Origin of the sequence: Streptomyces chisholmiae (assembly GCF_031845445.1) — a bacterium.
GTDB lineage: Bacteria > Actinomycetota > Actinomycetes > Streptomycetales > Streptomycetaceae > Streptomyces > Streptomyces chisholmiae.
On sequence record NZ_JAVREO010000018.1, the window covers coordinates 1 to 57,671 of the forward strand.

At 75.3% G+C, this 57,671-nt stretch carries 30 protein-coding genes, 1 tRNA gene and 1 riboswitch (1 of these 32 running past the window's edge); of the genes, 14 read left to right on the forward strand and 17 right to left on the reverse strand.

Annotated elements, in window-relative coordinates; all coding sequences use genetic code 11:
- From RM844_RS25210 to fabD, 5 genes are all read right to left on the reverse strand, one after another.
- Nucleotides 1-9,389: SDR family NAD(P)-dependent oxidoreductase (locus tag RM844_RS25210; protein WP_311669672.1), on the reverse strand; the 9,389-nt coding region annotated here is incomplete at its 3' end.
- Nucleotides 9,390-9,423: 34 nt separating this feature from the next.
- Entirely contained in the window at nucleotides 9,424-16,440 is a 7,017-nt protein-coding gene (locus RM844_RS25215) for an SDR family NAD(P)-dependent oxidoreductase (protein WP_311669673.1), read from the reverse strand.
- Nucleotides 16,437-24,038 (reverse strand): SDR family NAD(P)-dependent oxidoreductase, encoded by a 7,602-nt coding sequence (locus RM844_RS25220; RefSeq protein ID WP_311669674.1) that lies wholly within the window; start codon nucleotides 24,036-24,038, stop codon nucleotides 16,437-16,439. Before RM844_RS25220 ends, RM844_RS25215 begins: the two co-directional genes overlap by 4 nt.
- Before the next feature lie 109 nt (nucleotides 24,039-24,147).
- Nucleotides 24,148-24,966: an enoyl-CoA hydratase/isomerase gene (locus RM844_RS25225; protein ID WP_311669675.1), complete on the reverse strand. Its 819-nt coding sequence runs from the start codon at nucleotides 24,964-24,966 to the stop codon at nucleotides 24,148-24,150.
- A complete protein-coding gene (fabD, locus tag RM844_RS25230) occupies nucleotides 24,967-27,291 on the reverse strand; it encodes an ACP S-malonyltransferase (RefSeq protein ID WP_311669676.1) in 2,325 nt (774 codons plus the stop codon).
- Nucleotides 27,292-28,351: 1,060 nt separating this feature from the next.
- Here fabD and RM844_RS25235 point away from each other — a divergent pair.
- Together RM844_RS25235 and RM844_RS25240 are read left to right on the forward strand one after the other, a co-directional pair.
- On the forward strand, nucleotides 28,352-29,320 hold the full coding sequence (locus RM844_RS25235; protein WP_311669677.1) for an acyltransferase domain-containing protein: 969 nt from the start codon (nucleotides 28,352-28,354) through the stop codon (nucleotides 29,318-29,320).
- Nucleotides 29,317-30,648: a beta-ketoacyl synthase N-terminal-like domain-containing protein gene (locus tag RM844_RS25240; RefSeq protein WP_311669678.1), complete on the forward strand. Its 1,332-nt coding sequence runs from the start codon at nucleotides 29,317-29,319 to the stop codon at nucleotides 30,646-30,648. Before RM844_RS25235 ends, RM844_RS25240 begins: the two co-directional genes overlap by 4 nt.
- A 7-nt stretch (nucleotides 30,649-30,655) precedes the next feature.
- Here RM844_RS25240 and RM844_RS25245 read toward each other — a convergent pair whose 3' ends face one another.
- Nucleotides 30,656-31,546 (reverse strand): helix-turn-helix transcriptional regulator, encoded by an 891-nt coding sequence (locus RM844_RS25245; protein WP_311669679.1) that lies wholly within the window; start codon nucleotides 31,544-31,546, stop codon nucleotides 30,656-30,658.
- A 187-nt stretch (nucleotides 31,547-31,733) separates the two neighbouring features.
- Between RM844_RS25245 and RM844_RS25250 the strand changes: the two genes are divergently transcribed.
- Complete coding sequence (locus RM844_RS25250) at nucleotides 31,734-32,678, forward strand: SDR family oxidoreductase (protein ID WP_311669680.1); 945 nt, start codon at nucleotides 31,734-31,736, stop codon at nucleotides 32,676-32,678.
- Here RM844_RS25250 and RM844_RS25255 read toward each other — a convergent pair.
- Nucleotides 32,650-32,853: a hypothetical protein gene (locus tag RM844_RS25255; RefSeq protein ID WP_311669681.1), complete on the reverse strand. Its 204-nt coding sequence runs from the start codon at nucleotides 32,851-32,853 to the stop codon at nucleotides 32,650-32,652. The genes RM844_RS25250 and RM844_RS25255 overlap by 29 nt on opposite strands.
- Before the next feature lie 269 nt (nucleotides 32,854-33,122).
- Nucleotides 33,123-34,040: a helix-turn-helix transcriptional regulator gene (locus tag RM844_RS25260; protein ID WP_311669682.1), complete on the reverse strand. Its 918-nt coding sequence runs from the start codon at nucleotides 34,038-34,040 to the stop codon at nucleotides 33,123-33,125.
- Nucleotides 34,041-34,205: 165 nt separating this feature from the next.
- On the opposite strand from RM844_RS25260, the gene RM844_RS25265 reads away from it, so the two are divergent.
- Both RM844_RS25265 and RM844_RS25270 read left to right on the forward strand, forming a co-directional pair.
- Nucleotides 34,206-34,985 carry an NAD(P)H-dependent oxidoreductase gene (locus RM844_RS25265; protein WP_311669683.1) on the forward strand — a complete coding sequence of 260 codons (780 nt, stop codon included), beginning with the start codon at nucleotides 34,206-34,208 and terminating at the stop codon, nucleotides 34,983-34,985.
- Between the two features lie 404 nt (nucleotides 34,986-35,389).
- Nucleotides 35,390-36,577 carry a macrolide family glycosyltransferase gene (locus RM844_RS25270; RefSeq protein WP_311669684.1) on the forward strand — a complete coding sequence of 396 codons (1,188 nt, stop codon included), beginning with the start codon at nucleotides 35,390-35,392 and terminating at the stop codon, nucleotides 36,575-36,577.
- A gap of 76 nt (nucleotides 36,578-36,653) precedes the next feature.
- Here RM844_RS25270 and RM844_RS25275 read toward each other — a convergent pair whose 3' ends face one another.
- Together RM844_RS25275 and RM844_RS25280 are read right to left on the reverse strand one after the other, a co-directional pair.
- Entirely contained in the window at nucleotides 36,654-37,724 is a 1,071-nt protein-coding gene (locus tag RM844_RS25275; protein ID WP_311669685.1) for a hypothetical protein, read from the reverse strand.
- 1,061 nt (nucleotides 37,725-38,785) lie between these two features.
- Entirely contained in the window at nucleotides 38,786-41,002 is a 2,217-nt protein-coding gene (locus RM844_RS25280; protein ID WP_311669686.1) for a bifunctional serine/threonine-protein kinase/ABC transporter substrate-binding protein, read from the reverse strand.
- Between the two features lie 241 nt (nucleotides 41,003-41,243).
- Between RM844_RS25280 and RM844_RS25285 the strand changes: the two genes are divergently transcribed.
- Complete coding sequence (locus RM844_RS25285) at nucleotides 41,244-42,284, forward strand: aminotransferase class V-fold PLP-dependent enzyme (RefSeq protein ID WP_311669687.1); 1,041 nt, start codon at nucleotides 41,244-41,246, stop codon at nucleotides 42,282-42,284.
- 614 nt (nucleotides 42,285-42,898) lie between these two features.
- On the opposite strand, the gene RM844_RS25290 is transcribed toward RM844_RS25285, so the two are convergent.
- Entirely contained in the window at nucleotides 42,899-43,621 is a 723-nt protein-coding gene (locus RM844_RS25290) for an endonuclease V (RefSeq protein WP_311669688.1), read from the reverse strand.
- Nucleotides 43,622-43,648: 27 nt separating this feature from the next.
- Nucleotides 43,649-45,100 carry a glycine hydroxymethyltransferase gene (locus RM844_RS25295; protein ID WP_311669689.1) on the reverse strand — a complete coding sequence of 484 codons (1,452 nt, stop codon included), beginning with the start codon at nucleotides 45,098-45,100 and terminating at the stop codon, nucleotides 43,649-43,651.
- Between the two features lie 22 nt (nucleotides 45,101-45,122).
- A riboswitch (ZMP/ZTP riboswitch) is annotated at nucleotides 45,123-45,217 on the reverse strand.
- Nucleotides 45,218-45,355: 138 nt separating this feature from the next.
- Between RM844_RS25295 and RM844_RS25300 the strand changes: the two genes are divergently transcribed.
- Nucleotides 45,356-45,583 (forward strand): dodecin, encoded by a 228-nt coding sequence (locus RM844_RS25300; RefSeq protein WP_311669690.1) that lies wholly within the window; start codon nucleotides 45,356-45,358, stop codon nucleotides 45,581-45,583.
- 311 nt (nucleotides 45,584-45,894) lie between these two features.
- On the opposite strand, the gene RM844_RS25305 is transcribed toward RM844_RS25300, so the two are convergent.
- Nucleotides 45,895-46,797, reverse strand: a complete 903-nt coding sequence (locus RM844_RS25305) for a carbohydrate kinase family protein (protein WP_311669691.1) — start codon at nucleotides 46,795-46,797, stop codon at nucleotides 45,895-45,897.
- Between the two features lie 241 nt (nucleotides 46,798-47,038).
- Here RM844_RS25305 and RM844_RS25310 point away from each other — a divergent pair, with 241 nt between their 5' ends.
- Both RM844_RS25310 and RM844_RS25315 read left to right on the forward strand, forming a co-directional pair.
- Nucleotides 47,039-48,046 (forward strand): serine hydrolase domain-containing protein, encoded by a 1,008-nt coding sequence (locus RM844_RS25310; RefSeq protein ID WP_311669692.1) that lies wholly within the window; start codon nucleotides 47,039-47,041, stop codon nucleotides 48,044-48,046.
- A gap of 147 nt (nucleotides 48,047-48,193) precedes the next feature.
- A complete protein-coding gene (locus RM844_RS25315; RefSeq protein ID WP_311669693.1) occupies nucleotides 48,194-48,943 on the forward strand; it encodes a hypothetical protein in 750 nt (249 codons plus the stop codon).
- 140 nt (nucleotides 48,944-49,083) lie between these two features.
- On the opposite strand, the gene RM844_RS25320 is transcribed toward RM844_RS25315, so the two are convergent.
- The gene (locus tag RM844_RS25320; RefSeq protein ID WP_311669694.1) at nucleotides 49,084-50,607 is read right to left on the reverse strand and encodes a peptidoglycan-binding protein; all 1,524 of its coding nucleotides are present in this window, start codon (nucleotides 50,605-50,607) and stop codon (nucleotides 49,084-49,086) included.
- Between the two features lie 486 nt (nucleotides 50,608-51,093).
- On the opposite strand from RM844_RS25320, the gene RM844_RS25325 reads away from it, so the two are divergent.
- Nucleotides 51,094-52,035, forward strand: a complete 942-nt coding sequence (locus RM844_RS25325; RefSeq protein WP_311669695.1) for an alpha/beta hydrolase — start codon at nucleotides 51,094-51,096, stop codon at nucleotides 52,033-52,035.
- A gap of 51 nt (nucleotides 52,036-52,086) precedes the next feature.
- Here RM844_RS25325 and RM844_RS25330 read toward each other — a convergent pair whose 3' ends face one another.
- Nucleotides 52,087-53,265 (reverse strand): helix-turn-helix domain-containing protein, encoded by a 1,179-nt coding sequence (locus RM844_RS25330; RefSeq protein WP_311669696.1) that lies wholly within the window; start codon nucleotides 53,263-53,265, stop codon nucleotides 52,087-52,089.
- A 209-nt stretch (nucleotides 53,266-53,474) separates the two neighbouring features.
- On the opposite strand from RM844_RS25330, the gene RM844_RS25335 reads away from it, so the two are divergent.
- Together RM844_RS25335 and RM844_RS25340 are read left to right on the forward strand one after the other, a co-directional pair.
- On the forward strand, nucleotides 53,475-54,182 hold the full coding sequence (locus RM844_RS25335; protein ID WP_311669697.1) for a DUF4232 domain-containing protein: 708 nt from the start codon (nucleotides 53,475-53,477) through the stop codon (nucleotides 54,180-54,182).
- Between the two features lie 203 nt (nucleotides 54,183-54,385).
- Entirely contained in the window at nucleotides 54,386-55,201 is an 816-nt protein-coding gene (locus tag RM844_RS25340) for an SAM-dependent methyltransferase (protein ID WP_311669698.1), read from the forward strand.
- Nucleotides 55,202-55,277: 76 nt separating this feature from the next.
- Here the strand turns inward: RM844_RS25340 and RM844_RS25345 are convergent, their stop codons facing one another.
- Together RM844_RS25345 and RM844_RS25350 are read right to left on the reverse strand one after the other, a co-directional pair.
- On the reverse strand, nucleotides 55,278-56,204 hold the full coding sequence (locus tag RM844_RS25345; RefSeq protein ID WP_311669699.1) for a helix-turn-helix domain-containing protein: 927 nt from the start codon (nucleotides 56,202-56,204) through the stop codon (nucleotides 55,278-55,280).
- A 155-nt stretch (nucleotides 56,205-56,359) separates the two neighbouring features.
- Entirely contained in the window at nucleotides 56,360-56,596 is a 237-nt protein-coding gene (locus tag RM844_RS25350) for a DUF397 domain-containing protein (protein WP_311669700.1), read from the reverse strand.
- A gap of 214 nt (nucleotides 56,597-56,810) precedes the next feature.
- On the opposite strand from RM844_RS25350, the gene RM844_RS25355 reads away from it, so the two are divergent.
- Both RM844_RS25355 and RM844_RS25360 read left to right on the forward strand, forming a co-directional pair.
- Complete coding sequence (locus RM844_RS25355; RefSeq protein WP_311669701.1) at nucleotides 56,811-57,440, forward strand: ATP-binding protein; 630 nt, start codon at nucleotides 56,811-56,813, stop codon at nucleotides 57,438-57,440.
- Between the two features lie 184 nt (nucleotides 57,441-57,624).
- Nucleotides 57,625-57,671: transfer RNA gene (locus tag RM844_RS25360), tRNA-Leu, on the forward strand (it continues 41 nt past the right edge of the window).

Consider the following 57,671-nt stretch of genomic DNA (forward strand, 5'->3'; position numbering starts at 1 on the left):
ACCTGAGCCGCACCACTCGGCGCCGTGATCCCGTTCGTCTTCCCGTCGTAGTTCACCCCGGAACCCACCACCGACGCATACACCCGATGACCACCGGCCTCCGCCACCGACTCCCGCTTCAACACCAACACCGCGACGGCCTCACCCGGCACCATGCCATCCGCCCGCCGGTCAAACGCCCGGCACACACCCTCCGCGGAAAGCATCCCCGCACCGGCCATCGCGTCATAACTCCGCGGATCGGTCAGCACGTTCACCCCCGCCACCACCGCCGTGTCGCAGTCGCCGTAGCGGAGGCTCAGGCACGCCTCGTGCAACGCCACCAGGCCGGAGGAGCAGGAGGTGTTGATGGCGATGCTCGGGCCGGAGAGGTTCAGGAAGTAGGCGAGGCGGGCCGCCAGGATGGAGGCGGAGTGCGAGGTGACGGTGGCCTGGTCGCGGACGAGGTTGACATAGTCGCCCTCCTCGACGCCGACGAAAACGCCGACCCGCTCCCGGGCCAACTCCCCCGGCCCGTAACCGGCGTCCTCCAACGCCGCCCACATCTCCTGCAACAGCAACCGCTGCCGCGGGTCCATGCTCTCCGCCTCACGGGGGGACAGCTCGAAGAACAGCGGGTCGAACTCCGCCACCCCCGGCAGCACACCCATCCGCCGCTCAGCGCCCCACGCCGGACGCCGATCCGCCGGCACCTCACCCACCACCGACCGACCCTCGACCAGGATCTCCCACAGCTCGTCCACCGAACGCGCGCCCGGGAACCGACCACTCATCCCGACGATCCCCACCCGCTCGGGACCGGACTCGGCGGCGGCCGGCGCGGACAGCGTCCGGCCGGCGACCGCCCGGCGGCGGGGCCGGCCGGCCCGGCGTGCCGCCGGCCGTTCGGCCACCGTGGTGGCGGCTGGCCCGGCCGGCACGCCGCCGGCCAGGTAGAACGCCTCCAGGGTCGCGGTATGGCTGCCGAGCAGGTGGCCGCCGAGGGCGGCCAGCGTCGGGTGGCTGAAGAACACGTCCGGCGTCAGCTCGATGCCGAGCCGCTCGCCGAGCACCCCGGCGAACTCCACCAGGCTCAGCGAGTCGAAGCCGTAGTCCTGGAGGTTGAGGCCGTCCTCGATCCGGTCGACCGGCAGCTTGAGTACCTGGCTGATGGTCTCCTTCAGCTCCCACTCCAGGCACTCGGCCACCGACCAGCCGGCCATCTCCGGCCGCCGCCCCGGACCGGCCGCGACGGCGACCGCCTCGGCCGCCGCCGGCGCCGCCGGGGCGGCGGGGGCCGGCTCGGCGGCGCCGAAGGCCAGCCGCCAGGCCCGGAAGAGGACGGTGCCGTCGGCCGCGCACACCGTGAGGTCGAGGTCGGCGGCCCGGCGGTCGAGCACCGCCCACGCCGGGGCGGCGTCGGCGGCGCCGAAGACGACCTCGCCGGCCCCGTGCGGCTCCTCGACGCCGGCCAGACAGGCGTCCAGGGCGGCGACCAGCGCCAGGCCGGGGTGTCCGGCCCCGGTCACCGCCGAGGCGGTGAGCGTGATGACCTCGCCGGTCGCGGTCGACCGGTCGAGCCGTTCGGCGTCGCCCGCGGCGCCAGGGGCGACCGCGGCGAAGCCCTCGCCGGTCACCAACTGCTCGTCGGGCGCCTGAGGTTGGTCGGTGTAGACGGTCCACTCCACCCGGCCGCCGGCGACCGGCACGAGGGCGACGTGCACCGGCTGCCCGTCGCCGGCCGGCTCGGGCGCGCCGTGCCAGGCGACGTCGGTCAGCCGGACCGTCCTTCCGCCGGCCGCGGCGCCCGGGGTGGCCAGCAGCACGGCGGCCCTGGCCATCTCCAGCTGGGCGGCCGGGCTGGGGGCCGCCGGCAGCTGGGAGGTGAACCGCTGGCAGGTCAGGTCGGAGGTGTTGGCGTGCAGCAGCGGGTGCGGGCGCGCGGCGCCGCCGACCGCGGGGGCGGCCTGCGTCCGGCCGCCGGGCAGCCAGTAGGCCTCCCGGGCGAACGGGTAGGTGGGCAGGCTGATCCGGGCCGGGGTGCGGGCCCCCGCGTACAGCTGCCGCCAGTCCACCCGGCCGCCGTTGACCCAGGAGCCGAGCAGCGCCTGCAGCCGGCCCTGGTCGAGGTCGGCGCCGAGGTCGGCGCCGCCGCTCTCGGCGCCCGGCGCGGCGTGGCCGGTGAGCACCGCGTCCGTGCCGGTGCCGGCCTCGGCGAGGAAGGCCCGCAGCTTGCGGCGGGCCTCGGTGAGGTCACCGGCGACCAGGCCGAGCCGGTGCGGCAGCGCCTCCCGCCCGACCTGGAGGGTGTAGCCGATCGACGGCAGGTCGGCGTCGGTGAACCGCTCGCCGTCCAGCGCGGTCAGCAGCTCCTCGGCGAGCACCCGCAGCCGCTCGGCGGTCTTGGCCGACAGCGGCAGCACCACCGGGCCGGCCGGGCCGGCGGGGCGGGCGGCGTCGGCCGCCGGCCGGTACTCCTCGATCACCAGGTGCGCGTTGGAGCCGCCGGCGCCGAACGAGGAGAGCCCGGCGATCCGGGGCAGCTCGGTGGGACGGCCGTCCACGTCGACGACCGGTCGGGCCCACTCGGCGGCGGTGCGCTGCACCACGAACGGGGTGTCGTCGAAGTCGATGAACGGGTTGAGCACGTCGGAGTGCAGCGACGGCACCAGCGTGCCGTGCCGCATCTGGAGCAGCACCTTGGTGAGGCCGGCGATGCCGGCGGCGGCCTCGGCGTGACCGATGTTGGACTTGACAGAGCCGATGGCGACGCGGCCGGACCCGGTCCGCCCGTCGAACGCCTGGACCAGGCCGCGGATCTCGATCGGGTCGCCGAGCTTGGTGCCGGTGCCGTGCGCCTCGACGTAGCTGACCGCGCTCGGCTCCACCCCGGCCTGGCGCAGCGCGGCACCGACCACGTCGCCCTGCGCGTTGGGGTTGGGCACGGTGTAACCGCTGGTGCGGCCGCCGTGGTTGAGAGCGGTGCCCTTGATCACGCCGTAGACGTGGTCGCCGTCGCGGACCGCCACGTCCAGCGGCTTCAGCAGGACGGCGCCGACCCCCTCGGCCGGCACGTAGCCGTCGCCCTCGTCCCCGAAGGACTCGCAACGGCCGTTGCTGGAGGCGAACTTGCCGTTGGAGAGCAGCAGGAACTTGTTGGGGTGCAGGGAGAGGTTGACGCCGCCGGCCAGCGCCACGTCGCTCTCGCCGCGACGGATGCTCTCGCAGGCGAGGCTGATCGCGGTGAGCGAGGACGAGCACATGGTGTCCACGGCGAGCGAGGGGCCCTGGAAGTTCAGGTGGTAGGAGACCCGGTTGGCCATCGAGGCGAAGTTGCCGGCGGTGGCCACCGGGTCGCCCGCCAACTGCCGCTCCAGGCCGAAGAACTGGTAGTCGGAGGTCATGACACCGACGAAGACGCCAACCTGGCCGGCCGCCTGGCCGTCGCCCTCGGTGAGGCTTCTGGGCGTGTAGCCGGCGTCCTGGAGGGTGGCGTAGGAGCACTCGAGGAAGAGCCGCTCCTGCGGGTCCATCAACTCGGCGTCGCGCGGCGCGATGTTGAAGAAGACCGGGTCGAAGCGGTCCACGTCGTCGAGGAAGCCGCCCCAGCGGCAGTAGACGCCGTCCGCGTCGAGGGCGTCCGCGTCCCAGCGGTCGGCGGGGACCTCGGTCACGCTGTCCCGGCCGGCCAGCAGGTTGGCCCAGAAGGTGTCCAGGTCGCCGGCCTGCGGGTAGCGGCCGGCCAGCCCGATGATGGCGATGTCGGGCGACCGGGTGGCCACCTGGTCGTGTTCCCGGCGGCCGGCGGCCGGCAGGAAGCGGGATGTGGCGCGCCGGCGGCCCAGCACCGGGACGCGCTCGGCGTCGGCCGGCGGGGCCGCGGGCGCCGCGGCCGGGGCCGGGGCGGCGGCGGTGGCGCCGCCGACCAGCCGGGCCACCTCGGTGGGGTGCGCGTCGAGCAGGTAGCGGCTCAGCTCGGCGAGGGTGCGGTACTCGAAGAAGAGCGTCTTGGGCAGCGTGCCGAAGTCGTTCTCCAGCGCGTCGGTGAGCAGCATGACGCTGATCGAGTCGATGCCGTACTCGTCGAGCGGCCCGTCGGCCTCGATGACCTCGGCCGGCAGCTTCATCACCGAGGCGACGACCTCGGTCAGGTAGCCGACCACCCGGTCGAGTTCGGGCGCGGCGGCGGCCGGCCGGTCCTGGTCGGCGGGGGTGGCGGCCGGGCTGGCCGCCGGCTTGTCGAGGACGGCCGCCAGCCGGCGGGCGTCCCGCCCGCTGAGGCACAGGGCCTGCGGCGCGTCGCCGCGCAGCGCGCGGTAGAAGGCCTCGATGCCGGCTTCGCGGGGGATCGGCACCAGGCCGGTGCGCGCCTCAAGCTGGGCGACAAGCTGCTGGTCGACGCCCATCCCGCCGTCCCGCCACAGGCCCCAGTCGATGGCGAGGCTGCGGCCGTGTCGGGTGCCGGCCCGCACCCGCTCGGCGCGGTGCGCGACGAAGTGGTCCATGAAGGCGTTGGCCAGCGCGTAGTCGGCCTGCCCGGCGTTGCCCAGGCTGCCGGTGGTGGAGGCGAAGCAGACCAGGAAGTCCAGTTCGAGGTCGGCGGTGGCCTCGTCGAGGGCGACCAGGCCGGCCACCTTGGGCGCCAACACGACGCGCAGCACGTCGAGTTCCTTGCGGATGAGGTACTCGTCGCGAAGCACGCCGGCGCAGTGCAGCACGCCGTGCGGGCCGCCGTGCTCGGCGGTGAGCTGGCGGACGGCGGCGGCCACCGCGGCCGGGTCGCTGACGTCGAGCTGCCGGTAGTCGACGCGGGCGCCGCCGGCGCCGAGCCGGGTCAGGGCGGCTTCGATGCGGGCGTCCCGCGGGGAGCGGCCGGTGAGCACGACGGTGGCGCCGGGGGCGCGCTCGACGATCTCCTCGGCGAAGAGCAGGCCGAGGCCGCCCGCGCCGCCGGTGATCAGGTAGGTGCCGTCGGCGCGCCAGGGCAGCGGCGCCGGCTCGCCGGCCGCCGCCTCGGGCAGCGGCGACCAGGTGCGGGTCAGGCGGGCCCGGCCCCGGTGCCGGACCTCGGGCGCCGGCGCGGCCGCCGACGCCTCGGCGGTGACCAGGGCGAGCGCCTGCCGGGCGTCGAACGCCGGGTCCAGGGCGATGAGTTGCGGCACCAGCCGGGGGTTCTCCAGGCGCGCGGTGCGCAGCAGCCCGGACAGCCCGCCGTACACGTGGTGCTCGGCGCCGTCGGGGACGACGACCTGGAGCAGCACCTCCTGGGCCGGCCGGCCGAGGAGGATCTCCCGCACCTCGGTGAAGACCGCCTCGGCGAGCGCGCCGAACCGGCCGCCCGCGTCCGTGCCGGTGGTCCGCACGGCCCGCACGGACAGCCCCGGCCGGGACTCGAAGTCGCCAGGTGTCAGGGGCAGTTGGCCGTCGCCGGCGTCGCAGAGCAGCACCTGCCTGACCGGCCGGTCGTGGGGCTGGTCGGCGGGCGCCAGCGGCTGCTCGGTCCAGGCCGCCGACCAGACGCCGGTGACCGGCTCGGCCGCGCCGCCCGGCATGTCGGAGCTGGCGAGGCTGGCGGTGAAGCCGCGGAGCCGGACCAGCACGCGGCCGGCGTCGTCGGCGATGTCGATGTCGTAGCGGCTGACCCAGGACCCGGAGGACGGGAGGCGGCGGACGACCGCCCAGGCCCGGGCGGTGATCGGCGCGAAGACCTCCACCTCGTCGACGGCGACGGGGAGTTGGCTGGAGCCGCCCTCGACGGCCATGAAGCCGGCGGTGGCCTGGAGGGCGCCGTCCAGCAGGCCGGGGTGGAGCACGTAGGCGTCGTCGGCGTCGGGCAGGCTGAGGCGGGCCACCACCAGGTCGGTGCCGAGGCTGAGTTCGGCGATGGTGCGGTGGGTGGGGCCGTAGGCCAGGCCGGCGGCGCTCTCGAAGAGGTCGTAGGCCTCGGCGCCGCTGAGGGTGCGTCCGCACGCGGCGCGCAGCGCCGGCACGTCGATGGCGGGCGCCTCCTCGGCGGCCGCGTGGCCGGGCGGCACCAGCACGGCGTTGCCCTGGCAGTGCAGGTCGCCGTCGTCGCCGCCGGAGAAGACGTCGAAGCCGATCTCGCCGCCGGCCTCGGGGACGAGCGCCACCTCGGCGGTGACCGGCTCGCCGGTGACGGCGAGCGGGCGGACCCAGCGGACGTTCACCAGGCGGGCGCGCACCGAGTCGCCGGCGCCGCCGCGGGTCGCCTGCCGCAGCGCCTCGCGGGCCAGCTCCAGGTAGCCGGCGGCGGGCAGGATCGGCTGGCCGGCGACCACGTGGTCGGTGAGGAACGGCTCGGCGCCGGTGAACCGGGAGGTGTAGCGCTGCTCGTCGAGGCTGGAGGTGTTCTCGTGGACCAGCGGGTGCAGCCGCCGGACGGCCTCGCCGGTGGCACGGGCGGCGGGGGTCTCCTCGACCCAGCAGTGCCGCCGTTCGAAGGGTTGGGTGGGGAGGCTGACCCGCAGCGGCGGGTCCTCGAAGAGCCGGTCGAACGGCAGCTCGTAACCCTGGCAGTAGAAGTCCGCCAGGCCCAGCAGCAGCTCCTGGAACCGGCCGTGGTCGGACCGCGACCGCGTCGCCTCCGCCACCAGGTCACCCACCAGGCTGTTCGGCGTGAAGTCCCGCCCCACCACACCCAGATACACCTTGCGCGGCTTCTCACCCTCGGCCGCCGCGCGCAGCAGCCGGACCGCGTCATCCCGATCCCGCGCGACCACGGCGCAGCGGTGCGCGAAGTGGTGCCGCCCCACCGCAAGCGTGTGACTGACCGAGGCCAACACACCGGGCCCGGCCTCCTCCCGGCCCGCCAGATCATCCGCCAACGCCACCAACGCCCGCGACAACGCACCCGCGCTCTTCGCCGACACCGGCAACACAAACGACGGCGCACCCGACTGACCCGCCAGCACCGAAAGCTCAGCCCGCTCGGTACCCGAAGACTCCAACACCACATGCGCGTTGGTCCCACTGAACCCGAAAGCGCTCACCCCACCCCGACGCGCCGCACCCTCGTCCGGCCACGCCCGCGCCTCACGATTGACAAAGAACGGGCTCTCCTCCCACCGCACATAATCACTCAACTCATCACAGTGAATACTCGGCGGAATCACCTCCCGCCGCATCGCCAACGCCAACGCCATCACCGACACCAGACCCGAAGCGGCCTGCGTATGCCCGATATTCGGCTTGGTCGACGTCAAAGCACAGAAACCATGCCGCTCCGATTCCTTACCAAACGCCTCAACCAACGCATTGATCTCGATCGGATCACCCAGCCGCGTCCCAGTGCCATGCGTCACCACATAACCCACCGACTCGACCGGCACCCCCGCCCGCCCGTACACGTCCTCCAACAACCGCACCTGAGCCGCACCACTCGGCGCCGTGATCCCGTTCGTCTTCCCGTCGTAGTTCACCCCGGAACCCACCACCGACGCATACACCCGATGACCACCGGCCTCCGCCACCGACTCCCGCTTCAACACCAGGACGGCCACCGCCTCACCCGGCACCATGCCATCCGCCCGCCGGTCAAACGCCCGGCACACCCCCTCCGCGGAAAGCATCCCCGCACCGGCCATCGCGTCATAACTCCGCGGATCGGCCAGCACGTTCACCCCCGCCACCACCGCCGTGTCGCACTCACCGTGCCGCAGGCTCAGGCACGCCTCGTGCAACGCCACCAGACCCGACGAGCACGCCGTGTTGATGGCCATGCTCGGGCCAGACAGGTTCAGGAAATAGGCCAGGCGGGCCGCCAGGATGGCGTTGCTGTTGGAGGTGACGCCGGCGTCGTCGCCGACCAGGTCCCGGTAGTCGCCCTCCTCGACGCCGACGAAGACCCCGACCCGCTCCCGGGCCAACTCCCCCGGCCCGTAACCGGCGTCCTCCAACGCCGCCCACATCTCCTGCAACAGCAACCGCTGCCGCGGGTCCATGCTCTCCGCCTCGCGCGGCGTGATCTCGAAGAACAGCGGGTCGAACTCCGCCACCCCCGGCAGCACACCCATCCGCCGCTCAGCGCCCCACGCCGGACGCCGATCCGCCGGCACCTCACCCACCACCGACCGACCCTCGACCAGGATCTCCCACAGCTCGTCCACCGAACGCGCGCCCGGGAACCGACCACTCATCCCGACGATGCCGACGCGGTCGGCGCCCGCCTCGGGGGCCGCCGCCCGGGCCGGGGCGCTCATCCGCAGCAGCCGCTGCCGGGAGTCGGCCGCGCGCCGGCCGGCGCGCGGCGGGGTGGCCGCGGCCGGCCGCGCCGGCGTCTCGGCCGCCCTGGGCGCCTCCGGTGCGGGCGCGGGCGCGGCCGGCTCGGCGGCGATGCCGCCCTCGCGGTAGAACGCCTCCAGCAGCTCACCGTTGGCCTCCCGCAGGTGGCCGCCGAGGGCGGCCAGCGTCGGGTGGCTGAAGAACACGTCCGGCGTCAGGTCCAGGCCGAGCCGCTCGCTGAGCACGCCGGCGAACTCCACCAGGCTGATCGAGTCGAAGCCGTAGTCCTGGAGGTTGGCCTCGTCGTCGAGCTTGCCGGCCGGCAGCTTGAGCAGCTGGAAGACGACGTCCTTCAGCTCCCACTCCAGGCACTCGGCCACCGACCAGCCCGCCATCTCGGCCCGCCGCCCCGGACCGGCCGGCGTCTCGACCCGCTCGGTGGGCGCGGCGGCCGGCGCGGCGGCGGGCGCCGGGGCCTCGGCCGGCGCGGTCGCCGGCGCCCGGTCCTCGGCCGTCACCCGCAGCCCGCGGAACCGCACCTGGCTCACGCCGTCCCGGTCCACCAGGTCGATGGCCAGGGTGACCTCGTCGTCCCGCTCGGCGTCGCCGACCACCTCGACGGCGCCCCAGGCCGAGCCGGTGCGGGAGGCGCCGACATAGGTCACCTCGTCCACGCTGAGCGGCCACAGCTCGCGCCCGCCCCAGCCCAGCCGGTCCGCCACCGCGGCCAGGCAGTGGGCGAGCTGACCGGGCACCACGACCGCCTCGGCGCGGCCCTCGGCGCGCGCCGGGGCGAGGTCGACCAGCAGCGCGCCCGGCCGCCGGCCGGAGCGGAAGGCGGCCAGGTCCACGGTCTCGGCCGACGTCTCGGCGGCGGTCAGCACGGTCACCGAGCCGGTGCTGCCGGAGTCCTCCCCCGCGTCGGCGAAGACCGCCCAGTCGTTGGCCCCGCCGGCCGCGCCCGGGTGCAGGTCCACGTGGACCTGCTGGCCCGGGCCGATCACCACCGGCGCGTGCCAGACAACGTCCGTCAGTCGAACGACCGGCGCGGAGTCCCGCCCCCCGTCGCCGCGCTCCTCGGCGGCGAGGATCGCGGCGGCCCGCACCATCTCCAGCTGGGCGGCCTCGGGCAGCACCTTGACACGCGAGGCGTCCGTTCCGTCGAACATGTGGATCTATTCCTCCTGCTATGAGTGGCGCTGCTCAGCGAGTCGTGTTCTCGATGGGGATCAGCAGGTCGTTCAGAAAGGCTTCACGGCCGGTGAACTGGGAGCTGTAGCGGTGGATGACGTTGCCGTCCGGGGTGCGCTCGCGGACCACCGGCTGGAGGCTGGCGCCGGCCGCGTTCACCGCCAGGGCGCGGCCCGGCGCCGCCGGCGCCCAGTACTGCTCGGTGGCGAACGGGTAGCCGGGCAGGCTGACCATGCTCGGCCGCTTCTCCCACAGGCCGTCGAACTGCGGCGGGTAGCCCTGGCTGTAGAACTCGGCCAGCGCGGTGAGGTGGTCGGAGTAGCGGACCGGGTCGTGCCAGACCGACTGGCTGGCCAGCACGAGGCCGTTGATGAGCCGCTCGATGGTCGAGTTGGGGGCGAAGTCCCGACTGACCGCGCCGCGCACCAGGTTGGGGATCTTCGCCCCGTCCGCCGCCTCCCGCAGCAGCCGGACCGCGTCGTCGCGGTCCTGGACCACCACCGCGCAGCGGTGGGTGAAGTGGTGCCGGCCGGTCATCAGGGTGCGGCTGACGGAGGCCAGGAAGCCGGCGCCGGTCTCCTCGGCCGGTCGGGCCGCCAGGTCGTCGGCCAGGTCGGTCAGCCGCTCGTGCAGCGCCTCCTCGGTCTTGGCGGAGAGCAGCAGCAGGTGGTGGCCGGGCGCGGCCGGCGCCGCGCCCCCGATGGCGCCGTGGCCGGCGTCGTGCGCCTGGATCACCACGTGGGCGTTGGTGCCGCTCATGCCGAACGAGCTGACCGCGCCCCGGCGGGGCCGCCCGGGCGTCTCGGGCCAGGCGCGGGCCTCGCGGTTGACGAAGAAGGGGCTGTTCTCCCAGTCGATGTAGTCGCTGAGGTGCTCGCAGTTGATGCTCGGCGGGATGGTGCCCTTGCGCATGGAGGTGACCAGCGCGATCAGGTTGACCAGCCCGGAGGCGGCCATGCTGTGGCCGATGTTGGGCTTGATCGAGGTGAGCGCGCAGTAGCCGGTGAGGTCGGTGCGGGACCGGAAGGCGTCGGCGAGCGCGTTGGTCTCGATCGGGTCGCCGAGCCGGGTGCCGGTGCCGTGCGCGACCAGGTAGTCCAGCGAGTCGGGCGCGATCCGGTGCCGGTCGTAGACGGAGGTCAGCAGCCGGGCCTGGGCCTCGCCGCTGGGCGCGGTGATCCCGTTGGTGCGGCCGTCGTAGTTGACGCCGCTGCCCAGGATCGTGGCATAGATCGGGTTGCCGTCGCGCTCGGCGGCGTGCAGCTTCTTGAGCACCAGCACGGCGACCGCCTCGCCGGGGACCATGCCGTTGGCGCGCTCGTCGAAGGCGTAGCAGGTGCCGTCGGCGGAGAGCATGTTGGCCTTGTCCATGACCAGGTAGTCGTGGGCCGAGGACATCAGGCTGGCGCCGGCCACGATGGCGGTGTCGCAGTCGCCGTACCGCAGGCTGAGGCAGGCCTCGTGCAGGGCCACCAGGCCGGAGGAGCAGGACGTGTTGATGGCCATGCTGGGGCCGTGGAGGTTGAGGAAGTAGGCCAGTCGGGACGCCAGGATCGAGGTGGCGTTGGAGGTGACGGTGGCCTCCTCGTCGACCAGGTAGCGGTAGTCGCCCTCCTCGACACCGACGAAGATGCCGATGTTCTCGCCGGTGCCCGGGCGGCTGCCGTGCCCGGCGTCCTCCAGCGCCCGCCACATCTCCTGGAGCAGCAGCCGCTGGCGCGGGTCCATCAACTCGGCCTCGCGCGGCGAGATCTCGAAGAACAGCGGGTCGAACTCGGCGATGCCGGGCACCGAGCCGAAGCGGGGCGCGGCGCGCTCCGCCACCGACTCGGGCAGCTGCCACCAGGGCTGCCGCTCCTCGGGGACGTCCCCGACGACGCTGCGGCCCTCGGCCAGGATGGACCACAGCTCCTCGACGCCGCGGGCGTCCGGGAACCGGCCGCTGAGCCCGACGATGGCGACCGGCTCGTCCAGCGGGTCGGGCCGGTCGGCGACGGCCGGCCTGGCCGGGGCGGCGAACCGGGCGGAGGCGTGCAGGCGTTCCCGCACGGCGGCGCGGGCCGCCGACGGGTCGGCGACGCCACCCTCCCGGTACCGCTCGTTCATCCGCTCGGTGTGCGCGGTGAGCAGGTGGTGGCTCAGCCGGGTCAGCGTCGGGTGGCTGAAGAACACGTCGGGCGTGATGGTGAAGCCCAGCCGGCCGCTGAGTTCGGCGGCGAACTTGGCGATGTTCAGCGAGTCGATGCCGTAGTTGGCGAGGTTCTCGTCGGCGTCCAGCTCCTCGGCCGGGATGCCGAGCACCCGGCCGGCGGCGTCGGCGACCTCCCAGGCCACGCACTGGGCGACCGTCCAGCCGCGCATCCGCGGCTGCCGGCCCTCGCCGTCGCCGCCCGGGGCGGCGGCGTCGGGGGCCGCCGACGGGGCGGCCTCCGGGACCAGTTCGTTGAGCCGGGCCAGCACGGTGCCGTCGGCAGCGGCCAGTTCGACGGTGACCGGCTGGTCGCCGCCGGCGGCCGCGGTGCCCGGGGTGACCAGCGCCCAGCGCGCCGGCTCGCCGGGTACGGCGAACTCGGCGGCCGGCAGCCGCCAGCCGCGGCCGGCCGCCTCGCCGGCGCCGAGCCGCTGCCAGACGGTGTCCAGCAGGCCGGTCAGCGCGGCGGGCCGCAGCACCAGCCCTGGCTCGGTCGACTCGGCGTCGCCGGCGGGCAGTTCGAGCAGCAGCCGGCCGGGGCCCGGGTAGCCGCGGAGCGCGGCCAGGTCCAGGGCCGGCAGGGCGTCGGCCGGCACCGGGCCGGCGGCGCCGTCGCAGACCAGGTAGGGCTCGTCGGCCGCCGGGACCACGTAGACGGCCCAGTCCACGGCCCAGTCGGCGGCGCCGTCACCGGCCGCCCGCAGATCGACCCGCAGGTCGAGCGGGCCGCCGGCCGCGCTGGCCGGCTCGTACCAGGCGACCTCCTTGATGGCCACCGGCGCCGGCTCGCCGCCCAGGCCCAACACCACGGCGGCGCGGACCAGTTCGAGGAGCGCGCCGGGCAGCAGTCGGCCCCCGGCCGCGGGCTCGAACCACTCCTCCCGGCCGGTGAGGGTGGAGGCGTAGCGGGTGCCGGTGACGTCGGAGACGTTGCGGTGCACCAGCGGGTGCGCCCGGCCGGCGGCCGGTGTCCCCCCGCCGGTGCCCGCGCCGGTCTCGGCCTCGGTGAGCCAGTACTCGGCGTGGTCGAACGGGTAGGGCGGCAGGTCGACCGGGAGCGGCGGGGTGCCGCCCCACAGGGCGCGCAGCGGGCCGGGCGCGTGGCCCTGGCAGTAGGCGCGGCCCAGCTCGGTCAGCGCGGTGGCGCCGCCGTCGGCGGCGACCTCGGCCACCAGGGTCTCGAAGGCGCGCTTGGCGGCGGCGCTGGTGACGTGGTCGCGCGGCACGGTGCCGGCCACCGTCTCGGGCCCGGCCGCCCCGTCGGCGGCCCGGCGCAGCGCGGCGACCGCGTCGGCGCGGTCCCGCACCACCAGGGCGCGGCGGCGGGCGAAGTGGTGCCGGCCGGTGATCAGGGCGTGGCTGACCGAGGCCAGCACGCCGTCCCCGACCTGGGCCGGCAGCGCCTCCAGGTGGTCGGCCAGCAGCCGGAGCTGGTTGCCGAGCGCGGTCTCGGTCCGGGCCGAGAGCAGCAGCAGGTGGGGCCCGGCGGCCGGTTGGGCGGCGAGCGCGGCCAGCTCACCGGCGACCGTGCCGTGCGCCTCCACCACGGCGTGCGCGTTGGTGCCGCTGATGCCGAAGGCGCTGACCGCGCCGCGCCGCGGCGCCGCCCCGTCGGCCGGCCAGGCGCGGGCCCGCTGGTTGACGTAGAACGGGCTGTCGGCCCAGTCGACGAAGTCGCTGACCTCGTCGCACTCGATGCTGGGCGGGATGGTCTCGTGCCGCATGCCGAGCACCAGGCTGATCAGGCTGACCAGGCCGGAGGCGGCCTGCGCGTGGCCGACGTTGGGCTTGGTCGAGGTCAGCGCGCAGAAGGCGCGGCGCTCGGTGTCCGGCCGGAACGCCTCGGCGAGCGCGTTGATCTCGACCGGGTCGCCCAGCCGGGTGCCGGTGCCGTGCGTCACCAGGTGGCCCAGCGACTCGGGGGTGATCCCGGCGCGCCGGTAGACGTCCCGCAACAGCCGGGTCTGGGCCTGCCCGTTGGGCGCGGTGATGCCGTTGGTCCGGCCGTCGTTGTTGACGCCGGTGGCCAGGATGTTGGCGTGCACCCGATCGCCGTCCCGCTCGGCGAGGTCGCGCCGGCGGAGCACCACCACGGCCACCGCCTCGCCGGGCACCATGCCGTCGGCCTTCCGGTCGAAGGCCCGGCAGGCGCCGGTCGGGGAGAGCATCCCGGCGCCGGTCATGGTGTCGTACTCGCGCGGGGTGGCGTGCACGTTGGCGCTGGCCACGATCGCGGTGTCGCAGTCGCCGTTGCGCAGGCTCAGGCAGGCGTCGTGCAGCGCCACCAGGCCGGAGGAGCAGGCGGTGTTGAGGGCGACGCTGGGGCCGGTCAGGTTGAGGAAGTAGGAGAGGCGGGCGGCGAGCACCGCGTTGTGGTTGGCGGTGATGTTCTCCTCGGCGGCGTCCCCGGTCGCGGTCAGCAGCCGGTAGTCGCCGTCCTCGATGCCGACGAACACCCCGACCTTCTCGGCGGCGAGGCGCTCCGCGCCGTGCCCGGCGTCCTCCAGCGCGTGCCACATCTCCTCCAACAGCAGCCGCTGCCGGGGGTCGAGGGCGGCGGCCTCGCTGGGCGCTATCTCGAAGAACAGCGGGTCGAACTCGGCGACGCCGGGCAGCGCGCCCATGGTGCGCGGCTTCCCGTCCGCCCACCAGGCGTGCCGCTCGCGCGGCATCGGGCCGAGCGCGCCACGCCCCTCGGCGAGCAGCGTCCACAGCTCGTCGACGGAGCGGGCGGCGGGGAACCGGCCGCTCATGCCGATGATGGAGACCTGCTCGGCGACCGGCCCGGCGAGGCCGGGCGCCGGGCGGCCGGGGCGGGGCAGCACGGCGGCCGGCGGCGGGCCGGCGGGAGCCGGCGCGGCCGGGGCAACGGGCGGGGCGGCGGCCGGAGTCGGCGCGGCGACGGGCGCGGCGGCCCGGGGCTGGGGGGTGCCCTGGGCGGCGAAGCGGCTGCCGTCGCCGCGCCGGGTCCGCAGCCGCGCCCCACGCCGCTCGCCCGCCGGCTCGGCGGGCGCGGGCGGTTCGGCGGGAGCGGGCGCGGACGTCTCGGTGGGGGCCGGAGCATAGCGCTCGGCCAGCGTGGCCTGGTGCCGCTCCAGCAGGAACGCGTGCAGCGAGCCCAGGCTCGGGTAGCTGAAGAACAGGTCGGGGGTGACGGAGACGCCCAGCCGTTCGGCGAGCACCCCGGCGAACTCCACCAGCGTGATGGAGTCGAAGCCGAAGTCCCGCAGGTTCTCGTCCGGGGCCAGCCGGTCCGCCGGGATGCGGAGGATCTGGCTGACCGCCTCGCCCAGCTCGCGCCGCAGTTCGTCGGCCGGGTCGGCGCCGGTCGGGGCGGCGGCCACCGGCTCGGCCGGCTCGGCCGGCTCCGCCGGGACCCGCAGGATGGTCCTGATCCGGTCCCGCTGCCCGGCCATCACCAGGTAGCCGGCGTCCGGCCGGGTCAGCAGCTCACGCAGCACCGCGGTGCCCTCCGTCGGCTCCAGGTAGCGCTGGCCGCTGGAGCGCAGGTAGAAGTCCCCGCTGTCGGCGTCCGCCAGGTTCATGCCGTCGCTGCGCCACAGCGGCCAGTTGACCGCCAGCCGGCGCGGCCCGCCCGGCCGGTGCCGGGCCAACAGCCGGGCGTGGCTGGACTGGTAGCGGTTGCCGACGGCGTAGTCGCAGGAGCCGAAGTCGCCGAGCACGGCGGCGCTGGAGGAGAAGTAGCAGACGAAGTCCGGTACCACGCCCGTGGCCTCCAGGGCGTCCTCCAGGTTGCGGGTGCCGGCCACCTTCGGCGCCAGGACGGCGGCGAAGGTGGCCGCGTCCCGGTCGGCGATGTTGCCGTGCCGCTCCACCCCGGCGGCGTGCAGCACGCCGTCGAGCCGGCCGAAGCGGGCCACCGCGTCGGTGACGGCGGCGGTCAGCGCGGTGGCGTCGGCGACGTCCGCCTGCCGGTAGAGGGTGTCGGCGGCGCCGGCGGCGGCCAGCGCGGCGAGCCGCTCGGCGACCCGGGGGTCGTCCTGCGGGCGGCGGCCCAGCAGGACCAGCCGGGCCTGGTACCGCTCGGCCAGCCAGGTCGCGAAGATCGTGCCCAGGCCGCCGGTCCCGCCGGTGATCAGGTAGGTGCCGCCGGTGCGCAGCGGCTCCTGGGCGCCGGGCGGCGGCTGCTGGTCGACCGGCCGCACCCGCTGCTCGTGCCGCCGGCCGCCGGTGTAGAGGGCGCTGGCCGGGCGGGCCGCCTGGAGCTCCCTGGCCAGCGCCTCGGGCAGCTCGGTGGCCGGCGCGGTGCCGCCGTCCAGGCACAGCACGCTGAGGGCGGTGCCGGGGACGACCAGGCCGATGGACCGCTCGAAGCCCAGCCAGGACTCCACGGCGGCCCGCTCCCGGTCGTCGGTGAAGGTGCCGCCGAAGACGATCCTGGCCGGCACCCGCCCCTCCCGGACGCCGTCCGAGGCGAGCACCCGCAGCAGCGCCCGCAGCGGGTCGGGGTCAGCCAGCACGGCGCGGCCGGCGCCGGCCTCGGTGCCCCACAGGTGGGCGATGACGTCCACCTGGCCGTGCTCGGCCGCGACCGCGGCCAGCAGCGCCCGGTAAGCGCCGGTCAGGTCGCCGCCCAGCTCGTACCGGTCGGCGGCGAGCCGCCGGAAGCCGGCTCCCGGCACCGCCCAGACGATCGTCAGACCGGGCTGGTCGGCGGTCAACCGCCGCCGGATCTCGGCCTGTTGTCCCTCGTCGGAGAGCAGGACGAGGGCGCACCCGTACCGGGTGGCCGGGCTCGCCGGCACCGCCGGCACCGCCTCCCAGTCCTCGGTGAACAGGTGCAGGTCGTCCGGGATGCTCACGTCCGGGCGGGTCATCGTGCCCCCTCATTTCTGTGGGCGAAACGGATACCGGACAGGCGGACCAGCAGCCGGCCGTCCCTGTCACGCATGGCGAGGTCGAGCGCCTGGGGCGACGCCCCGGCGGTGATGACCGCGTAGGCCGCGGCCGGGCCACGGCCGTGGAAGGTGACCTCGTCGACGCTGAGCGGGGCCACCGCGCCCGCCCCGGCCGGGGTGCCGCAGACTGCGGCCACCTGGAGGGCGGCGGCGAGCGGCACCGGGTGGGCGACGAAGCCGGTGGGGTCGCCGGCCTCGGCGGGCAGCCGCAGCTCGGCCAGCACGTGCGCCGTGCCACGGCGCACCGTGGTCACCGCCCGGTAGGCGGCGCCCCAGCGGAGCCCGGCGGCGGCCAGCGCGGCGTCCAGTTCGGCGGCGGTCAGCACCGGTTCGGTGCCGTCCGTCAGCAGTCGCGGGTCGATCTGGTCGCCCGCGTCCCAGGCCACCAGCGCGGCCTGGCCCTGGCAGTGCACCCGCACGTCGTCGGCCTGGTCCGGGCCGCCGGCGGCCGGCTGGTAGCAGTCGAACTCGACCAGCCCGTCCGGCCCCTGGACCAGCGCGATGTCCACCGGCGCCGGGTCCTCCGGCCGGTGCGTGTAGGACTCGTACCAGGCCAGGTCGGCGAGCCGGACGCCGAGGTGGTCGGCGTCCTGGCCGTGCGCGAGGGCGACGGCGGCCCTGGCCGCCTCGATCCACCCGGCGGCCGGCAACGAGGCGGCCTCACCCAGCAGGTGGTCCCGCAGGAACGGCTCCCGGCCGCTCCACCGGGACCGGAACCGCTCCTCCCGGAAGTCGGAGACGTTCTCCCGCACCAGCGGGTGCGGGGCCCCGGCCCCGGCCTCGGCCGGAACGGGCAGCGCCTGGTCGGCCGGCACGCCGCCGGCCCACCGGTCGAGCAGCGTCCTGGCGTGCTCGCCGGCCGCCAGCAGGCCGTCGACGAAGCCGCGCAGGTCCGCGTCGCCCAGCGCCGGCGCGCCGGCCACCGGGGCGGTGGCCTCGGACGCCCCGGGGGCGGGGCGCAGCCAGTACCGCTCGCGGGCGAACGGGTAGCCGGGCAGCGCCGCGTGCCGCAGCGGCCCGTCGTACAGCTGGGCCCAGTCCACGTCGGCACCGGCCACCCAGGCGGCGGCCAGCGCCGGCAGGTCGCGGCGGCGCAGCGCGTCGGCGACGGCCGCGCGGTCCGGCCGGTCGGCCGGGCCGGCGCCGGCGCCGCTCCAGCAGTCCACCGTCGGCGGGCTGCCCTGGGCGGCGGCGGTCAGCACGTCGGCCAGCTGGTGCGGGTCGCGGGCCAGCACGGCCAGCCGGCGGCCCAACGGCTGCCGCCGGACCCCGAGTTGGTAGGCGATCTCGGAGAGCCGGAGCCGGTCGGCGCCGTTCTTGACGGCGGTCGCCAGGTTGGCGCAGTGCTCCCGCAGCCGCTCGGCGTCCTTGGCGGAGACCACCACCAGGTACGCGCCCTCGACCGGGCCCCTGGGGGCCAGCGGGCCGGTGTACTCCTCGACCACCACGTGGGCGTTGGAGCCGCCGGCGCCGTAGCAGGTGACGCCGGCGCGGCGCGGCAGGGTGCTGCCGTCCGGCGCGGTCTTCGCCGGCCAGGGCACGGTCGCCCGCGGGATGTGGAAGCCGCCGGCGGCCAGGTCGATCCTGGGGTTGACGGTCTCCGAGTGCAGCGACGGCACCAGCTCGCCGTGGCGCAGCTGGAGCAGCACCTTGGTGAGGCTGGCGACGCCCGAGGCCCCCTCCAGGTGGCCGATGTTGGTCTTCACCGAGCCGACCGCGCAGCCGTCGGCCGCGCCGCCCGGCGCGGCGCCGGTGGCGCTGTCCTGGGCGAACGCCCGGCTCAGGCCGGCCAGTTCGACCGGGTCGCCGAGGGCGGTGCCGGTGCCGTGCGCCTCCACGTAGCCGACGGTGTCGTGCGGCACGCCGGCGGCGCGCAGCGCGGTGCCGACCACCTCGGCGTGGGCGCGCGGGTTCGGCACGGTGAAGCCGTTGGCGCGCCCGCCGTGGTTGACGGCGGAGCCGCGGATCACGCCGTGGATCTGGTCCCCGTCGGCGATCGCGTCGCGCAGCGGCTTGAGCACCAGCGCGCCGACCCCCTCGCCCGGCACGAAGCCGTCGGCGTCGGCGCCGAAGCTGCGGCACCGGCCGGTGGGCGAGAGCATCTTGAGCTGGCCGAGCCAGTCGTACTTGGCCGGGTGCAGGTAGAGGTTGACGCCACCGACCAGGGCCAGCCGGCACTCGCCGCGGCGCAGGCTGGCGGCGGCCAGGTGGACGGCGCTGAGCGAGGCGGCGCAGGCGGTGTCGACGGGCACGCTGGGGCCGCGCAGGTCCAGGCCGTAGGAGACCCGGTTGGCGATGGACCACAGGGTGGAGGTCGGCACCTCGTGACCGCCGGCCCGCCAGTGGTCGGGGCCCCACAGCTGGTAGGTCTGGGTGGTGACGCCCACGAAGACGCCGACCTGCCGCTCGCCGGGCACGTCCGGGTCGCCGAGCCGGTGCGGCGGGTAGCCGGCGTCCTCGAACGCGGTCCAGGCGGTCTGCAGGAAGAGCCGTTCCTGGGGGTCCATCACCTCCGCCTCGCGCGGGGAGATGCCGAAGAACAGCGGGTCGAAGGCGTCCACGTCGTCGAGGAAGCCGCCGGCGCGGGTGACGCCGTCGGCCGGGTCGCCGGCCGGGCGGGCGGCCCGGTCCCAGCGCCCGTCGGGCACCTCGGTGACGCAGTCCCGGCCGGCCCGCAGGTTCTCCCAGAAGGCGTCCAGGTCGTCGGCTCGCGGGTAGCGGCCGGCCATCCCGATGACGGCGATCCCGTCCGCCGCCGGGTCGTCGGCCGCGACGGGCTCGGCGACCCCGGGGGCGGTGGTGGGCACGGCCGGGGCGACGGTGCCGACCTGGGCGGCGGCCGGCTCGGTGGCCGGGGCGGCGGTCGGGGCGGCGGTCGGGGCCTGGTCGGCGTACCGGGCCGCCAGCGCGGCCGGGTGGTAGCCGGCCAGCGCCTCGGCGACCTGGCTGATGGTGCGGCACTCGAAGAGCAGGGTGTGCGGGATACTGCCCAGCTCGCGCTCCACCTGGGAGTTGAACTGGCCGATGGTGATGGAGTCCACGCCGTACTCGTCGAAGCCGAGCGCGGTGTCGATCTGCCGCTCCGGCACGCCGAGCAGCTCGGAGAAGAGCGTCACCACGTAGCGGGTGGCGTACTCGCCGGCCGAGGCGGCCGAGGCGGCCGGCCCGGCGTCCTGGGTCGCCGGCTCGGCGGCCGGCGGCGCGAACGGCGCGGCCCCGGCCAGCAGTTCGGCGGCCGACCCGGGGGCGCCGTAGACCAGCACCCGGTGCCCGCCGGGGCCGGCCAGCAGCGTCTCCAGCGCCGCCAGGCCGACCGGCGCCGGCATCGGGGCCAGGCCACGGTCGCGGCGGAAGACGGTGGTCACGTCGTCACCGACGGCCATGCCACCGCCCTCCCACAGCGGCCAACCGACGCTGACCGTGCGGCCGTTGACCTCGCCGGCCGCCCGGCGCCGCTCCCGGTCCAGGGCGTAGGCGTCGAGGTAGGCGTTGGCGGCGGCGTAGTCGGTCTGGCCGGGGTTGCCGGCCACCGCGACCACCGAGGAGAACAGCACGAAGAAGTCCAGCGGCTCGGCGCCGGTCGCCTCGTCCAGGTGCCGGGTGGCCAGCGTCTTGGGGGCCAGCACGGCGGCCAGCTGGTCCGGCGTCTTGTGCCGCAGCAGGCCGTCCCGGAGCACCCCGGCGGAGTGCAGCACGCCGGTGAGGCCGCCGTGCCGGCGGCGGATCTCGGCGACCAGCCCGGCGGCGCCGGCCGGGTCGGCCAGGTCGGCGGCGAGGTACTCGACGCGGCCGGGGGCCCCGTCCCGCAGCTCGGCCAGCTCGGCGGCGCGCTCCTCGGGCGCGCTGCGCCCGGTGAGCACCACCCGGGTGCCGGGGGTGCGCAGCAGCTGCCCGGCGACCAGCCGGCCGAGACCGCCGGCGCCGCCGGTCACCAGGTAGACGCCGCCCTCGCGGAGCGCGGGCCGGCCGGTCGGGGCGACGGCCGGGAAGGGCGCCTCGGTGAAGCGCTCCTCCGCCCGCTCCCCGTCCTGGTGGCGCACCGCGTCGGCCGGGGTGTCCAGGGCGAGTTCGGCGACGGCCAGCCGCCACAGCTCCGGGTCGTCGACGCCCCGCCCGGCGGTCAGCACCCGGGCCCGCACCCGGCTGGTCTCGCGCCGCAGCGAGCGGCCCAGGCCGGTGACGGCGGCCGCCTCGGGCGGGATGCCGGCGTCCGGGCCCGGGCGGACGCCGAGCAGCACGGCCCGCCCGCCGGGCGTGCCGGCGTCCCGCTCGACCAGGGCGCGGGCCAGTTGGCTGGCGGCGTGCACGGTCTCGGCGAGCCGCCGCTCGGCGGTGCCGTCCGGGTCCGGCTCGATCAGCTGCAACACGGCGGTCGGCGCCGGGCCTTCGGCGGCCAGCTCGGTGAACAGCCGGTCCCAGTCGTCGGGTTGGTCGGGGCGGACCCGCCAGCCGTCGTCGGCGCGGCCGAACTCGGCGGCCAGCCGCACCCAGTGCGTCCGCGCGTCGCCGAGCGCCGCCGCGGCGGCCGGCCTGGCGGCGGCCCAGGCGTGCTCGGGCAGCACCACCAGCAGCGGGCCGGCGGGCGCCGGCAGCGGAGTGCCGGCGGCCGGCACCCAGTGCGCGGCCGGCTCCAGCAGCCGGTGGCCGGTGTCGGCGACCGGCGCGACGGTGCCGGCCGTCCCGGCGTTGGCCTCGACGGCGGCATCCGGGCGGGCGGCTGGCGCCCGGTGGGTGACCCGCACGAACTCGGTGGTGGGCAGCGGCACCGCGCGGCGCGGCCCGGCGTCCAGGAACCGGCGCCAGTCGACGGACACGCCGCCGCGCCACAGCGCCAGCAGCGGCTCGGCCAACAGGTCGGCGAACGCGTCGTCGCCGTCGACCACCACGTCGGCGGGGCCGGTGGCGCCCGGCTCGCCCAGCCACAGGGTCGCCGTGTCGGGCTCGGTGGCGGCCGGCGCCGGCGCCGCGGCCCAGGCGCGCAGCAGCTCGGGGTCGGCCGGCATGCCGGCGCGGGCGCGCAGCCGCGGGAAGTCGCCGGCCGGCGCCGGGCCGCCGGTGCGGGCCCGCAGGTCGGCGGCGACCGCGGCGCGGGCCTCCGCGCCGCCGGTGAGCAGCGCCGGCAGGTGCGCCCTGGTCAACACCCCGGCGGCCAGCAGGTCGAGGATCTCGCGGGCCCGTGGCTCGGCGACCATCAGGTCGCGCGGCAGGCTCCACTTGCGGTCCACCAGGTCCAGGGCGTGCTGGGTGGCCAGCACGCGGAAGACCTCGCCGGCCCCGGTCGCGCCGGCCGGCGGCTCCGCCCAGCCGGCCCGCTCCAGCGGCAGCCGCCAGTCGTCCCGGTCCTGCCGCGCCAACTCCTGGTTCCAGGCGCGCAGATGGCCGCGGAAGGTGTGCTGCCCCTCGACCAGCCCGGCGGCCTTGGCCCACACCGCGGCGGTCTCCTCGGCGCCCAGCGTGAGCCCGTCGAACAGCTCGGCCAGGTACTCCTCGTCCCAGGGGTGGACGGGGTAGGTGTGGCCGGTCAGCGGCTCGGTGAAGGGCAGTCGGGGCGCCTGGGGCTCGATGGTCGCCGGCGCGTCGTCCTTGGCGAGGTCGGCCGCGGTGGACCAGTCCAGGGTGCCGACGGCGGCCAGCGCCGGCCAGACGCCGGCGCCGTGGCCGGTGACGGTGTCGGGCGCCAGGCCGGCGCGCACCAGCACCCGGACGGTGAGCAGGGCGAAGACCAGCTCGGCGCGGCGGCCCCGCTCGCCCTGCCGCAGGGCGCGCAGCGCGCTGGCGGCGGGCCCGGAGCCGGCCCGGAACTCCTCGACGACCTCGGCGTAGGCGGGCGAGGCCAGCAGCTCGCGCAGCCGGGCCCGGGACGGCGGGCGGAGCCGGCCGACGGCCAGCCGCCAGCGGCGCTCGACGGGCGGCTCGCCCTCGCCGGCCGCCGCGACCAGCGCGGCGATCTCCTCGGGCCCGCTGACCAGGCCGCCGAACCGGACCTGGGCGTGTTCCCGGCCGACGGCCAGGGTGTGGCTGACGTCGGCGGTGGCGGCCAGCGCCCAGTCGGGGGCGGCGGTCAGGGCGCGCCACCGGTCGAGCAGCCGGCGCAGCGACTCGGGCGACCTGGCGGAGAGCAGGAACGGGTACCGGCGCGGGGTGCCGTCGGCGTCCGCCGGGGCCGGCTCGGGGGTGGGCAGCGCGGCGCCGGCCGCCGGCCGGTACTCCTCCACCACCAGGTGGGAGTTGACGCCGCCCATGCCGAAGGAGCTGACGCCGGCCCGCAGCGGCGCGCCCGCGGTGTGCGGGTGCCAGTCGGTCGGCTCGGTGGTGATCTCGAACGGGCTGCCGTCGAGCTTGATCAGCGGGTTGAGCGCTGTGATGTGGATGCTGGGCGGCACCCGCCGCTCGGCCATCATCATCAGCACCTTGATCAGCCCGGCGACGCCGGCGGCGGCCTCCAGGTGGCCGATGTTGGGCTTGACCGAGCCGACGTGGCACCAGCCGGCGTCGTCCGAGGCGGCCCCGAAGACCTGGCGGAGCGCCTCCACCTCGATCGGGTCGCCGAGCGAGGTGCCGGTGCCGTGCGCCTCGACGTAGGTGATGGTGCGCGGGTCGGTGCCGGCGCGGGCCAGCGCCGCGGTGATGACCTCCCGCTGGGAGGCGACGGTGGGGGCGGTGATGGTGGCCCGGCTGCCGCCGTGGTTGACGGCGCTGCCGGTGAGCACGCCGTAGATGTGGTCGCCGTCCCGGACCGCGTCGTCCAGCCGGCGCAGCAGCACCATGCCCACGCCGTCGCCCGGCACGTAGCCGTCGGCGTCCTCGGAGAAGGTCCGGCAGTGCCCGGTGGGGCTGAGCATCCGCGCCTTGGAGAACGAGATGTACTTCCACGGGTGGAGGTTGAGGTTGACGCCGCCGGCCAGGGCGAAGTCCGCCTCGTCGTCGCGGAGCGCCCCGATGGCCAGGTGGATGGCGACCAGCGACGAGGCGCAGGCCGCGTCGACGGAGACGCTGGGGCCGCGCAGGCCGAGCGTGTGGGAGAGCCGGTTGGCCATCAGGCAGTCGTAGCCGCCGAGCGCCGAGTGGCTCTCCACCGCCTCGGTGTCGCGGGCCGACTCCTGGAGGTGGTCGCGGGACATCGCGCCGACGTAGACGGCGGTCCTGGTGGCGCGCAGCGCGTCCAGCGGGGTGCCGGCGTCCTCCAGGCAGTGCCAGGTCTCCTCCAGCAGCAGCCGCTGCTGGGGGTCGGTCTGGGCGGCCTCGCGCGGGGAGATCCGGAAGAAGGAGTGGTCGAAGTCGTAGGGGTCGGCGACCTGGCCGGCCCACTTGCTGAGGGTCTTGCCCGGTTCGGCCACGTCCGGCGAGTAGTACCGGGCCGGGTCCCAGCGGTCGGGCGAGATCTCGGTGGTGGAGGCGCGGCCGGCCAGCAGGTTGGCCACGTAGGCGCGGTGGTCGGGGGCGTCCGGCAGCCGGCAGCCGATGCCGGTGACGGCGATGGCCACGCCGGGGGTGGAGTCCTGGGTGGGTGCGTTCATCGTGCGCGGGTCACCTCTCCGCTCGCGCGCGGGGTCGGGTGGACGCTCGGCGATGGCTGCGCCAGCACGTCGTTCTCCTTGCTCGTGGGCCTCGGGTGGTTCGTGGGCCTCATGCCGGGCCCTCGTCCGCGCGGCGGCCGGGGTGCGGGCCGCCCTGCTCCCAGGGGTAGATGCCGTGTTCGACGAAGCGGGTGATGCGCTCCAGGTTGCGGGGGTCGGAGAAGATCTCCAGGTTGGCGGCGATCGCCGGCTCCCGGTGCCGGCCGACCGGGGCCAGCTCGGTGCTCATGAAGCGCTTGTAGCGGGCGATGCCGTCCACCGACAACTTGCCGAGCCGGCCCAGGTGTTGGGCGAGCAGCGGGCCGCCGCGCTCGGCGCAGGCGTCCACCAGCCCCCACTCGGCCGCCTGCCTGGCGTCCACCGAACGGGTGGTCAGCGTCAGGTAGTTGGCCCGCTGGAAGCCGACCCGCCGGGTGAGGAACGGCAGCACCATCGCCGGGTAGAGCCCGAAGAGCAGCTCGGAGAGCCCGAAGGTGGCGCTGGTGTCGGCGATCGCCACGTCGCTGGCGGCGACGAAGCCGACGCCGCCCGCGTTGGTCTTCCCCCGCACGTGGGCGACGGTGACGAAGGGGCCGGTCGCCATGCGCAGCCAGAGGTCGAACAGCGGCGCCGGGTCGTACTCGGCGGCCGGCTCCGACCCCACCGGCGCCTGCCCCTCGGCGACGGCGGTGAAGTCGGCGCCCACGCAGAACACCTCGGGTGAGCCCTCGAAGACGACCACGCCGACGCCGTCCCGCGCGCAGTCGTCGAGGACCGCGTGGCACTCCCTGACCAGGGTGTCGTTGATGGCGTTCTCCCGCTCGGGGCGGTCGAACCGCACGCGGCAGACCTGGCCCTGGCGCCGCACCCGTATCGTTTCGTGGTCCATTCAGGCGGTACCCACCGCGGCCAGCCGGCGGCCGAGGACGGCGGCGGCCTCGTCGAGCAGCCGGCCGTTGATCTCGGCGACGTGCCGGCGGCGCCAGTCCTCCCACTCGGTGCCCTTCACCCACTGGTTGAAGGCGCCGAGCGCGGGACCGCAGTGCACCTGGAAGTCGACCCGGCCGTCGTCGTCGCCGCTGAGCGCCTGGCGGGTCGAGTTGGCGAAGTACCACTTGAAGACGAGCGCCATCTTGTGCTTCGGGTCCTGCTCGGCCTTCTCGATCTCGGCCGCCGGGTGGTGGGCCCGGACGTCGGCGTAGACCTCGTCGAAGCTCTTCCTGAAGTAGCGGGTCTGGAGCTGCCGGGCGGCCGTCGCGTCCAGCTGCTCCAGGGCGTCGTACCGCTTGTACAGCTCGTACAGCTTGTTGGCGCGGGCCGGGAAGAGGACGCCCCGCTTGAGCACCTGCACCCGGCCGCCGACCTCGAAGCCGTCGCCCGAGGGCGCGTAGTCGGTGTCCTGGATGTTGATGTCCTGGAGCAGGTCCTTGACCAGGTCGCTGGTGCCGGCCTCGACGGTGCACTGGTTGATGGAGCCGGTGGTGACGAAGTCCGCGCCCATCAGGAAGCAGGCCGCGGCCGCGTCGGGGGTGCCGATGCCGCCGGCGGCGCCCAGCCGGATCGGCCGCCGGTAGCCGTGCTCGGCCACCAGATCGTCGCGCAGCCGGCGGATGGCGGGCAGCAGGGTGAGGGCGACGCCCTGGTCGGTGTGGCCGCCGGAGTCGGCCTCCAGGCAGAGGTCGTCGGCGACCGGCAGCTCGCCGGCCAACTCGGCCTCGGCGGCCGTGATCCGGCCCTGCTCCAGCAGTTGGGCGACGAGCCGGGCGGGGGCCGGGCTGAGGAAGGCGCGGGCGATCTCGGGCCGGGAGACCTTGGCGATGACCCGGTTGCGGGCCACCACCTGGCCGTCGGCGGCGCGGGTCAGGCCGGCCAGCCGGTAGCGGACCAGGGCCGGCGTCATGGCGATGAACGAGGACGCCTCCACCACCCGCACGTCGTGCCGGAGGCAGATGTCGACCAGGGCCTCCTCGCGCTCCGGACGGGCCCGGTCGGAGACCAGGTTGACGCCGAACGGCTCGCCGGCGGTGAGTTGGCCGCGCAGGTGCCGCAGGTCGGCCTCGACCCGCTCGGGGGCCTGCCCCGCGGTGCCGAGGAAGCCGAGCATGCCGCCCCTGGCGACGGCGGCGACCAGCTCGGCCGAGGCGATGCCGCGGTACATGCCGCCGGCCACGCAGGCGTAGCGCAGGCCGTAGTCCCGCTTGAAGCTGACGCTGCCCAGGTCGGCGGCGGTGACCCGCAGGCCGCTGCCCGCGGCGGCCGGCCCCGCGTCGGCCAGCGCCGGCGGGGCGGCCTGGGCCGGGGCGGTGCCGGCGGTGGCCGCGGGGGCGGTCGCCGGCTCGGTCTCCTCGTCGGCGACGATCAGCGGCCCGGCCTCCCGGCGGATGCTGCGCACCAGGCTGGTCAGCACCCGCCCGGGACCCACCTGGAGCAGCTCCTCCTCGCCCTTGCCGAGCAGGTAGCGGATGCTCTCGCTCCACCGGACGCCGGAGGAGATCTGGGAGACCAGCGTCTCGACCACCCGGTCGGCCCGGTAGGGACGGGCGGTGACGTTGGCGATGACCGGGATCCTCGGGGCGGAGACGGCGAACCGCTCGACGTGCGCGGTGAACTCCAGCTGGGCCTCGGCCATGTAGCGGGAGTGGAAGGCGCCGCTGACCGCGAGCGGCCGGAACATCCGCGCCTGCGCGGCCTTGAAGACCGCCTCGGCCCGCTCGATGTCCTCCCGCAGGCCGGAGACGACTATCTGGGAGGGCGAGTTGAGGTTGGCGACGTCGATGGTGTCGAGGCCGGACTCCCGCAGGATGTCGCGGACCTCCTTCTCGTCCAGCCCCACCACGGCGGCCATGCCGCCGCCCTGGGCCTGGCCCATCAGCTCGCCGCGCCGCTTGACCAGCCGCAGCCCGGTGGCGAAGTCGAACGCGCCGGCGGCGACGAGGGCGTTGTACTCACCCAGGCTGTGGCCGGCGACGTAGTCGGGCTCCGGCTTGCCGTCCGCCAGCAGCCGGCGGTAGCTCAACTCGTTGACCACGAAGAGCGCCGGCTGGGTGTACTGGGTGTGGTTGAGCCGCTCCTCGGGACCCTCCAGGGCGAGGGAGCGGATGGAGTACCCGAGGATCTCGTCCGCGACGTCCGTCAGGTCCCTGAAGTCGTCGAAGAGGTCGGCGCCCATGCCAAGGGTCTGGGATCCCTGACCCGGGAAGAGGTAAGCCACCATGGTGGGGTGTCCTTCCTTTCACGCACCCATGTGAAGCTGGATTACCTGTCCGGGCAGCACTGTTCAGCACACTCGCGTGGGGAGCCGAACCAGCTGCCACAAGCAGACAGGACGTACCGCGAGGAACCCGCAGCCCCACCATCGAGCGCCGGGTGTCCGGGTGCTTCCGCCGACTTGGGGAGCCGGCGGGGGGAGTAAGCGACCACGGCCACTTGGCCTCTGGGTACGACGGGTCAGTAAAAGCTCTTTTCGATTCGTTCACAACTGGTATACCACAGTCCCGACCGAGGAATATTTCATCCCGTCAGGCGGACCGTGAACAACAGAGAGGCCCCGAAAAAGACTCGGGATGGGGTTGCCTCACATACCACCGAAACGAATCCGCGAGGTTACACGGAGGACACTAAACCGCCTCGGCTCGACACGGCCGAGCAACGCGTGGTCCGTCGTCTACGAACTCTGGTCCTACCCATGTGTCAGCGCTCCCCCGTAGAGCTATGAGAAATGTTGTTCAGCCGGGCCGTGGTCAGACCCACCACACCGGACGGACCCGCCCACCAGCCAGCACGACTGGGGTGAACTGGGCGTTACCAGCGATGTTCGGTCTCACCACGCACATCGGAACAGACGCCAGCGACGCCTCGGCAGTTCCCGTGGAACCGCGCGTCATTCCATCGCACCGAGCACCGCCGCCGCAACCCGGGCCGACGGCCGGTTACCGGATCGAGACGGGTCACCACACCGCACGATTGTCCGCCAAATCCCCCCAAACAATGCCCACCGGCCATACATCCCCTTACGCACCTTGCCGACGCTTGCCCGCTTGTGCAGCTGAGTGCAGAAATCGGAACTCGGACGTCCGTTTTCGGCAGTAGCGGCCAGACCGCCCCAGTGGCCCCGCTGTCACGAATTGTCGACAGATGTCCCGGTCGGTTGACCCTCAATGCGGCGCTCGGCTAGGGTCCGGCCGTTATTCGGTATTAGGCTGCACTCGGTAGTGGGCAGTCACGCGTTCGTTGACGCGTAAATTTCACGAGAATGCAACCGGGGGATAAGAGACATGCCGAACACGGTGTACCTGCTCGGCGGCCAGGGATCGCAGTACTTCGGGATGGTCTCCTCCCTCTACCAGGAGAACACCGAGTTCCGCCGCTCCATGGACCGGCTGGACGCCGCCTACCGCGACCGCTTCGGCGGCTCCGTCCTGGAGTACCTCTACGACCCGCGGCGCGGGCTGGGTGACCCGCAGGACGACCTCCCCCGCTCCAACGCCGCGATCTTGATGGTCGAGTACGCGCTGGCCGAGCTGCTCACCTCGCACGGCGTCCGCCCGGACGTGCTGGTCGGCGCCAGCCTGGGCGAGTTCACCGCCATGGCCATCGCGGGCCTGGCCCCCGTGGAGGACGTGCTCGGCTTCGTGGTCGAGGCGGCCCGGCTGCTGCTGACCGCGGTGCCCGCCGGCGGCATGCTCACCGTGCTGGGCAACCCGGGCCTCTTCGAGGAGCTGCCCGCCCTGCACCAGCACACCGAGTTGGCCTCGGTCAACCACGACAACCACTTCGTGCTCAGCGGCGACACCGGCGGCCTCGCCCGCGCCGCCAACGTGCTCAAGGAACGCGGCCTGATGACCGTCGCGTTGCCGGTGCGCGTCCCGTTCCACTCCTCGCTGCTGGACCGGGTGCGCGAGCAGGTCACCGAACTGGCCGCGCGTTCCCTCGGGTTCGGTGCCACGCCGGCCGCGCCGCACCCCGGCGCCCCGGTGCTGGTCTCCTCCACCACCGCCGACGTCACCCCGGGCTGGGGCGCCGCCGACTGCTTCGAGATCCTGCGCCGCCCGATCGCGTTCACCAAGGCGCTCGGCGCCGTACCCGGGGCGGCCGACGCCCGCTACGTCGACCTGACCCCGTCCTCGACGCTCGCCACCCTCATGAAGACCAGTCACCGCGGCCACCGCGGCTTCCCGATCAGCACCCCGTTCGGCACCGAGCCGGCCCTGCTCAAGGCCGTGCTGGCCGAACTGCGGCCGTGAGCGCCCGCAACGGCGTCGCCGTCACCGGGCTCGGCGTCCAGTCGGCGCTGGGCGCCGGGCTGGCGGCGTTCACCGCCGGGCTGCGCGCCGGCGTGCCCGCGGTGACCTTCGAGCCGCCGGCCGACGACCTGCCGCCGACGCTGGGCGTCGCGGCCCGGCTGGGCCCGTCGCCGGCCGGGCCGCCGCCCGGCACCGACCCGGCCACCGCGGCCCGGCTGGCCCCGCTGCTGCGCCGGGCCACCAGGTCGAAGCGGTACGCGCTGCTGGCCGCCGTCGAGGCCTGGTCGCAGGCCGGGCTGCCGGCCGCGCCGGACACCGACACCGGCCACGCCGCCGCGGGCGCCCCCGCCCCCGAGACCCGCGGCCTGGACGCCACCCGCGCCGGCGTCGTGGTCGCCGGCGGCAACCAGGCGCACCAGCTGTACCAGGAGATGGGCGGCAAGTTCCGCGCCTCCCCCGCCTTCGTCCGCCCCAGCTACGCGCTCGACCTGTGGGACACCGATCTGCTCGGCACCGCCAGCGAGTTGTTCGGCGCGCTCGGCGACGGCCTCACCACCGGCGGCGCCTCGGCCGCCGGCAACGTCGGCCTGGTCACCGGCCTCCGGCTGGTCCGCGACGGCTACCTGGACGTCTGCCTGGTCATCGCCCCGATGACCGAGCTGTCCCCGGTCGAGCGGATGGCGTTCTTCAACCTCGGCGCGCTGGGCGCCAAGCTGGTCCAGGAGCCGGCGGCCGAACGCAGCCGCCCGTTCGACGCCGAGCACGACGGCTTCGTCTACGGCGAGGGCGCGGCCGCGCTGCTGCTGGAGTCCCCCCGGCACGCGGCCGCCCGCGGCGCCACCCCGCTGGCCCGGCTGCTCGGCGGCGCCGTCCTGCTGCACGGCAGCCGGCTCTCCACCCCGTCACTGCCCGACGAAGTCCGGGTGATGCGGGCCGCGTTGGCCGACGCCGGGCTGGACGCCGGCCAGCTGGACCAGGTCAACGCGCACGCCACCGCCACCCCGCTCGGTGACGAGGTCGAGGCCGAGGCGCTGCGCGAGGTGCTCGGCCCGCACGTGGCACGCCCCTGGGTCAACGCCACCAAGTCGCTCACCGGGCACTGCCTCGGGGCGTCGGCCGCCATCGAGGCGGTCGCCTGCGTCCAGCAGCTCCGGCACGGCTTCGTGCACCCCAACGCCAACCTGCGCCAGCCCGTGCCGGCGGCCAAGCCGCTGCGGCTGGCCGGCCGGCGGGCGGTCGAGGCGGAGACCCGGTACGCGCTGAGCAACGCCTTCGGCTTCGGCGGCATCAACACCAGCGTCGTGCTGGCCGCCCCGGCGGCGCCCTGACCCAGGCTCAGCCGAGCGCCCCCGCCCCCGTCCCGCTCTCCGTGCCGCCCAGCTCCGTGCCCAGCTCCCCGGCGCCCAGCACGGAGAGCAGCCGCAGCCTCTCGTAACTCTCGCTGCCGGGCACGGCGGTGTAGACCAGCAGCAGGTGCGACTGCTGCGGGTCGAGCAGCCGCTGGCAGTGCAGCTCCAGCGGCCCGACCGCCGGATGGACGAAGTTCTTCACCTCGTGCGGCCGGACACCGATCTCGTGCTCCTCCCACACCCGGCGGAACTCCTCGCTGCGCTCCGACAGCAGCTCCACGTACCGGGCCGCGCGGGACTCGGGCCCGCGCAGCGCCACCACCCCACGCAGGTTCGAGGCGAACATCCGGCTGAGGAACGCGTGATCCTCCGGGGCGTAGAGCCGCCGGGTGGTCGGATCGGTGAACCACCGGTAGCCGATACTGCGCGCCGGGCCGCGGAACCGGGTCAGGTCACCGGTCAGCGCCACGCCGAGCGGGGTCTGCCGCAGCGTCTCCCCCAGCTCGCTGACGATCTCCGCCGGGGTGTCGTGCAGCCGGTCCAGGATGCGCAGCAGGCCGGGGCTGACGTGCTCGCTGGCGGCGCCCCGCGCGGGCGGGTGGTGCCCGGCCAGCCGGAACAGGTGGTCGCGCTCGTCGAGCGAGAGGTGCAGCCCCTGCGCGATGGACGCGACCATCTGCTCGGACGGCTGCGGGCCACGCTCCCGCTCCAGCCGGGCGTAGTAGTCGGTCGACATGTGGCAGAGCCCGGCGACCTCCTCCCGCCGCAGCCCGCTCGTCCGGCGCCGCAGCCCACGCGGCAACCCGACGTCCTCGGGCTGCAACGCCTCCCGCCGGCGCCGCAGGAACTCCGCAAGACCGGTCCGGTCAATCACCATCCACGCCTCCTCGGACGCTTCCTTTCTACCGCGTTCCGCGGACCGTTCGTGACGGCCAGCCACGGATCGACAGTCCCCCTCTGGCGGCTTGCTCCGCCCGCCACGGCGGTCAAGGCTTTTCACGACATCGCCGCCGCATCCGACGCGCCCAGCGCGGCGCGGCCCCAGAACCGCCAGGAGTGGACCCATGGCACGCACCCCCATCGACATCACCGTCCCCGACCTGTCCGGCCGACGCGCCGTGGTCACCGGGGGGAGCGACGGCATCGGGCTCGGCATCGCCACCCGGCTCGCGGCGGCCGGCGCCGAGGTGCTGCTGCCGGTGCGCAACCCGCGGAAGGGCGAGGCCGCGATCGAAGCGATCCGCCGCGAGGCGCCCGACGCGCGGGTCTCGCTCCGGGAGCTGGACCTGTCCTCGCTCGACTCCGTCGCCGCCCTCGGCAGGACCCTGGCCGAGGAGGACCGGCCGATCCACCTCCTGGTCAACAACGCCGGCGTGATGACCCCGCCCAGCCGGCAGACCACCGCCGACGGCTTCGAGCTGCAGTTCGGCACCAACCACCTCGGCCACGTCGCCCTGGTGGGCCACCTGCTGCCGCTGCTGCGCGCCGGCAGGGCCCGGGTGACCTCGCAGGTCAGCATCGCCGCCGCCCGCGGCGGCATCAACTGGGACGACCTGAACTGGGAACGCTCCTACGACGGCATGAAGGCCTACCGCCAGTCCAAGATCGCGTTCGGCCTCTTCGCCCTCGAACTCGACCGCCGCAGCCAGGCGGGCGGTTGGGGCGTCACCAGCAACCTCTCCCACCCCGGCGTCGCGCCGACCAGCCTGCTCGCCGCCCGCCCCGAGGTGGGCCGCGCCAAGGACACCGCGGGCCGGCGCCTGATCCGGGTGCTGTCCGAGCGGGGCGTCGTCGTCGGCACCGTGCTGACCGCCGGGCTGCCCGCGCTGTACGCGGCCACCTCGCCCGAGGCCGAGCGGGGCGGCTTCTACGGCCCGAGCGGCGTCGGCCACCTGGGGGGCCGGCCCGACACCCAGAAGCTCTACCCTCCGCTGCGCGACGCCGAGGAGGCGCAGCGCGTGTGGCGGTCCGCCCAGGACCTCACCCGGGTCCCGTTCCCCCCGGACTGACCGCCCGCTCCGGGCCCGCCGGCTCGAACCAGCGCACCGGGTGCCCGGAGGCGTCGGTGGTCAGCCACGTCCCGTCGCCGAGCGGCCGGCGGTCGTAGGGGTGCGCCGCGTGCGCGTCGAACGCGCCGAGCACCCGGCCGGAGCCGGCGGCCACCCGGTAGTGGCGCCGAACCACTCCTCGCCGTCCTCGGTCTCGCCGGCGACGGTGACGACGACGGTGTCCCGGTACAGGTAGCCGCCGCTCCCACTCAGCTGGGCCTCCTCCGGGTCGTGCCCGAAGGCGTCGAGGGTGAGGGGGCGCGTCACCTCGCCCGCCGGGCAGGTGTGCGGGGCGAGGTCGGCCCGGCCGTGATCGACCGTCAGGAAGTGGCGGCTGTCGGGCGCCAGACCGACGAGACACCGGTCGTGCCACGGGTAGCGCCCACGCTCCCTATGCGCGGCAGGCTAGCCGCCGCCAGGTCCGGCCAAGTCGCCGTCCCCCGCCGTCGGTTGCCCGGCGGGGGCGGTCGCGGGCCGCTCGCCGGGCCGGGCGCGGGGCGCGGCCGGCGGGTCGTTGGCCTCGGCGGCCAGGCCGGCGAGGAGCCGGAGACCGTCCTCGGCGGCGCTGCCGGGGGCCGCCGACAGGACCAGCAGCTCCATGCCCGAGTCGTCCGGCAGCGCGAAGTTCTCCTGGTGCAGCTCCAGCAGCCCGACCAGCGGGTGCCGGAACACCTTGCGGCCGTGCGTGCGGGCCCGCACGTCCGCGCGGGCCCACAGCCGCCGGAACCGCTCGCTGCCCATCGCCAACTCGCCTATCAGCGAAGCCAGTCGAGGGTCCCCCGGGTACTTGCCCGCAGCCAGCCGCAGGTGCCCGACCACATCCAGGGTGCAGGTCTCCCAGTCCGCGTAGAGACCGCGGTCGGCCTCCTCGATGAAGATGTGCCGCGCCGTGTTCAGGCCCCGCGTCGGCCGGCCGTAGAGCGGCCCGGCCAGCCGGTTCGCGGCGAGCACGTCCATCCGGTGGTCCATGATCAGCGCGGGCGCCTCGGTGACCAGATCGAGCACGCGCCGCAGCTCCGGCCGGACCCGCCCGCCCGGCGCGCTCGGCCGGCGCCGGCGCTGCCTGGCCAGCCGGTGCAGATGCCCGCGTTCGGTCTCGTCGAGGCCGAGGACCCGGGCGAGGGCGTCCAGCACGTGCTCGGACGGCTGGGTCGCCCGGCCCTGCTCAAGCCGCACGTAGTAGTCGACGCTGACGCCGGACAGGTGCGCGACCTCCTCGCGGCGCAGCCCCTCGACCCGGCGGCGGCTGTCCCTGGGGATGCCGACGGAGACCGGGTCGACCCGGGAGCGCCGGGTGCGCAGGAAGCCCGCGAGATCGTCCACGTGCCCAGTATGGCTCCGGCGACCCGCCCGAAGGTGGCCCTGCCGATACCAGGAAGTCCGGACCTACGGAAGCGGCACCCCTGAACGCCGGGGGGCCGGGGCGCCCAGGATCGACGACACCCGACAGGCGAGCCCGACCCACGGGCCCCGAGCGCAGGAGTTCCCTTGAAGACGCTGATCGTGCACGCCCACCCGGAACCGCGGTCGCTCAACGGCTCGCTGACGGACCTCGCGGTGTCCACCCTGACGGACGCCGGGCACGAGGTGCGGGTCAGCGACCTGTACGCGATGAACTGGAAGGCCGCCGTGGACGCCGCCGACTACGGCCCGCACGCCTCGACCCCGCTGCGGCCGGTCCGCGACTCGGGCCGGGCCCTCGACGCCGGGGCGCTCACCCCGGACGTCCGCGCCGAACAGGAGAAGTTGCTGTGGGCCGACACCGTGATCTTCCAGTTCCCGCTGTGGTGGTACGCGATGCCCGCCATCCTCAAGGGCTGGGTGGACCGGGTGTTCACCTACCACTTCGCCTACGGCGTCGGCGAGCACACCGACACCCGGTACGGCGAGCGCTACGGCGAGGGCACCCTCGCGGGCCGCCGGGCCCTGCTGTCGGTGACCGTCGGCGGTCCCGAGCCGCACTACACGGCGCGCGGCATCAACGGCCCCATCGACGACCTGCTGTTCCCGATCCAGCACGGCATCCTCTTCTACCCGGGCCTGGAGGTGCTGCCGCCGTTCGTGCTGTTCGGCACCGACCGGATCACCGAGCGGGAGTACCCGGAGGTCGCCAAGGCCTGGGAGGCGCGGCTGCGCACCCTGGAGACGACCGAGCCGATCGCCTTCCGGCGGCAGAACTTCGGCGACTACGCGATCCCGTCGCTGCACCTGAGGGAGGGCCTGGAGCGGGCCGGCCGGAGCGGCTTCGGCCTGCACGTGCGGGACTGAACCGGCGCCGGCCGCCGCGCGGGCGGGCCGTGGGCCCGGCCGCCGGCGCACAACCTCGACGACGCGGCCCGGCCGAAGCCGGTCGGCGGGCGGCTCCGGCGGTCCGGCCCCGGGACGCGCCCCCGGTCGGCGGGCAGCCGTGGGACTGCGCTCCAACCACGGGCGGCACGGCCGGTGTTGGTCCAGGCGGGCGGCCGCGGCTCCGGCGGCCCCCGCCCCGGCCCTCGCCGCCGCCCCGCGGGCCGTTAGCATGGCGGCATGTTCTTCCAGCTCTACGGTTGACCGAGCGGGCCCAGGCCCCGCCCCCGTTTCCGCGCCGTCCGGCGCGCCCCCACCCGGCTCGGTGGGTGTGGCGCCCGGCCGCGCCCTGTTCCCGTGGAACTGACACCGAAAACGGAGCCCGCATGTCCTCCCGCCCCACGCGCCGCCGTGCCCACATCGCCATGGTCGGGGTCCCGCCCATCAGCCATGTCCTGCCCAGCCTGTCGATCATCCGGGAGCTGGCCGACCGCGGCCACCGGGTGACCTACGCCAACGACCCGGTGGTCGCCGACCGGATCGAGGCGGCCGGCGCCGAGTTCGTCCGCTGCGACTCCTCGCTGCCGGTCGCCGACAACCAGTGGCCGGACGACCCGATCGCCTCCATGCGGCTGTTCCTGGAGGACGCCATCGGCGCCCTGCCGCAGCTGCGCGCGCACTACGACCGCGACCCGGCCGACGTCTACCTCTACGACATCGGCGGCTACGCCGGCCGCGCGCTGGCCGAGGCGCACGGCCGGCCGCACCTCCAGATCTCCCCCACCTACGTGGCCTGGGACGGCTACGAGGAGGAGGTCATCACCCCGCTGATGAAGCTGCCGGGCGCGGACGCGTTCCGGGCCCGGTTCAGCGGCTGGCTCGCCGAGTGCGGGGCGAGCACCACCGACGGGCAGGCGTTCGCCGGCCGGCCGGCCAGGGCGCTGGCGCTGATCCCGCCGGACATGCAGCCGAACCTGGCCGGCGTGGACACCGAGCGGGTGACCTTCGTGGGGCCGTGCTTCGGCGACCGGGCCGGCCGGCAGGAGTGGCGGCGGCCGGCCGACGCCCGCCGGGTGCTGCTGATCTCGCTGGGCTCGGCGTTCACCCGGCAGGTCGGGTTCTACCGCAACTGCCTCGCCGCGTTCGGTGAGTTGCCGGACTGGCACGTGGTGCTGGGGATCGGCCGGCACACCGACCCGGCGGCGCTCGGCGAGGTGCCGGCCAACGTCGAGGTGCACGCCTGGGTGCCGCAGCTCTCGGTGCTGGAACAGGCCGACGCGTTCGTCACCCACGCCGGGATGGGCGGCTGCGCCGAGGGGCTGGCCAACGGGGTGCCGATGATCGCCGTGCCGCAGGCCGTCGACCAGTTCACCAACGCGGACCGGCTGGTCGAGCTGGGCGTCGCCCGGCGACTGGACACCGCGGAGGCCACCCCGGAACGGCTCCGGGAGGCGCTGCGCCTCCTGGTCAACGACCCGGTGGTGGCCCACCGTTCGGCGGAGCTGCGGGAGCGGACCCGGGCCGGCGGCGGCACGGCCGGCGCCGCCGACCTGATCGAGGCCGCCGCGGGCTGAGCGGCCCGGCCGCCGTGGCCCGTCCCCTCGCCGGGGTGCGGGGCCACGGCGGCCGGGGCCGGCCGGCCGTGCCGCGTCAGGGCGCGAGCGCCCCGACCCGGGCGAAGGGCACCGTGAACGTGTCGTAGTCCTCCTTCTCGTGCGAGGTGGAGGGGTCGGCGCCGTACGGGTCGAGGGCGTTGTCCAGGACCGCCGGATCGTGTGGCAGCGACTCGACGGCGGACTGCCCGAAGGTCGCCACCAGCAGCACGCCCAGCCCCTGATCCTCCAGCGACGCCCGCGTCAGCCCCAGTTCGGCTAGCGGGAGTTGGATCTCGTAGACGGTGTCCTGCGCCGGGTCGTGACCGGCCGTCAGCAGGTCCGTGTACAGGTCGGCGTCCAGCAGGTCGGCGGGCAGGTAGCCGGCGTGCCCGTTGTCCTCGATGCCCCACACCTCGTCGACGGTGAGTCCGTCGCCGTGGGCGTAGGCGATGCCGGCCTCGGCGAACTCGGTGTGGTTGGCCGGCTCGTGGTCGAACGCGCCCTCGGCGTTGAGCCGGAACAGCGCGGGCTCGCCGCGGCCCGGCACCGCCGAGAAGTTGGCCAGGTGGTCCACCTCGGCGTTGCCGAACTCGGTGCGCAGGTCCCACACCCCGTCCGGGCCCGCGCCGACCAGGCCGTCCGAGCCGGCGGCCGGGTCCACGTCGAGGGCGAGGGAGATCGGCAGGTCGACGGCGTAGGGCTTGCCGTTCCCCGACTGCGGGTAGTCCTGCGCCGGGTCGGCCACGTCGGTCACGTTGGTGTACTGCCACATCAGGTACAGGTGCTCGTCGTCCCAGGCGGCCGAGAGGCGGTACAGGTCGTGCACCGGCCCCTCGTGGCTGCCGCGGAAGATCCGCGCGTCGTCGTTGGCGACGCCCTGCGCGACGACCATCTCCTCGGTCCACTCGTCGGCCTCGCCGTCGACGGTGATGGCGGCCGGCACGCCGACCCCGCCGCCCGGGTTGGTGGCGTAGTACGGGCTGCCCTCGTCCGGCCCGGCGAGCGGCTCGGCGACCGCGCCGCCCGGCAGCAGTGTGCCGACCAGCCCGACGACCGGCAGCGCGAGCAACGCCCCCCGCCGGCCGATCCGACGACGAGCGGTGGGGTGTGGGGGATTCCAGCGCACAGCGGCTCCTTCGGCTTGCTACGGAAGGCCACACGCGCCAGCGGCCGCTCTGCAAGAAGATGCAGAAACTTGCGGCATCGTATGGGCGCCACGCCGCCCTGTAAACCGCCTGCGCAGCAGGAGAGTTGCCGCTACCTGGACGGGGGCGACGGCCGGCCGCCGCAACAACTTGCGGATGACGCACCGCTCGACGGCTATCCTCGCGACCGACCCGAACACCGAGTGCGTTCCGAGGAGATGAGTGCCCGCCAAGCCGACGCCGGATCCCGACCTGCTGGCCCTGCTCCGGCCATACACCGGCGCGGTGGTCGGTGTCACGCCGACCGAGCGCGGCTTCGGTTCTGACCTGACGGCCGTGGTGCACGGCGAGCGGGGGTCGTTCTTCGTCAAGGCCATGCGGAACAAGCCCGGCGGCCGACGGGACCAGATCTACCGGGAGAGGGCGATCAACCCCCACGTCAGAGACCTGGCCCCGACCCTGTTGTGGTCGGCCGAGAACGCCCGTTGGGTGGCGCTCGGATTCGAGCGGGTCGCGGCCCGCCCCGCGAACATCCTGCCGGGTTCGGCAGACCTGGCGACCGTCGTCGACCTGGTCAACGCCATCGGGGAGTTGGGCCTGCCCGAGCCGGCTCGGGCCTGGCGGGAGGATCGCTGGGACTGGTGGGCGGACGAGGGGGCCGCCGTGCTCTTCCGGGGCGACACGCTGCTGCACGCGGACATCAACGCCGGGAACCTGCTCGTCGGCGAGGCCCGCGGCTGGGTCGTCGACTGGGCCTGGCCGACCAGGGGGGCCGCTTTCATCGATCCGGCCATGCTGGTGACCCAGCTCATCGCCGCCGGGCACCCGCCGGAGCAGGCGGAGGGGTGGGCGGGGGGGGTGTCCGGCGTGGCGGGACGCCGACCCCGAGGCGATCGACGCCTGGGCGGTGGCCTACGCGCGCATGACCCGGGTACGGGCGCTGCGGAGGGCCGAGGAGCCGTGGATCGGTGCCATGGCCGACGCGATCGAGAGCTGGGCGCGCTACCGGGGGCGCGTGCACATCCTCTGAGCGCGGTCCCGGTCAGGCCGTTATCGGGCCCTGGAAGCGGAGTTCGCCGTGGTGGGCGCGGTAGAGGTAGGCGAGCGGGCCGTGGGCGGCGTAGTCGCCGGCCGAGTCGAAGGCCAGGTCCCTGGCCACGCCCCGGTACTGGCTGGCGCGCAGCCGGTCCAGCAGCACGCCCCTGGTCAGGCCCGCGCGCCGCTCCACCGTGTCGCGCATCGCGCTGACCAGCAGGTGGGTCGCGTCGTAGGCCTCGGCCGCGTACGGCTCCGGGTCCCAGCCGTAGCGGTCCCGGTGTGCCCGGCCGAAGCTCTGGGACCTGGCGTCGCGTCGGGGGTCGGTGTAGGTGGCCAGGAAGAACCAGTCGTCGGGCGGCCGACCGCTGTGCCGGAAGAAGGCGGGGCCGATGGCCCGTTCGGTGGCCAGACCGAGGCCGGCGTAGCCGGTGGTCCGCAGCGCGCCGGCCAGCCGGCCGGCCCCCTCGGCGTAGCCGCACCAGACCACCGCGTCCGCGCCCTCGGCGGTGAGATCGGCGGCCAGCTCGGTGAAGTCCGTGGTGTCCGCGTCCAGTTCACGGATGATCGGGTGGAAGCGCTCACGGTCCAGGGTGCCGTTGACGGCCCGGGCGGTCTGCCCGCTGTAGTCGCCGGCGGAGCGGTCGTCGAGGACGGCGATCCGTTCGGCGCCGTGGCCGGCGAGCACCACACCGGCCGCCAGCCCGGCCAGGGCGGTGTTGGGGCGGGCGTGCAGCAGGGTGGGGGCCAGCTCCCGGTCCCCCGGGCTGCCCACCGACAGGGCCAGCAGCGGCAGTTCGGCCGCGCCGCAGACCTGGCCGACGGCCGGCAGCGCCGCGTCGTCGGTCGGGCCGAGCACCGCCACCACGGCGGGGTCCTCGGCCAGCGCGCGGGCGGTGCTGGCGGCCAGCGCCGGGTCGCCCGCGTCGTCCCGCGCGGTGACGGCCAGCGTGAACGGGAGGTTGCCCAGCCGGTTCAGCTCGTCCACCGCCATGGTGAGCCCGCGCTGCTGCCCGTTCCCGACGGCGGCCCGCCGCCCGCTGAGGTCGGCGTGCAGCCCTATCGCGTAGCCGGGGCCCGGATCGCTGGCCACCCCCGGGGAGTTCGGGCCGGAGCGGATCAACAGCCCGCCGCCGACGCCGGCCACGGCCAGCACCCCGGCGCCACCCAGCAGCCGCAGCGCGCGGCGGCGGCCGGGCGGGTCGGGCGGCGCGGCGGCGCCGGCGGGGCGGTCGGGCCCGGCGCCTTCGGCTGCCGGCCCGTCGGCCGTGGGGCTGGCCTCGGCCGGGGGTAACTCGCCGACCGGGCCCAACACCCCGGCCGCCTCGGGGCGTTCGGCTGGCTCCCGGCCGGTGGCGGCGGCCAGGTCAGCCGGCGCCGGCTCGGGTAACGGCGCCGCGTACCGGGCGGCGATCTCGTGGGCCAGCGGCCCGGGCAGCCAGCCGGCGCCGACCGGCACGGTCAGCTCCCGGACCAGGTCGCCCGCCGACGGCCGGAGCAGCGGGTCCCGGCGCAGGCAGGCCGCCACCAGCTCCAGCAGCCCGCGGGGCACGTCGGCCAGGTCGGGCGGCTCGAACGCGGCACGCCGCAGCAGCTCGCGCGGCGGGCCGTCACCGAACGGGCCCCGGCCGGTGGCGGCGAAGGTCAACAGGCAGCCCAGAGCGAAGATGTCGCTGGGCGGGCCGACCGGGATGGCCCCGCCGACCGCCTGCTCGGGCGACAGGAACCCGGGCGGCCCGATGCGGGTGCCGGAGCCACCGAAGCCCGTCAACCTGGGGCCGTCCAGCGTGAGTTGGACCTGGCCCGGGCGGATGTCCCGATGGCAGAGCCCGGCGCCGTGCACGGCGAGCAGCGCCTCGGCCAGCAGCGCGCCCAGCGCGCCGACGGTGCGCGGGGGCAGCGCGCCGTGGGCGGCGACGGCCTCCGTCAGGGTGGGGCCGGGGACGAAGGGGTAGGCGGCCCAGATCGTGCCGCCCGCGGTGTCGGCGGCGGCCACCGTGACCAGCCGGCGGGCCGTCACCCGCCGGGCGGCGGCCACGTCCCGCTCGAAGCGGACCCGGAAGGCCCGGTCGGCGGCGTAGGCGGGGCGCACCACCTTGAGCGCGGCCGGCTCCCCGCGCAGCGAACGGGCCAGGTACACCACGCCGCTGCGGCCCTCGCCCAGCCGCCGCAGCACCAGATAGCCGCCGATCCTTCGAGGGTCGGCCGGCGTCAACTCCCGCATGACGACGGGGACTTCCTGGTTGGCGAGACGCTCGACACGGGCCCACCCGCGCCGCCCCCCGCTTCCACTCGCGGCACCGCACCCTCCCCGGGTTCCCTCGTGTCAGGCACCTTAGCGTGCTCCGCCGGGCACCGGGAGTGGTTCCGTCCGAGAGGTGATATCGAGGGCGAAAGGGGGGAATGGGGAGGCCGTGTGCGCCGGGGTGGTGCGCCGGCGCGCGCCGGCGGCGAGACTACCGGTCATGCTCTCTCACGCCGGCGCGGAGTTCCGCGCCATCCCCGGTTACCTCAACACCGCCGCCCAGGGCCTGCTGCCGGCCCGCACCCTGACCGCCCTGGAACAGGCGCTGGCCGGCCTGGCCACCGGAGAGCTGGAAGGCGTCGACTACGAGCGCGCGGTGGACGAGAGCCGGGCCGCGTTCGCCGCCCTGGTCTCGGTCGACCCGACGCGGGTGGCGCTCGGCGACACGGTCTCCCGGCATGTCGGGCTGGTCGCCGCCGCCCTCCCGGCGGGCAGCGAAGTGCTCTGCGCCGAGGGCGAGTTCAGCTCGGTGGTGACCGCATTCGCGCTCCGGCCCGAGCTGCGACTGCGGCAGGTGCCGCTGGCCGGCCTGGTCGACGCGGTCGGCCCGGGGACGGCGCTGGTGGCCGTCTCCTCCGTGCAGTCGGCGGACGGCGCCCGCGCCGACCTGGCCGGCTTGGCCGCGGCGGCCCGCGCGCACGGCGCGTTGACGCTGGTGGACACCACCCAGTCCACCGGCTGGCTGCCGCTGTCCGCCGACGCCTTCGACTTCACCGTGTGCAGCGCCTACAAGTGGCTGCTGTGCCCGCGGGGCACGGCCTTCCTGACCGTGCCGGCGGACGGCGGCGGACTGGTGCCGCCGGGCCCGGGCTGGGCCGCGGCGGCCCACCCGGACCGCGCGCTCTACGGCCCGATCACCGAACTGGCCCCGGACGCCCGCCGGTTCGACCCCAACCCGACGGTGCTCAACTTCGTGGCCGCCGCCCAGTCGCTGGCCCTGGTCCGGGAGTTGGGCCAGGACCGGATCGGCGCGCACGACCTGCGGCTGGCCGACCTGTTCCGACGCGGCCTGGCGGAACTGGGACTGACCCCGGTACCGGGCGACTCCCCCATAGTCTCGCTGCCGGAGACGGACCGGGCGGTGGCGGCGCTGACGGCCGCCGGCGTCCGCTTCAGCGCCCGGGCGGGCCGGCTGCGGTTCGCCTTCCACCTCTACAACACCGAGGACGACGTGGACCTCGCCCTCACCGCACTGGCCTGACCCGCCCCCGCCGGGCCAGGCCCCAACGGCGCCGCACCGGGCCACCGGCCGGGCCGGCCCCATCGGACCCCCACTGGTCACCGGCCGGGCGCGGGCTCGGCCGCCGGGCCACCGCCGGCTCCGGGACCACCGCACCCTGGCCACCGGACCACGGGCCCGGCGCGGGGCCGCCCCGGCCACGGGCCTCGCCGTCCCACCAGGCCTGCCCACCCCGCGCAGCCGCTGCCCCAACAGCTCGTCCCAGCCGGGTGCACGCAGCCCCGCCGGCCCCGGCCGAGACCTGGCCGGCCACCGGCTCGCTCCGCCCGCGACCTCACCTGGCGGCCGCCGGCCAGTTCAGGCCAGGCCGCACGGCACCGGCCACCGGCCGGGCCCGCCCACGCCGACCAGCCGACCGGCCGGCCGGCCCAGGTGAAGCCTCGCGGCACCGGCACCCGTTCCGCCCCAGCCGGCACCTCGCCGACCGCCGGCCGAGTCGGCTCGGGCCGGCCCAAACCCCGCCGCGGCGGCCCTCGTTCCGGCCCCCGGCCGGGGCCGCACCGGCCACCGGCCACCGGCCGAGCCGGCCCGGGCCAAGCCCCCGCCAGGGCCTGGCCCCGGCCCGGGCCCGTCGGTCAGGTCGCCGCGGCCAGCGCCTCGCGGCAGCGGCGGTCGGCGTGCCGGGTGGTCTCCGGGAGGCGGACGCCCCGGCTCAGGTGCAGCGCGTGGGCGCAGGCGTCGTCCAGGGTGGTGCGGTGGCCGGGCGAGACATAGACCGGCTTGACCGCGTCGCGGGTGCGCAGCGCCCGGCCGACCTCCGTCCCGTCGACCCGCAGCGGGGCCCACGCCCCGCGCCGCTCCGGGAGCGCCGGGTGGCGGCGGTCCGGCGGGGCCTGCCCGGCGGGGCCCGGCGGTGGGTTCTTGGCGACGCCGATGGTGGGCAGGTCGGTGAGCACCCCGAGGTGGCTGGCCAGGCCGAAGCGGCGCGGGTGCGCCAGCCCGTGCCCGTCGCAGACCACCAGGTCGGGGGTGAGGGACAGCTGGTCGAGGGCGGCGAGCACCGCGGGCAGCTCCCGGAAGGCCAGCAGCCCGGGCACGTAGGGGAAGGCGACCGGCCCCACGGTGGTGGCCTCGGCCACCACCGCCAGGCTGACCGCGTCCAGCGCCACCGCGGCGGCGGCGACCAGGTCGCGGTCGTCGTCGTAGGCCACGTCCACGCCGACCACCACCGTGCCGGGCGCCCCGGGCGCGGGGCCCGAGGAGTCCAGCACGGTGTGGTCGCGCAGGCGCAGCTGCTGGTCGGCGGCCTCGGCCTCGCTGGCCGGTGTGGTGTGCGGCCGGGCCAGCCGGATCGTCATCGCGTCAGCCGAGGGGGTGCCGACGGCTCAGCCGAGGTCGATCTCGGGGTAGAGCGGGTGCTTGCCCAGCAGGTCGGCGGCGCGCCCGGCGACCTCCTTGGCCACGCCGTCGGCCAGCACGTAGGTGGCCTTGGACGGCTTGCCGCTCTTGGCGGTGCCGGGGGTGGTGCGGCTGAGCACGCTGTCGATCAGCTCGGCGACCTCGTCCATCCCGTCGGTGGTCAGCCCGCGGGTGGTGAGCGCGGGGGTGCCCAGCCGGATGCCGGAGGTGTACCAGGCGCCGTTGGGGTCGCGCGGCACGGCGTTGCGGTTGGTGACGATGCCGGCGTCCAGCAGGGCGCTCTCGGCCTGCCGGCCGGTGAGGCCGTAGCCGGAGACGTCCAGCAGCACCAGGTGGTTGTCGGTGCCGCCGGTGACCAGCCGGGCGCCCCGGGTGGTCAGGCCCTCGGCCAGGGCGCGCGCGTTGTCCACCACCCGCTGGGCGTAGTCGCGGAACTCGGGCTGCCGGGCCTCGGCCAGGGCGACGGCCTTGGCGGCCATCACGTGCGGCAGCGGGCCGCCGAGCACCATCGGGCAGCCGCGGTCGACCTGGTCGGCCAGGGAGTCGTCGCACAGCACCATGCCGCCGCGCGGGCCGCGCAGCGACTTGTGGGTGGTGGTGGTGACGATCTGGGCGTGCGGCACCGGGTCGAAGTCGCCGGTGAGGACCTTGCCGGCGACCAGGCCGGCGAAGTGCGCCATGTCCACCATCAGCGTCGCGCCGACCTCGTCGGCGATCTCCCGCATGATGCGGAAGTTGACCCGGCGCGGGTAGGCGGAGTAGCCGGCGATCAGGATCAGCGGCCGGAACTCGCGGGCCGTGGCGCGCACCGCCTCGTAGTCCAGCAGCCCGGTCTCCGGGTCGGTGCCGTAGGAGCGCTGGTGGAACATCTTGCCGGAGATGTTGGGGCGGAAGCCGTGCGTGAGGTGGCCGCCGGCGTCCAGCGACATGCCGAGCATCCGCTGCTCGCCCAGCGCCTTGCGCAGCCGCTCCCAGTCCTCCTCGGTCAGGTCGTTGACCTGGCGCACGCCGGCCTCGGCGAGCGCCGGCAGCTCGACCCGCTGGGCGAGGACCGCCCAGAAGGCGACCAGGTTGGCGTCGATCCCGGAGTGCGGCTGCACGTAGGCGTGCTGCGCGCCGAACAGCTCCCTGGCGTGCTCGGCGGCGATGGCCTCCACGGTGTCCACGTTGCGGCAGCCGGCGTAGAACCGGCGCCCGATGGTGCCTTCGGCGTACTTGTCGCTGAACCAGTTCCCCATGGCGGCCAACACGGCCGGGGAGGCGTAGTTCTCACTGGCGATCAGCTTGAGCGAGGACCGCTGGTCCTCGATCTCGGCACCGATCGCGTCGGCGATCCTCGGCTCCACGCCACGCACCACGTCGAGGGCGGAGCGGAAGGCGACGGACTCGGTGGTGCGGGAGGTGTTCTCCGCGGTCACTTAGGGCCTCCTAGACAGACGTCGCGATGGCCCAGGCGCACGGCTTTCACATCGCATCGCTGGGGCCGCTCCCCGATGGTGTGCCCCATCCCGAACGCGCCAGTCACGGCCCATCGCGAGGGTAGCACCGCACGCCAGGGGGCCCGTGGCCGGCCGTCCCGGCTCCGGGTGCGGGGGCGGGCCGGCTGGGGCACCGTGGGGAGGGTGTCCGGCGCGCCCCGCCCGGGAGGTCGCGCCCAGCCACGGGAGGTCACGATGTCCGACCACATCTACCGGGTGACCGAGATCGTCGGTTCCTCGCCGGACGGCGTGGACGCGGCGATCCGCAACGCGATCGAGCGGGCCTCGCGCACGGTGCGGCAGCTCGACTGGTTCGAGGTGGTGCAGGTGCGGGGCCATATCGAGGACGGGCGGATCGAGCACTTCCAGGTCGGCCTGAAGGTCGGCTTCCGGCTGGAGGGCCCGGACGAGCCGGTGTCCTGACGGCCGGGGCCCGGCCCGCCGACGGGTTGACCAACGGCCCGCCGGTTGACGAACGAGCCCAGCCGCCGCCGGCGAACGGGGGCCGGGTCGGCGAACCGCCCGCCCGCCGGTTGACGAGCCGGCCCCATACGTTGACAAACCGGCCCGCCCGCCCGTTGACGAACGACCCGTGCGTTGACAAACCAGCCCGTGCGTTGGCAACCGGCCGGCGAGCCGGCCGGTTGCCAAGCGGGTCCGCCCGTTGACGAACGACCCGCCCGCCGGCCGGGCGACGGCCGCCGGGCGCCAACCCCAGGGGGGCCGGCCGGCCGTCACTCCGGGGCGTCGAGCCGGGCCCTGGTCGGCGGGTCGGCGCCCTCGCGGGCGCAGGTCAGGGCCGCGCAGCGGACACAGCGGCGGAGCACCTCGGTGAGGGTGGCCGGGTCGAGCGGCACCGTGCCCCGGCCGGCGAGGTCGTCCAGCAGGGCGGCCTGGAAGGCGTCGCCCGCGCCGACCGTGTCCACCACCGTCACGGCGGGCGCCGGGACGTCCACCCGGTGCTCGGCGGTCAGCGCGAAGGCGCCGGCCGCGCCGCGGGTCACCACCACCAGCTCGGGCCCGAGGGCGCGGAGCGCCTCGGCCGCCTCGGCCGGGTCGAGGTCGGGATAGAGCCAGCCGAGGTCCTCGTCGCTGGCCTTGAGGACCGCGACGACGCCGGCCAGCCGCTCGGCGAGCGCCCGGTACTCGGCCCGGTCGGGGCGGACGGCGGGCCGCACGTTGAGGTCGGCGACCACCAGCCGGCCCAGCGCGCGCTGCCGGCGGCCCAGCTCCAGCACCCGGGTGGCGCCCGGTTCGACGGCGACGGCCAGCGAGCCGGTGTGCAGCACGGTGGTGTCGTCCGGCAGGTGCAGCTCGGCGGGCGCCCAGGAGGTCAGGAAGTCGTAGTGGGCCGAGCCGTCCTCGCCGAGGTAGGCGAGGGCGACCGTGGTCTTGGCCGGGCCGCTGGTCGGCAGCCGGCGCACGTCGAGGCCGGTGCCGGCCAGGTGCGCGTCGACCAGCGCGCCGGGCGGGTCGTCGCCCCAGCTGGTGAGGAGGGTGACGGGCCGCTCCAGGCGGCTCAGCCCGACCGCGACGTTGGCCGGGGAGCCGCCGGGGACGGCGCGTGCCTCCGGGGAGCCCGTCCGCCACAGCAGATCCACCAGGACCTCGCCCACCACGGCGACCCGAGCTGTCAACGCCCCACGCTCCTCACTGCCCGCCGGCCCGCCCGTCGGTTCCGGCCCGGCCCATCCTGCGGTGCCGGCGACCCGGCGAGCAAGAGCCCACCCACGAGCCGTCAACCAAGGTTGACAAGCGCCCGACGGTCAATCAGAGTTGACCCGGGGTGCCGGCCGCCCCGACCACCACCCGCCGACCGCCCCACCAACCGCATCGACCCGCCGCCACCGCACCGAACTTCCCCAGGGGGACTCCGTCATGACGCTGACCGCCACCGCGCTCGACCAGCTGGTCGAGGAGACCGCCGACCGCCTCGCCGCCGGCCGCCCCGGCCGGGTGGCGGTGGGTGCCGTGCTCGGCGACGAGACGGCGCTGCACGGCGCCGCGCCGGACACGCTCTTCGAGGTGGGCTCCGTCAGCAAGACGTTCACCGCGCTCGCCCTGGCCCGGCTCGTGGTGCGGGCCAGCCTGACCTGGGAGACGCCGCTGGCCGAGCTGCTGCCGGCCGGCGCCCGGGTGCCGGAGCGCGGCGGCCGGGTCATCACGCTCGGCCACCTCGCCCTGCACACCTCGGGGCTGCCCGCGCTGCCCACCGGACTGCTGCCGCGCGGCCCCGCCGGCCGCCGCGACCCGTACGCCGGCTGCACCGCCGACGCGCTGCTCGCCGAGCTGGCCGGCACCCGGCCGCGCTCGACGCCGGGCGCGCGGTTCCGCTACTCCAGCTTCGGCACCGGCCTGCTCGGCCTGGCGCTGGCCCGGCACACCGGGCAGAGCTACGACCAGCTGATCCAGCGCGAGATCTGCGCCCCGCTCGGCCTGCGGGACACCCGGGTCGAGCTGACCGCCGAGCAGGCCGCGCGGTTGGCGCCGGGCCACTCCAGGGCCGGCCGGCCGCGCCCCGGATGGCGACTGGCCGACCTGGCCGGCGCCGGCGGGCTGCACTCGTCCCCGGCCGACCTGCTCAAGCTCCTGCTGGCGGAACTGGGCGATGTGAGCGGCGAGTTGGCCAAGGCGGTGGCGTTCACCCAGGAGACCAGCCGACGCGTCTACCGGGCCCACACCATCCACCCCGGCTGGTACGGGACGCACCTGCCGCCGTCCGTCGGCCGGCACGCGATGCTCTTCCACAACGGCCGGACCGGCGGCTACCACACCCTGCTGGCGCTGGCCCCGGGGCGGCAGGCCGCGGTGGTGGTGCTGAGCGCCAACGCCCGCTCCGTCGACCGGCGGGGCATGGAGCTGCTGGGTCGGCTGGTGGGCGGTTGAGGCGCCGACCGCCGGCCGTCAACCCGTCAGGCGTGTGGTCATCGTCGCGGTGCGCGCCGCCGCCCGACGGGTAATTTGGGGACGCGGCAGCGGATTGACGGCGTGGCCGACGGCCCCCGCCCGTCGGCTCCTACCCGAGGGAGAGGCGTGGCGACGGCGTTCACCGTGGACATTGCCAGCGCGGACGGCATGCGCACCGCCGAGTGGTCGATCGGTGAGGAGTTCCTGATCCGCCCCTACCGGCGCGGCGAGGACGCCGAACCGGCGGCCCGCGTCAGGCTGTTGGCGCCCGGCGGCCAGGAGACCACGGCCGAGCCGGCCAGTCAGCGGGCGGCCGGCCCGGTGACGGTGGCCGAGGTCGAGGAGCGGCTGGCACTGAAGAGCGGCGGCCTGCCGCACCCGGTGCTGGCCCTCACCCAGCCGGACGGCAGCCCGCTCGCCACCGTGTACCCGGAGGAGCGGGTGGCCTGGCCCACCCGGTTCCGGGTGGTCGACGAGCACGAACGGCCGCTGGCCGACATCACCCACACCCCCTCCCGGCTCGGCCGCCGCTGCGCCTGGCGGATCGATCCGGCGGACGGCGGCCCGCCGGTGGTCGGCCGCCGCGGCTCGCTGCGCGGCTGGCTGGTCTTCGTGCTGGCCCTCCCGCTGTGGGTGGTGCTCTTCCTCGGCTGCCTGCTGCTCACCCTGCTGACCTTCGGTCAGGTGGCCGAGATGGTCGTCTGGGGCTGCCCGCGCAGCATCACCTGGCGGCGGGCCGGCGCCGGGCTGGCCGGCCGCGCCATGACCTTCGGTCATCTGCGCACCGACTACCACCACGACCCGCGGGTGCTGGAGCGCCGGCTCGCCTACGCCCAGGCCGCGCTGCACAACTTCGACGTGATGCACCACAACTGAGCACGCCGCCCGGAGCGTGCCTCGGGGACGGACCGGGCCGGCCCGCCCCCGAGGATGTTCAGTGACGGAACGCGCGCGGGTGCCGCACCGGCTCACGCGCCGACCGCGCGCGGGCGCCGGCCGCGCTCACCCGCCGCCGCTCACCTGCCGGACTGGAGGGCGCCCCAGGTCAGCGGGCCGACCTGACCGTCCACGCCCAGGCCGCGCGAGTCCTGGTACTCCCGCACCGCCTGGTCGGTGAGCGGGCCGAACTGGCCGTCGGCGGAGACGGTCCGCCCCAGGGCGGCGGTGAGCGCCCGCTGGAGCCGGCTGACCGCGGCGCCGGAGCTGCCCTGCCGCAGCGAGTCCGTGGAGCCGGCGGAGAGCAGCGCGGTCCAGGTGCGCGGGCCGACCTTGCCGTCGACGGCGAGGCCCTTCGCGCTCTGGAAGCCGCGTACCGCGGACTCGGTGTTGGGCCCGAACTGGCCGTCCACCGTGCCCGCGTTCTGCCCGTTCTGGTTGAGCAGGTACTGCAGCGCGGACACCTGGGGCCCGGTGGAGCCGTTGGCGAGGGTGCTGTAGCTGGGGAAGGTCAGCTCCGGCGCGCCCGGTTCGCCTGGCTCACCCGGCTCGCCGGGGTCGCCGCCCACCAGCTCCATGTAGTAGTTCCAGTCCCAGTGCGGACCGGGGTCGGTGTGGTCGTTGCCCGGCACCTCGACGTGACCGACGATGTGCTGCCGGTCCAGCGGGATGCCGTGCTCGGCGGCCAGGTGCTGGGTGAGCGCCGCCGAGGAGCGGTACATGGCGTCGGTGAACCACGAGGGCTCGTCCACCCAGCCCTCGTGCTCGATGCCGATGCTGTGCGAGTTGGCGGACCTGGCGTGCCAGGCCGTGTCCCGGTCCCGCACCGACTGGGTGATCTCGCCGTCCGAGGAGCGGATCGTGTAGTGCGCGCTGACCTGCGCGGCCGGGTTCTGGAACCAGCTGATCGCGCCGGCGTAGGAGCCCTGGGTCACGTGGATGACCACGGTGTCGATGGCCTGGGTCCGGCCGGCCGAGTAGTTGGACGTGTGGGCCGGCACCCAGCGGGCCGACGGGTAGTCGTCGCTGAGCACCCCGAGGTCCGCCTCGGCGTACTCGCCACGCTCGGGGTCCACTTCCTGGCCCTGGACGACGACCGTCTCGCCGTCCCCCACGGTGGCCGCCAGGCCGTCGCGGAGCAGGTCGTAGACGTGGTCGGCGTAGAGCCTGGCGCTGGCGTCGGCGTCGGCCCCGCCGTAGCGGGCCACCACCGGGTACCAGGCGTCGAGGTCGGCCCGCTCCTCGGCGGAGAGCCCGACCTCGTCGGCGTACGCGCGTAGAACCGCCGCGCCACCGTGGATGTTCGCCACCGTGTCGGAGCGCAGTTCGGCGACCGGGAGGCCGGTCTCGCCGGCCGCGGTGACCAGGGTGCGGTGGGTCGGGTTGTCCACCAGGTGCATCACGCCGTAGCCCCGGGCGTGGCTGGGGGCGCCGTCGTGGTCGTCCAGGCGCGTCTCGCCGTAGCCGACCGCGATCAGCAGTTCCCTGGGGACCTGGTAGGTCTCGGCGGCCTCGCCGAAGGCGGCGTTGACCGGGTCGGTCACCTCGGCGGCTGGGCTGGCGAGCGCGGGCTGGGCGGCGGCGAGCAGGCCGGTGAGGGTCACGCCCGCCAACACCACGCTGCGGTGGCGACTGTGTGGGGCAGATCGTCTGAACACGCTTCTCCGTTCGAGGGTTGCCGGAACCGGCGCCCCTGGGGTCGGGCGCGCGGCATACCCCAGCCTTCAGGCCGGGCCATGCCCATGTCAATGACCTGCGGCCACGCCAGTGACGCGCGTCAACTTACCGGCGGGTCACAACTCCCCCGCCTGTCAATGCCTTTGACACCGTATCGACCGGAACGCGCCGGGCCGGGTGACGCTCCGCGTGCCACCGACCGCGCGCCGCGCCCCCCGTCCCGCCCCCGGTGGCCTCGCGGCACGCCGCCCGAACCCCCGGCGCCCCCCGGCGCCCCTCACGAGCCCCGGCACGCCGGATGGCCGGCGGGCCGGGGCCGCTCGCATCATGGGGGCGGCGGGGCCGGTGATCCGCGCCCGGCGGGGAAGAGAGCACAGGACAGCCGAGCGACGACACGCCCCGAGGAGTGAACGATGGGTCAGGCAGCCAGCACCATCCCGCGCGCCGACTTCAGCACCGCCAGGGACGGGGTGCCCGTCGCCACCTACAGCTGGCCACCCGCCCACGGCGGGCGCCCGCACGCGGTGGTGCAGCTGGTGCACGGCGCGGCCGAGCACGCCCTGCGCTACGACCGGTTCGCCCGCGAACTCGCCGAGCACGGCTATGCCGTGCTGGCCTCGGACCACCGCGGCCACGGCGCCACCGCCGCGCACACCGGCGGCTACGGCGCGGTCGGCGCCTCCGGCTGGCGGGCCACCGTCGAGGACCTGCGGCTGGTGGGCGACCGGGCCAGGGAGACCTATCCGGGGGTGCCGCTGGTGATGCTCGGCCACAGCATGGGCTCCCAGCTGGCCCGCGACTACGCCCAGGAGTACGGCGAGTCGCTCCAGGGGCTGGTGCTCAGCGGCACCTTCCGTTCGCTGCCCGGCTGCGAGCCGGCCTCCGCCGTCGCCGCCCTCCAGGAGGAGATCGAACACGGCGGCCGGGACGCGCCCTCCTCGTTCGTGCCCGAGCTGTTCGCCTCGTTCAACGACGCCTTCCCGCGGCGCACCGGCTTCGAGTGGCTCAGCCGGGACCCGGCCGAGGTGGACGCCTATGTCGCGGACGAGCGCTGCGGGTTCGCGTTCAGCGCCGGACTGTCGCTGGACTGGGTGCTGGGGGTCCGCAAGATCAACGCGCCCGAGCAGCAGGCCCGCGTCCCGCGCGGGCTGCCGGTGCACGTCGCGGTCGGCGCCCAGGACCCCTGCCACAGCGGCCTGACCCTGGTCTACGAACTGCTGGAGGACTTCCGCTACCACGGCACCCGGGAGGTGAGCTGGCGGGCCTACCCCCAGGCCCGGCACGAGATCCTCAACGAGACCAACCGGGCCGAGGTCCAGACCGACCTGCTGAACTGGCTGGACCGGCACCGCTGAGCGCCGGGGCGTCCCGATCGGCCGGCGCCCGCGGCGCGTGCTGAGCGGGGCTCAGCCGCTGGTCGCGTACCAGTCGGTGCCGCCCAGCGGGAAGGCCCACTCCTCCTGGCCGGTGGACGCGCTGGTGTGGAACGGCTGGCCCTCGTCGTCGATCCGCAGCACGCCGTCCCGCTCGCCGCTGGCCCAGTCCAGCTCCAGGTGCCAGTCGACGTCCCGGCTGTCGGTCCGCGCGGTGATGTACACGACCAGCGGACTGGTGGCGTCCACCCACAGCGGCAGCTCCGGCTGCTCGCCGGTGGCGGTGGCCTCCGGGGTGGCCGCGTCCAGGTTGATGTCGAAGGCGGTGGTCGCCACCGGGCCGCCGCCGCACGCGCCGTACCCGGCGTAGACCGGCCAGGGCAGCGGGTCACCGCTCCTGGTGACCCGCACGTGCAGGTCGCGCAGCACCACCCGGTCCGCGCCGGTGCCCTGGATGGTCAGCTCGATGTACTGCTGGTCGGCCGAGACGGCGCCCATCGCGCGGGCCCAGCCGGGGGCGTCCGGCTCCTCGGGCGGCGGCGGGACCAACTGGGGCTCCGAGTCGACCAGGTAGCGGTTGCCGCAGGGCTCCTCGAAGGCGTGCGGCCGGGCCGCCACCGTCACCGGCGCCGGTGCCTGCGCGTCGCCGGTGGACGCCGGGCCGTCGGCCTCGTCCGCCTCGTCGTCCCGGGTGGCGAGCAGGACACCGGCGATCAGCACCACGGCCAGGGCGACCGCGCCGGCCAGCAGCACCGGCCGGCGGCGCCGCCAGCCGGGCGGCCCGGCCGGCGCCGGCCAGGGCGCGGGGGGCGCGGCGGCCGGCGCCACGCCGGCGGGCGCGCGGGCGGCCGGCGGCACGGGCGGCGCCGGGGCGGTCGTTGGGGCGGCCAACGGGGCGGCGGGCGCCGGCGTGGGCGTCGGCGGCTCGGCGGGCGCGGGCACCCGGCCCTCCCGCTCCCGCTCCCGCGCCGTGTCGGCCGCGATCCACCGCCGGTGCAGCTCGACCAGCTCGTCCGGCTTCGCCCCACACAGCCGGGCGAACCGCTCCACCACCGCGAACTCCGGCGGCAGCCCGCCCCCCTTGCAGTAGCGGTGCAACGTCGAAGGGCTCAGGTGCAGTCGCTTGGCGAGCACGCCGTAACTCAGTCCGGAACGGCCCTTCAACTCCTCAAGCAGCGCCGCCAGGTCGGCGATCTCCACGTCCGCGCCCATCTCTTCCCTCGTTTCCCGCCCCGGCCGGGCATTCGATGCGCCCGCCATTCTCCCAGGTCACCGGGGGCTCGAACGTCCCACTCTCTCATCCTGGTTGGTGGTACGGCCGAATGGGACGGAACCCGCCATAGCTTGTGGTCGTCGGTCAGCGCCCCGCCGCGGACCGCACACCAAACCAGCTCGCGACCCACACCAGAAAGCAGCACGCCATGAACGCATCCCCGCTCCGCCGCTCCCGCGTCCTCCTCGCCACCGCCGCCGCGCTGGCCGCCCTCTCCCTCACCGCCTGCGAGGACGAGGTGGCCAGCTCGGGCGGCGGCGAGGAGCAGACGGGGCAGGAGACCCCGGCCGAACAGGACGACGCGGGCACCGACGACAGCGCCGACACCGGCGGCACCACGGGGGGCGACGGCGACGAGGCGGGTGAGGAGACCGGCGTGGAGCCCGGCCAGGGCACCCTTGAGGGCGGCGCCGGGGAAGACGGGGAGACCCCCGTCAGCGAGCCGTGCACCGACTCCAACACCGAGGTGACCCTCTCCCCCGTCGAGCGCCCGATCAACCACCTGCTGCTCACCGTCACCAACACCGGCGACGAGGCGTGCAACGCCTACTCCGCGCCGGCCATCGGCATCGACGACGCGCAGGCCCCGCTGCCGCGCGTCCAGGAGAGCGTCCCGCACGCCGTCGCCACGCTCAACCCGGGCGAGTCCGCGTACGCCGGCATCATCACCTCGTCCGCCGAGGGCGGGGAGGGCTGGACCACGTCCTCCCTCACCCTGTACTTCACCGGCGGCGAGGACGAGGGCTCGGTCGGCGGGCCGGTGGACCTGCCGCTGCCGGACGGCGAGCTGTACGTGGACGGCGCGGCGGCCGTCACCTACTGGCAGACCTCCCTGGAAGACGCCCTGATGTGGTGACCGGCCCGAGGGGTGGGGCGGGGTCGGGGGCGGGCTGCCCCCGGCCCCGGTGGCCCACCGGAGCCGGCTGGCGGGTCGGCCGGGCGCGGCGACGGATGACATTCGGACAGCTGTGCCCGCCGAACCCCCTGATCAGCCGTCAACTCCCCTCTGGCGTGCGAGGATGCGGCCCTGTCGAGCAGTTCCAGGAGAGAGAGGTCGGCATGGCCGGAGCCGAGGGCGGCGCCACCCGCGAGGTGGACGTCAGCGTGCCCAGCGTCGCACGCATATACGACTACGCGTTGGGCGGCAAGGACAACTACGCCGTGGACCGCGACGCGTTCGACGAGCTGGAGCGGCACGCGCCGAGCACGCGCCCGCTGGCCGTCAACAACCGCCGGTTCCTGCAACGCGCGGTGCGGGTGCTCTCCGAGGAGTACGGCATCCGGCAGTTCATCGACCACGGCTCAGGGCTGCCCACCCAGGACAACGTCCACCAGATCGCGCAGCGCAGCGACCCGGACGCCCGGGTCATCTACATCGACAACGACCCGATCGTGCTGGCGCACGGCCGGGCGATCCTGGAGACCAACGCCAACACGGCGGTCATCCAGGCCGACTTCCGGGACACCGAGGGCATCTTCGGGCACCCCGAGGTCCAGCGGCTGATCGACCCGAACGAGCCGGTGGCGGCGCTCTTCGTGTCCGTGCTGCACTGCATCCCGGACGAGGACGACCCGGGCGACCTGATCCGCCGGGTGACCGCGCGCCTGGCCCCGGGCAGCTTCCTGGTGATGAACCAGCTGGTCAGCGACGACGCCGAGCTGCGGGATTCGATCAGCACCTTCATGAACGAGTCCACCCAGGGCAACTGGGGCCGGGTGCGGCAACAGGCCGATGTCCGCGCCTTCTTCGAGGGGCTGGAGATCCTCGACCCGGGCCTGGGCGAGATCAGCGCCTGGCGGCCGGACACCGACCTGGGGCCGAAGCAGCAGACCGAGGAGTGGATCGAGTTCGGCGGCGTCGCGCGCAAGCGCTGAACCGCCCCGCCGCCCCGGGGGCGGCTGCGCACACGGCGGGCCGGGAGAAACTTCTCCCGGCCCGTCGCCGTGTCGGTCAGCCCGCGTCCGCGGCCGCGTCCAGGGCCCGCATCACCTGGTCCAGGGTGCCCGGGGTCCGGCCGTGCGGCTCGGCGGTCGCGCACAGGCTGTCCATCACCGCGAGGTAGTCCTCGACGTCCTCGCGCTTGTCCAGGTAGAGCGCGCTGTTGAGCTGCTCCAGGTAGACGATGTCCGGCAGATCCGGCTCCAGGAAGCGCAGGATGGTGACGGGGCCGCCAGCGGCGGCCAGCCCGCCCAGCCGGAACGGCGCGATCTGCAGCGTGACGTTGGGCCGTTCAGCCATTTCCCGCAGGTGCCGGATCTGCCGGCGCATGGCCGCCGGACCGCCCATCGGCCGGGTGAGCGCGGCCTCGTCCACGACCGCCCACAGCCGGGGCGCGCCGTCCCGCAGCAGCAGCTTCTGGCGCTCCAACCGCAACTCCAGGCGGCGCTCCACCTGCCGGTCGGTGGCCCGGGGGTTGCCCAGCCGGACACAGGCCCTGGCGTAGTCGGCGGTCTGGAGCAGCCCCGGCACGAACTGGACCTCGTAGGTCCTGATGAGCGAGGCCGCCTCCTCAAGCCCGATCAGCGTCTCGAACCAACTGGGCAGCACGTCACTGTACTTCTGCCACCAGCCCGGCGTGCTCGCCTGCCGGGCCAGGGCCAGGAACTGGTCACGCTGGGCCGCGTCCGTGACGCCGTAGAGCGTCAACAGGTCGGCGATGTCGCGCTCCTTGGCGCCGACGCGGCCCAGCTCCAGCCGACTTATCTTGGCGTGCGAGCCACGGATCGCGTCACCCGCCGCCTCCCTGCTGATGCCGCGGGACTCCCGCAGCCGGCGCAGGTGGGTGCCCAGCACGATCCGCAGGACCGTCGGCCCACCCCTCGGGTGAGTCAGCAGATCCCTCACCGAGGAGGTGGGTCCTGGCTGCGCTGACGTCATGTGAGTTCCCCTGAGCTGTTGAATTAGCGCTCAAGTGTTGCACTGTTCGGACGAGGCGTACAGTCGCGCCGACCGCACCGAGGGTGACGTCCAGCACGTCACACGGTGACCGGCTCCGCTCAGGGGGTGGGGGTGGACCGACGGGGTGGGGGCGGTCAGTCGATCAGATCGTCGAAGTCCCCGTCCCTGGCGCCCTGCACGAAGGCGGTCATCTCGGCCCTGGTGTAGATCAGCGCCGGGCCCTCCGGGTCCCGCGAGTTGCGCACCGCGACGCCGCCGTCGGGAAGCCCGGCCACCTCGACACAGTTCCCGTTCGGATTGCTGCGCGCGCTCTTCCGCCAACTCGCGCCGGGGATCCGGGTAGCTGACACACCGTTCACGAACTCCGGCATCCGCACTCCTAGGGTCGGCTCGTACCCCGCGCCGTGGGGTGACGCGGGTGTCAGCAGTGATACTGCCCCAACTCCCGCTGTTCTTGCATCTGTTCTTGCAGCTGTACTTGCGTTCGTTCTTTCAGATGTACTTGCAGCGATACTCTGAGTGCCCCAGGATAGACTCTGCGGAGTCACCGCCTGGGTCATGTTGGACACCCCGCGGAGGTCGGTCATGTCAGCTCTCCCCTACGCCTCGATGGCGCCCCTCGCCGCTGTCGGGCGTCGTGCCACGACCGCGGAGGTGGCGGGCTTCGCGACGTTCCCCCTGGCCGGCGAGCCGGGCGCGCCCAGATCCGCGCGCTCCCTGACCCGCGCCACCCTGGTCGACTGGGAGCTGGACGAGCTGGTCGGGGACACCCTGGTGGTCGTCTCCGAGCTGGTGACCAACGCGCTGCGCTACGGCCTGCCGCACACTTCGGGGCCGCGCCCACTGCCGCCGGCCAGCACGGACCAGCCGCTGCTGCTGAGCCTGGTGCACTGCGAACGCTCGGTGCTGTGCGCGGTGTTCGACCCCGGGCAGGAGATCCCGCTGGTCGGCACCCCGAGCCCCTGCCAGGAGTCGGGCCGCGGCCTCCAGGTCCTGGAGGGCCTGGCCCGCGACTGGGGCTGGACCACCCCGGACCGGCACGGCAAGGCCGTCTGGGCGTTGATGGCGGCCGACGAGCCGGTCGAGAGCGCGTCCGCGACGCCCCGCTGGGAGCCGCTGAGCCGCCTGTTGTTACTGCTGGAGCTGCTGAGCGGGCCGTCCTGGCTGAAGGCCCTGGGCGCCACCGCGGGCGGCGTCACCCCGCGTGCCAACTAGCCGGCGGCGGCGCCGAACGGGCGCGGCCCACGTGACCCCCCGAGGAGAAACCTTTCTGGTGGTCACCGCACCCCCACCCACCAGGAGCGGCGGCCCTGGGCCGCCGCTCCCTCGACGCGACGGAGCACCCCGGGAACCTTGATATGGTTGACCCGTCGCTGCGGCCATGGGCCGCACACACCCCGTCCGGGTGGCGGAATGGCAGACGCGCTAGCTTGAGGTGCTAGTGCC

Coding starts and splice junctions, on each gene's coding strand:
- RM844_RS25225 (WP_311669675.1), bottom strand. CDS start 24,966: ATGGACCACGAAACGATACGGGTGCGGCGCCAGGGCCAGGTCTGCCGC.
- RM844_RS25290 (WP_311669688.1), bottom strand. CDS start 43,621: ATGACGATCCGGCTGGCCCGGCCGCACACCACACCGGCCAGCGAGGCC.
- RM844_RS25220 (WP_311669674.1), bottom strand. CDS start 24,038: ATGAACGCACCCACCCAGGACTCCACCCCCGGCGTGGCCATCGCCGTC.
- RM844_RS25340 (WP_311669698.1), top strand. CDS start 54,386: ATGGCCGGAGCCGAGGGCGGCGCCACCCGCGAGGTGGACGTCAGCGTG.
- RM844_RS25310 (WP_311669692.1), top strand. CDS start 47,039: ATGACGCTGACCGCCACCGCGCTCGACCAGCTGGTCGAGGAGACCGCC.
- RM844_RS25350 (WP_311669700.1), bottom strand. CDS start 56,596: ATGCCGGAGTTCGTGAACGGTGTGTCAGCTACCCGGATCCCCGGCGCG.
- RM844_RS25250 (WP_311669680.1), top strand. CDS start 31,734: ATGGCACGCACCCCCATCGACATCACCGTCCCCGACCTGTCCGGCCGA.
- RM844_RS25335 (WP_311669697.1), top strand. CDS start 53,475: ATGAACGCATCCCCGCTCCGCCGCTCCCGCGTCCTCCTCGCCACCGCC.
- fabD (WP_311669676.1), bottom strand. CDS start 27,291: ATGGTGGCTTACCTCTTCCCGGGTCAGGGATCCCAGACCCTTGGCATG.
- RM844_RS25325 (WP_311669695.1), top strand. CDS start 51,094: ATGGGTCAGGCAGCCAGCACCATCCCGCGCGCCGACTTCAGCACCGCC.
- RM844_RS25245 (WP_311669679.1), bottom strand. CDS start 31,546: ATGGTGATTGACCGGACCGGTCTTGCGGAGTTCCTGCGGCGCCGGCGG.
- RM844_RS25300 (WP_311669690.1), top strand. CDS start 45,356: ATGTCCGACCACATCTACCGGGTGACCGAGATCGTCGGTTCCTCGCCG.
- RM844_RS25280 (WP_311669686.1), bottom strand. CDS start 41,002: ATGCGGGAGTTGACGCCGGCCGACCCTCGAAGGATCGGCGGCTATCTG.
- RM844_RS25345 (WP_311669699.1), bottom strand. CDS start 56,204: ATGACGTCAGCGCAGCCAGGACCCACCTCCTCGGTGAGGGATCTGCTG.
- RM844_RS25270 (WP_311669684.1), top strand. CDS start 35,390: ATGTCCTCCCGCCCCACGCGCCGCCGTGCCCACATCGCCATGGTCGGG.
- RM844_RS25355 (WP_311669701.1), top strand. CDS start 56,811: ATGTCAGCTCTCCCCTACGCCTCGATGGCGCCCCTCGCCGCTGTCGGG.
- RM844_RS25330 (WP_311669696.1), bottom strand. CDS start 53,265: ATGGGCGCGGACGTGGAGATCGCCGACCTGGCGGCGCTGCTTGAGGAG.
- RM844_RS25235 (WP_311669677.1), top strand. CDS start 28,352: ATGCCGAACACGGTGTACCTGCTCGGCGGCCAGGGATCGCAGTACTTC.
- RM844_RS25285 (WP_311669687.1), top strand. CDS start 41,244: ATGCTCTCTCACGCCGGCGCGGAGTTCCGCGCCATCCCCGGTTACCTC.
- RM844_RS25215 (WP_311669673.1), bottom strand. CDS start 16,440: ATGACCCGCCCGGACGTGAGCATCCCGGACGACCTGCACCTGTTCACC.